This is a genomic window from Massilia agrisoli, from assembly GCF_020831365.1.
In the GTDB taxonomy this organism is placed as follows: Bacteria; Pseudomonadota; Gammaproteobacteria; order Burkholderiales; family Burkholderiaceae_D; genus Telluria_A; species Telluria_A agrisoli.
In genome coordinates, this window is record NZ_JAJHPV010000004.1 from 395,877 (window position 1) to 452,421 (window position 56,545).

Genomic DNA, 56,545 nt, shown 5'->3' on the forward strand with positions numbered 1-56,545 from the left:
CTTGCAGCAGCATCTGGTTCGAGGTCATGGTCGAGCTTTCGGTCGCGAAGTCGACGTCCATGATGCGGCCAGCAGCAGCTTCGGTGTTGCTCGAAACGTTAGACAGGTTGGTGGCGACGTGTTCCAGGCGGTTTGCAGCAGCACCCAGTGCCGAGCGGACGCCGCCGATCGAGTCGATCGCTGCCGACAGCTTGTCGATGGTAGCCGAAGCCGAGCCAGCTGCGGTCAGTTCGGTACCCTTCAGGCCCATCGCTGCGCCGAACGAGTTGTAGTTGACGCTGGTGGCGCGCAGTTCGCTGTGCAGGGTGGTCAGGTTAGCCGACAGGTCCAGGCCCATCTTTTCCGAGGTCGATGCGCCGATCTGGAAGTCCATCGAAGCAGCGAACTTGCCGCTGGTGGTCGATGCCTGGGCAGCGGTGTTGTAAGCAGCCGATGCGGTCGCTTTAGCAGCAGCGGCGTCAGCGGCAGCCTGGTCGGTTTCCATCGTGATGCGGGCAGCTTCCATCGCGTCAGCGTTGGCCTGGCTAGGCGTCGAGGTGAAGGTGGCGGCAGCGGTGTTGTAGTCAGCGGTCGACGACACGGCGGTAGCGGCAGCGCTGGTCGATGCAGCAGCGTCAGCGGTGCTGGCGGTAGCGGCGACCGACTTGGCGGTTGCGTCGGCAGCCTTGGTCAGCAGCTTGGCGCCACCGAAGGAGGTGTTGCCGATGATGTTGCTCAGCTCGGAAGCCAGTGCGTCGTATTCCGACTGCATTGCGGTCTTGTCGGAGTCGGTCGACGATGCGTCAGCGGACTGGGTTGCCAGGTCCTTCATGCGGATCAGGATGTTGCTGGTCTCGCCGAGCGCGCCTTCGGCGGTCTGCATCATCGAGATAGCGTTCTGGGTGTTGCGCATGGCCATGGCCATACCACTGGTCTGTGCTTTCAGGCGGGTTGCGATCTGCAGGCCGGCAGCGTCGTCCATTGCCGAGTTGATGCGGAAACCGGTACTCAGGCGGGTCATCGAGGTCGACAGGCTGCTCTGGGTGCGGCTGATCGAGCTTTGGGCTGACAGGGCGGCGCTATTAGTATGAAGGCTCAGCATGTTGTTACTCCAGGTTAGGTGTTTGCAGTTCGGAGCATCGGATTTTCCTGCTCTCCCAAGCACAAAGCGACCATCTCGCCAGGTTCATTAAATGCCGTGTGGAAATTTTTTGAAAATAAGTGAAAAAAGATGAGAACGGCCTGGGAATGTTTGCAGGCCGCTATCAAAACAGCTCAGGCGGGGGCGTTGATGGCGGTGCGGATGATCTGGGCGACCGTGGCGATCATGTCCGCATCCATGGTCTGGCCGGTCGGCAGCACGATCACGCTGCGCGCCACCGCGTCGGTAGCCGGCAGCACCAGCCCGGCGTGCGGGAACAGGCTGCGGTAGGGCTCCAGGTTGTGGCAGCCGGGCCAGAAGTAGCGCCGCGCCATGACGTTCTCGGCACGCAGCGCGGCCACCAGGGCGTCGCGCCCGACGGCGCAGGCGTCGTCCACTTCCAGCACCACGTATTGATAGTTGTTGCGTTCGGTCTCGTCGTAGGCGAGCAGGCGCACCCCTTTGACGTCGCTCAGCGCCTCGCGGTAGGCCAGGTAGTTGCGCCGGTTGGCGGCGATCACCGCGTCCAGCGAGCGCAGGTTGACCAGGCCCATGGCTGCGGCAATCTCGATCATCTTGCCGTTGGTGCCGGGATGGATCACCTTGTCGAGGTCGACGAAGCCGAAGTTGCGCATCAGGCGCATCGCCTCGGCCAGAGTGTCGTCGTTGGTGACCACGGCGCCACCCTCGAAGGTATTGAAAAACTTGGTGGCGTGGAAGCTCAGCACTTCGCAGGCGCCAAAGCTGCCGATCATGCGGCCCTGGTAGGTGCACGAGAACGCATGGGCGGCGTCGAACATCAGTTTCAGGCCATGCTCGTCGGCGATGTCCTGCAGTTCGGCCACCGGGGCGCCACGGCCCCACAGGTGCACGCCGATGATGCCGCTGGTGCGCGGCGTGATCATGCGCCGCACCGCGGCCGGCGACAGGGCGTGTGTGGCCGGGTCGACGTCGGCGAACACCGGCGTGATCGACTGCCACTGCAGGGCATGGGCGGTGGCGACAAAGGTATACGAGGGAACGATGACTTCGCCCTCGAGCCCGAGCGCGCGGATCGCGATCTCCAGCGCAATGGTGCCGTTGCACATCGCGACGCAGTGCTTGACGCCCAGGTGCTGCGCCACTTCGGCTTCGAACTCCTGCACCAGCGGGCCGTTGTTGCTGAGCCAGCGGCGGTCGAAGATGTCGGCCGCGTATTGCATGAACGCTTCGCGGTCGCCCATGTTGGGACGGCCTACGTGCAGCATTTGCTCGAAGGCAGGGGTGGCGCCGTTGACCGCCAGGTCGGCGGCGGTGCGGATGTTTTTCATGCTTCAGGCTCCGGTTCGGACGTCATCAGGTCGGACAGCCGGACCCGGAAGGCTTCCGGCGGCAGGCCGGCGCACCAGCGCTCCCACATCAGGCGCAGGGCGCGTTCCAGGCCGGTCGCGGCGACGATCGGGTGGCCCACCACCGAGTTGGTGAAGCGCTCGCGCATGCTGGCGCGCAGGCTGGCCAGCTCGTCGAGGTTCTGGGACAGGAACACGCCCAGCCTGACGAAATGCTCGTCGTCGTCGGCGACGAAGGAGCTCAGGCCGAGGTGGGCCATGGAGCAGACGGCGGCGTGGCTCGGATTGGTCGGACCCGTGTTGGTCAAGGTTGGCACGCCCATCCACAGCGCGTGGCAGACCGTGGTGGTGCCTGAATATGGGAAGGCGGACAGGCAGATGTCGATGCGGTCGTGTGCGGCGAGGTATTCGCCGACGGTGCCGCGCGGTTGCACGATCAGGCGCGCGGGATCGATGCCCTCGTTGACGAACCAGCCGATCACCGCCTTGTCGGCGCCCGCATGCAGGCCGCCCAACACCAGTTTGGCGTCCGGTATGGCGTGCAGCAGTTTCGCCCATAAGGCAATCACCTCTGGGCTGAGTTTGTTGGCGCGGTTGAAGGTGCCGAAGGTCAGGTAGCCGTTACCGAGCGCAGGCAGCGGGCTGATGTCGGGGGCATTCGGCTCCGGCATGAAGGGCGCGCCGAGCGGGATGCGGGCGATTTTTTCAGTGAACTGGTCGTCGTAACGGCCTTCCGGAAGGTGGAAGCCATCGCTGATGTAATAGTCCATCGCTTCGAGGCCGGTGGTGCCCGCATAGCCCATCCAGCAGGCCTGGACCGGCGCTGGCTTGCGCGCGAACAGCGGCAGCCGGTTGCCGCCCGAGTGGCCGGACACGTCGATCAGTATGTCGATGCCGTCGGCCCGGATCAGGCGCTCGACGGCGTTGTCGTCGAGCGAATTGATGCGGCGCCAGTGGGGGAAGTACCCGCGCAGCCGTTGCGAGACGTGGTCGTCGATGGCGCCATTGCTGTAGGCATGCAGGGTCAGTTCCGTGCTGTGCGTGAGCAGTTCCACAATCGGTTCGAGGAAGGTGACCACCGCGTGGTTGTGCAGGTCGGCCGACACGAAGCCAACGTTCAGGCGCCGTCCGGGGTCCGGCACGTTCGGATGCGGGGTGCGCCGCGGCCGCTGCGGCACTTCGAACAGTTCGGCGAAACGCAGGTGTTCGGAGAACAGTTCGTCCGGATCGTTGGTGCAGTGGCTCAGTGCGAACAGCATGTTGCTGTATGCGGCAGGACAGGGGTCCAGTTGCAGCGCGCGGCGGTAGCTTTCCAGGGAAAGGTCGCGTTCGCCAGCTTCCATGTGGAGGAAGGCCATGCAGGTGTGGACCGAGGCATCGTCCGGACGCAGTGCGAGCGCGCGTTTCACGCTGTCCATGGCAGGGCCGAGCTGGCCCAGGGCGTGCTGCGACTGGCCCACGTCGAAGTGGAACAGGCCATTGTCGGGAGCGGTGTCGAGCACCGCCTGGCGCATCGCCAGCGCCTCATCGACCTTGCCCATGCGGGACAGGGTGGCCGAAATACTGCGCTGGGCATTCACGTCGCCCGGCCGGACGCGCAGTGCCTGCTGGTAGCTTGCCACGGCGGCGTCGTATTGCCCCATTCCATCGTAGGTGAGGCCGAGGTTGAAATGGGCATCGTAATGGTCGGGACGCAATTGCAGCACAGCGTTGTAAGCGGCGGCCGCGGCGTCGAAGTGGCCGAGGCGAAGCGCGGTACTGCCGAGATTGAGGCGAACGTCGATCTGGTCCGGGGCAAGCTCCATCGCGCGGCGGAAGCTGTCGCCCGCGCTGTCGAACTCGCCAAGCCCATGCAGGGCCGCGCCCAGGCCATTATGCGAATCGGCATCCTCCGGGCGCAGCGCCAGCGCGCGGCGGTAGCTGTCGGCGGCGTTCTGGTACTGGCCGAGCGCGCGCAAGGCCTCGCCCAGTCCATAGTGCAGTGTCGCATTGTCGGGTTGCAGCGCAATGGCCTTGCGGTAGCTGTCCGCTGCGCCCTCGTGCTGGCCCAGCGCCTTCAGCGCGGGCGCCAGGATCGCATGCAGCCAGACCAGGCCGGGATCGAGCTCGAGCGCGCGGCGCTGGCTGGCAACGGCCAGTTCCAGCTGGCCGGTACTCTGCAACGCCACGCCCAGGTCGGCGTGCGCTTTGGCACTGCCCGGATTTTTGCGCACCGCGAGGCGGCGCTGTTCCAGGACGGCGCCAGGCGCCGCAGGGCGCTTCGCCTGGCCGTTCACAACGCGCCCCCGGTCGATTGGCCCGGTTGCGACACTGCGGAAAATGGTATGGCGCTCATGGATTTCTGCTGGGGAATTTGCGTAAGGAATTGTACCGCGTCCCTATAGCGGACGCGGGATAAATTTCTTTGTAGAAATGCCAAGCTGTGTCATTCGTGAGCGTCGCCGCGCGTGGCAGTTACCTTGACGCAGCTCTTTCGACTGGATAGCATGACCAGCCGAGGAGGCGCCCCCGTGCCGCAATGCCACTACCTGAAGAAAGCACAGCGACGATGAAACTGGCCATCATGCAGCCGTATTTCGTCCCCTATATCGGCTACTTCCAATTGATGGCCGCGGTCGACCGCTTCGTGCTGTTCGACGATGTCAGTTTCATCAACCGTGGCTGGATCAACCGCAACCGCATCCTCGTCGGTGGGCGCGAACACCTGGTGACCATCCCCTTGCGGGGCGCGAGCCAGAACCAGCAGATCAACCAGATCGCCTTGAGCGACGATGCCGCGTGGCCCAGCAAGCTGCTCAAAACCATCGAGCAGTCCTACCGCAAAGCGCCGTTTTACGCGGAGACCATGCCGCTGGTGCAGGACATACTCAGCTGTCCGGAAACCATGCTGGCGCCCTACCTGCGCTTTTCCCTGACCGCCCTGAAAGACTGGCTGGAACTTCCCTGCCAGATCATCGGGAGCTCGGCGCAATATGAGAACAAGGAGTACAAGGGAGCCCGGCGCATCCTGGACATTTGCCGCCAGGAGCAGGCCAGCGTCTATGTCAATGCGCCCGGCGGCAAGGACTTGTACGCGCCCGCCGATTTCGCCGCGCTCGGCATGCAGCTGCGCTTCCTGAAGCCCCGGCTGGAGGAGTATGCCCAGGGCGGGGCGCCATTCATGCCGGGACTGTCGATCATCGATGCCTTGATGTACCAGGGCAGGGCCGCCGCGCGGCAAGCACTGTTTGCCGCCGAGCTGGAATGAGTCAACGTAGCGCGAGTGCTTTGGATCAACTATAGTATTGAGACAGTGCGCGGCCAAACCCGGCGCTCTCGCCGTGGATGAAAATTTATAGAGGAAAGACATGAAAGCTGGTGAGGAAAAAAATTATCGATGTCCAGAAACCGGTTCTGAGCTGACGCTGGAGATCGACTGCCAGGACCAGGACAATGTGCTCGCGGGCTGGCTCACCTCAGCCTGTGGCCGCAGCTACGCGATCAACAATGGCATTGCCGACCTGACCTTTCCCCCTGTATTGCATCCGACCGAACAGAAAAGCAGGGAGTTCTACAACCAGCGTGCCGAGATCTATGACAAGTTCCTGCACCTGACCTTTGAAACCTTCTGGGAAGATGAGACGGTCACCCGCAACAAGATGATCGACACGCTGGAGATCGAACCGCATCACCGCGTGCTGGAAGTCAGTTGCGGCTCGGGCCGCGATTCGGCCTTGCTGGCGCAGCGCCTGGACGCTACCGGCAAGCTGTACCTGCAGGATATTTCGCTGCCGATGCTGGAGAAATGCGTGGAGAGGATGGACGGCGTGAATGTGCCGATCGACTATTCCTTGTCCAACGGCAGCTACCTGCCTTTCCCCGATGGTTATTTCGATGCGGTCTACCACTTCGGCGGACTGGGCGAATTCGGCGACATCAAGCGTGCGCTGAAGGAGTTCGCGCGGGTGACCAAAATCGGCGGACGCGTGCTGGTCGGCGATGAAAGCATGCCGCCGTGGCTGCGCGGCACCCGCTTCGCACAGATACTGACCGCCACCAATCCGCAGTTCAATGCGCCGCTGCCGCTGCAGGAAATGCCGGTCGAGGCGCGCGAGGTGCGGCTGCGGTGGGTGATCGGCGGCGTGTTCTACCTGATCGATTTTGTCGTCGGCGATGGCGAGCCTACCGGTAACTTCAATTATGAAATTCCCGGCCCGCGTGGCGGCACCCACATGACGCGTGTCGACGGCCAGCTGGAAGGCGTGAAACCCGAAACCAAGACCCTCGCCTTGGAGGCGATGCAAAAGTCCGGCAAGAGCATGCACGCCTGGCTGGACGACGTGGTCAAGGCGGCAGCCCTGCGCGATCTCGGAAAATAGGCGCATGTGGATCAAGAAAGGCAAGATCTTCGAGGCGTCGGGCCAGCATGGCTGGATGCATAGCCACGCGCAGGTCCCCACCGTGTGGCAAAAAGATCCCGATACGCTGAGGATATTTTTCGCTACACGTCCCGAACCGGGCCTGAGCATGACCACCTTCATCGATGTGTCGGCCCACGATCCGCGCGAGGTATTGTACGTGCACGACCGGCCGATATTGGAACTTGGCAAAGCCGGCACCTTCGACGAACACGGCATCATGCCGAGCTGCGTTGTCGAAGTCGATAATCGCCTGTTCCTGTACTACAGCGGCTGGAGCCGCGGCACGACTGACGCGCCATACCGCAACTTCACCGGCCTGGCAGTCAGCGACGATGGCATGACATTTACGCGCGCCAGCGAGGAACCGATCCTCAAGGCGACCGCGGCCGAACCGTACTCCGCCACATCGCCCTTCATGCTGCGCGAGCAGGGCCAATGGCGCTCCTGGTATTGCTCCGGCACGTCGTGGCGGGAATTCCATGGAAAAATGGAGCATCAGTACGACTTGAAGACGGCGTCATCGAAGGACGGCATGACGTGGCATCAACCTGGAATCGCCGCCTTACGGTGCCGCGACGACAGCGAAGCCTTGACCCGGCCGACCGTCATCCGCGTCGATAACACCTATCACATGTGGTTTTGTTATCGGGGGAGCAGCGACTTCCGCAATGGCCAGGATAGCTATCGCATTGGTTACGCCCATTCCGATCACCTTGAGCATTGGACGCGCGCCGATGCGCAGGCGGGAATCGATGTATCCGACAGCGGATGGGATTCCCTGATGATCGCCTATCCGTATGTGATCCGCCAGGAGAAGAAGTTGCTCATGTTCTACAACGGCAACGGTTTTGGCGCCGAGGGCATGGGATATGCCGAATACCCACTTGAAACGAGGTAACAGCATTGTTCCCAGAAAATCTGACTATCGAAACGGAGCGCTTGCTGCTCACCCCGATCAGCATGAAGGACCTGGACGATATCTGGCCGCATGTGACCGATCCGCGCATCAGCCGGCTGATGTCATGGCAGCCGCACCAGGACAAATCGGTCACCAGGGCGCTGATCGACAACCTGGAGCAAAGCCGCCGCGACGAGCGGGGCATCACCTGGTCCATTTTCAGGGACGGCCGCTTCTGCGGGATCATCTCGCTCATCAGCATCATGCGCCATCACCGCGCGCTCACTTATCACAGCGCGGAGCTGGCGTATTGGCTCGGCGTGGAGTTCCAGGGACAGCGCATCATGTCGGAAGCCGGCCGGCACGTGATCGCTTTCGCGTTCAAGGAGCTTGGCATCCACCGGCTGGTGGTGGAGCACTTCACATCGAACCCGCAATCGGAACGCGTGATCAAGCAATGGGGATTCCGCTTGATCGGCGAGAAACGCCATGCCTTCATGAAGGAGGGCGTCTGGCACAACGCCAAGTGCTACGACCTGCTGGAAACCGACCTGTAGCCCCGCGTTTGGGTCTTAGCCCTGCATTGGTTTCACGATATAGCCGGTAGGCTGCTGCGTGAATGGGAAGGTACGGATAGGCAGGCCAGGCAGCAATTCGCGCACAGCCTGGGTCTCTCCGGGCGCTGTTTCATGGTTGATATTGTCAAGCAGCAGAATGCCGCCAGGCGTCAGCCGCGGCCAGAAATGCTCGATGCAATGATGCACTACCTTGTAGAGTCCGCAATCGAGGAATACCAGCTTGAATTGCAGGTGCGCATAGTCGTCGAAGAAGGCGGGAAGGTCCTTGGATAAGTCCAGTTCATGCAGCAAGGCGATGTTATCGAGCTGCTGCGCCTTGATCAGCGCCTCAAGGCGTTCCTTGCTCTCAAAGTAGGAATTGTCGTCGACAAGATGCTTCTCGTTGTCGTCCGGATGGTTTCCCTTGAACCAGTCGAATCCATGGACCTGTGTCAGCGACTCCGGCTCGGAAACGGCCTAGGCTCACATGACCGGTAAATGCCGGGAAGTGATGGGTTCACTCCCTGCCAGAAGGGTTCGCGACGCTGCTCGAGCATGCGTGTTTCGAAGCCGATCCGGCGGTAGCCGCGCTCCGGCGCGTGCGATACCTGCCCGCCACTCGCATCGGGTTTCTTGGCTTGGGTCATATTCGACTCCCTCTATAGATTTGAAAATCGCGACATCCGGAGGAACTGCCGGCTGTCCAGGCGAAGCTGCGGAGTATTGCCTTCGACGAACACTGCGCCGCGTTCCGCGGATTTCGTCACCAGGGCATTGGCTCCCACAAAGCATTCCTCGCCCATCGTCACACCATGCCCGACCGTGCTGTTGACTGCGAAAAAGCAGTTCGCTCCCACCGTCACCGCGCCGGAAATATTCGTACAAGAGGTAAGCCAGCAGTTGTCGCCGATCGCGCTGTGGTGGCCAACCATCGCACCGCTCCAGACAAATACGTTGTTGCCCAGAGCTACGCGCGGGTGGACCAGCGCCTGGTTCATCACAAAGCAGTTGTCGCCATGGACAAGATCGCTCGGCGTGCCTGGATCAATATAGGAAGCCAAGGTATAGCCCAAGGCGCGCGCTTCGGCACATTTCTTTTTGCGCAGGTCATTCATGTCTTGGTAACCGACCGCGATGAACATGTCGTACTGTTCCGGCGGATACTGCGCGGCGATCGCGTCGAACGGGACCACGGGCAGGCCTTGCCATTCTTTGCCTGGCGCATACGGGGCGTCGACCGTGCATGCCACCACCTTGCGCTCGCTTTGGTGCTGGAAAAAATATAACAGCACGTCGGCGATTTTTCCGGCGCCGAACAAGATCAAAGGTTTCATTGCGACGCTCTTTCCTGGATAGCTGATTGAAGGGAAACACGATCGATCTTGCCGTTCGCGTTTTTTGGCAGCTGCGCCATCACATTGACTTTGCGCGGCACCATATAAGCCGGCAACAGCGCGGCAAGTTGCGACAGCAGGGATTCGGCCGTGACGCCAGCATCGTCGGCCGCGGCAAAGGCGACGATCTCGCCGAGGCCTTCGGCCAGCTTGCGATAAACAACCGCGCATTCCTTCACGTTTGGCAATGTGTTCAGGGCCGCCTCGATTTCTTCGAGTTCGATGCGATAGCCCATGTGCTTGATCTGGAAATCCTGACGTCCTTTAAAGTGCAGCTTGCCGTTCTCGTCACGCTCAACCAGGTCGCCAGTCCGGTAGCCCACTTCCGGATAGCGCGCATTGGCGGGATTCTGGATAAAAGACCTGGAAGTACGCTCGGGGTCGTTGTAATAGCCCAGGCCGACGTGCGGCCCTGCCAGGAACAATTCGCCAAACTGGGGAGCGGCCGCATCCAGCGGCAGGATATGTGCGGAAAAATTCTGTGCAATGGAACCGAGCGTAGCCAGCCTGGTCATGTCGTCGAAGTCGACCGCCTCGACACGATGCGCGCTGCAAATACAAGTGCATTCCGTCGGACCGTAGACATTCTCCAGCGCCGTGCGCGCGCCGAACAGATCGAAAAGCTGCTTGAGCCGGGTCTTGGGGAAACCCTCGCCGCCGAAGACGATGGCGCGCATTGCAGGAAAATCTTTAGCCGCCAGGGCACGCGTGGTCAGCAGGTAGACCAGCAGGGAAGGCACGGAAAACCAGATGCTGCAACGCGCCTGGTTCACGAGCTTGACGAGGGTGCGCGGTTCCCTGACCTGTTCCGCCGTGAGCGGCACCAGTGTGGCGCCGGCAAACAGGGCGGTATAAAAATCGAACACCGAATTATCGAAGTACATCGGGTTGGCGTTCGTCATCACATCGTCCTGCGTGACAGCAAAACGGTCATGCGCCCAGCCGATAAACCACAGCAGGTTGGCGTGCGAAATCGCAGCGCCTTTGGGCATGCCGGTCGAACCCGAAGTGAACATGATGTACGCGGGGTGCTGGCCCCCGACGCTGGCTGCGTCGGGCAATGCTTCGGAGTCCGCGAGCGGACGGCGCGACCATGCCTGCAAGTCGAGGACGGGCAGCGTGCCGGCCTGTTCCAGCGCATCTTGGTAAGGCAGCGTGGAAAAGCTATTGACGATCAGGCGCGGCTGGCAGGTATGCAGGATTTTTTCCAGTCTTGCCCATGGACTGTCCGGGTCGAGATTGGTATAGATCACGCCCAGGCGCAGGCACGCCAGCATCGCCGCATATGCTGGGGGCGATTTGTCGTGGAACATCGCAACGACATCGCCTGGCTGCACGCCCTGGCGAACCAGCTCGCCGGCAATCGCAGTCGCAAGGGCGGCAAGTTTGCCGTAGGAGACTGTTTCCTCGGTCGCGGGATACAGCAGGGCGGTGCGGTCATGGTGGCGGCGAACCACCTCCTCGAATGCCAGCCCAATATTGGAAACGAAAGCCATGACCAGCGTCCCTCGTCAGAGTGTTAATCCGCCGTCCAGCTCAAGCACGGTACCGGTGAGATAGTCGTTCTCGACGATCTGGCGGGCAGCGAGGTAGATCGCATCCGGATTGCCGAGTTTGCGCAAGGGGATCTGCTGCTGCAGGCGCGCAATGATGGTTTCGCTTAAAGCGGCCCGCGTGGATGGCGTATCGAAGAAGCCGGGGGCAATTGCAACGAAACGCAAGCCCAGCGCGCCCAGTTCCTTGGCCCAGGTACAGGTCAGGGCATTCACCCCGGCCTTGGCGGCCGAGTAGGCGGACTGGCCTGGATTGCCGGCGGCGGCAATCGAACTGATCGAAATAACGACGCCCTTGCAGCGCCGGGCGATCATGCCATCGACGACACGGCTGGTGACAAAAAACACGGAATCGAGGTCTGCAGCCATCACATCGCGCCAGGCGCGGCGCGAGTGGACCCGGTCTCCCCGTGCGGTGAAATTGACCAGTGGTTCGCTGTGGATCACGCCAGCGTTATTGACCAGCACGTCCGGCTCGAATCCGTCTTGTTTGGCGCTGGCAACCGCAGCATCGACCGCATCCGGGTCGGCGACGTCGCAGGGCCAGGCCAGCACACGTCCATCGAAAGCGGTGCGCAGCTCGGCGCACAAATTTTCGTCTCTTTCAAATACGCCCACCAGGGCCCCATCGGACAAGAAACCTTCGACCAGCCTGCGGCCTATGCCCCGGCCGCCGCCGGTGACCAGCACCCTGGCGCCGGCCAGGTTCACAGCTTGCCGCCACTGGCCAGCACGGCCTTGCGCACATCGCCCAGCGTACGCATATCGGCAATCTGGTCGCCATCAAACTGCACCTGAAAATCATCTTCCACACGCGTAATCAGCAACATATGCTGGAGCGAGTCCCAGGTAGGTATCTCCTTGAACTGGGTCTGGTCCTGCAAGGTCGATTCAGGGACTTGAAAAATTTCAGAAAAAATAGCAGTGAGCTTCATGAGAATAAGTACTGAATCAGCAGTTGGCAAGAGTGAAAGGTGGACCCGCAGGACGAGGATTGCTTTCGAGAATTGTAGCCGCTGGCGGCGCGGAAGAGGGTTTTTTCGCTTATTTTTTCGGGTCCGCTCCAGGGACTGGATCGCACGCAAGCCGTGGCGCTGCGCTATCATGGCGGGTTACGGATCAACACTGCACACACCACGATGCATCAGAATTGCTACACGCCCGACGGGAAAAGCGGTACTTCAGGCGCCTACAAATCCAGGAAACTCTCGGTCGCCCCGATGATGGACTGGACTGACCGCCACTGCCGCAAGTTCCACCGCGAAATCACCCGTCATACATGGTTGTACACAGAAATGGTGACGACCGGCGCACTGGTGTATGGCGACGTCGAGCGCCACCTGCGCTTTAATGAGGAAGAGCACCCGGTGGCGCTGCAGCTGGGCGGCAGCGACCCCGTTGATCTTGCCAAAAGTGCAAAGCTTGGGCAGGCGTGGGGTTACGATGAAGTCAACCTCAACTGCGGTTGCCCGTCCGAACGGGTGCAGAAGGGCGCATTTGGCGCCTGCCTGATGGCTGAACCGCAGCTGGTGGCCGATTGCGTCAAGGCGATGCGCGACGCCGTGTCGATCGATGTGACCGTCAAGCACCGCATTGGCATCGACCGCAATGAAGAGTATGGTTTCGTGCGCGATTTCGTCGGCACGATTGCCGACGCCGGCTGCCAGACTTTCATCGTGCATGCCCGCAATGCCGTGCTGAAGGGCTTGTCGCCCAAGGAAAACCGCGAGATTCCGCCGCTGCGCTATGAAGTTGCCTACCAACTCAAGCGCGAGTTCCCTGGCCTGGAGATCATTATCAACGGCGGCATCAAGACCTCGGACGAAGTGGCCGCTCACCTCGAACACGTCGACGGCGTCATGCTGGGCCGCGAGGCTTACCATAATCCTTACATCATGGCCGAGTACGACTCGCGCTTCTATGGCGACGACACGCCGGTGAAGACACGCCAGCAAGTGCTTGAGGCGATGATTCCCTATATAGAAGCGCAAATCGCCCAGCACGGCGCGCGCGGCCTCAAGCTGAACACCATTACCCGCCACATGCTGGGCATCATGGCCGGGCTGCCGGGGGCGCGCAGTTTCCGCCAGGTGATGTCCGATCCGGCGCGCCTGGCCGCCGGCGACCCGCGCCTGCTGCTCGACGCCTGCGCCCGCCTGCAGGCAGGCTGACGCGCAAACGCAACACCGGGGCCACCCGCCCCGGCGCGCGCGCCACCTCCGCTGGCGCCGTTTTTTCCTCTTTTTCCCTCTGGGCGATAGTTCTTTGCGCAAGCGTGTTGCGATTTTAGCAATACTCGTAACTCTTGTACCCTCAGCTTTATTGCTTGCCTCACAGCAAGATAAAAACCTATAATCACTCCGTTGTTTCCTTCGGGCAACCGGAATCACCAGGCCCGACAAGTGTTGTTCTCACGAAACAAACAATGCCTGCGCCGTTATTTTTGCATTCGCAGTCATTTTTTTGATTTATCCTGACGGAAACACGCGGAGGTTCCTTGTGTTGCCACAAAGCATCAAAAATGCGTCCGGCAAGGCACTGATCCGAGCGATTTCGATCACTACGTTTCATAGAAAAGACACGAAATGAATTTATCCAGCATGAAGGTCGGCACCCGCCTGGCGCTCGGTTTCGCCCTCGTATTGTTCTTCCTGGTTGCAGTGACGATCGTGGGCATTTTCCGCATGTCGGAAATCCAGGACCGCCTTGACCGCGTCGTCAGCGTCAACAACGTGGTCAGCCGTCTCGTGATCGACATGCGTAACAACGTGGGCGACCGCATCTCGTCGCTGAAAGTGCTGACCCTGATGACCGATCCGGCCGACATGGAACCGGAGATGAACCAGATCAAGGCGCGTGCTGACAAGTATGCTGAAGCGCAGAAGAAACTGAGCGACGTGTTCGCCCGCGAAGGTTCGGCGGAAGAAAAAGCCCTGCTGGTACAGATCAAGGAAAACGAGGCGCTGGCCCAGGCTGCCATCGCCAAGGCATCGGCGCTGTGGCTGGGCAACGACGCCGAGTCGGCAACCCGCGTCTTGATCAAGGAAATCCGTCCACCGCAGAAAAAGTGGATGGAAGCGCTGGACAAGCTGGCATCGCTGGAAGAAAAGATGAGCGCCCAGGCGCAGGCAGAAGCTGAAAGCGGCTTCAACGCAGCACGCAACATGATGATCATCCTGGGCCTGGTGGCCGGCGCCCTCGGCGTGATGGCGGCATGGGTCATCACCCGCGGCCTGCTCAAGCAGCTGGGCGGCGAGCCGGATTACACCGCCAAGATCGCCAGCAGCATCGCCGCAGGCGACCTGTCGATCCGCATCGACACCGAGCAGGCAGCCCAGGGCAGCCTGCTGATGGAAGTGCGCGAAATGCGCAACAGCCTGAAAGGCATCGTCGGCCAGGTCCGCGGCGGCACCGAGACCATCGGCACCGCATCGCGTGAAATCGCCGCGGGCAACATCGACCTGTCGTCGCGTACTGAAATGCAAGCCAGCGCGCTGGAAAAGACCGCGTCGGCGATGGAAGAACTGACCTCGACCGTGAAGCAGAACGCCGACAATGCCCGTGAAGCGAATGCACTGGCGGCAACGGCATCGGACGTGGCCCGCAAAGGCGGCGACGTGGTGGCCCAGGTGGTCGACACCATGGGTTCGATCAACACCTCGGCCAACAAGATTGTCGACATCATCGGCGTTATCGATGGCATCGCTTTCCAGACCAACATCCTGGCGCTGAACGCGGCAGTGGAAGCAGCACGTGCCGGTGAACAGGGCCGCGGCTTCGCGGTGGTGGCGTCGGAAGTGCGTAACCTAGCCCAGCGTTCGGCAGCGGCAGCGAAGGAAATCAAGACCCTGATCGGCGACTCGGTAGAGAAGGTCGAGCGCGGCAGCAAGCTGGTCGGCCAGGCCGGCGTGACGATGGATGAAGTCGTTGCCAGCGTCAAGCGTGTGACCGACATCATGAGCGAGATCGCCAATGCAAGCCAGGAACAGTCGGCCGGCATCGAGCAGGTCAACCTGTCGATCATCGAGATGGACAGCATGACCCAGCAGAACGCGGCGCTGGTGGAAGAAGCGGCTGCGGCAGCGCAGAGCCTGCAGGACCAGGCCGGCGAACTGGCCCGCGTGGTCAGCATCTTCAAGCTGGTCGAAGGCGAAGAGATCCACGTGGCGGAAGCTGCGCCACAGGCAGCGGCAGCACCGGTTGCCAAGCCAGTTGTTGCCAAGGCCAAGCCAGCGCTGAAGCGCCCGGCGGCCCGTGCAGCAGCCCCGGCAGCACCGGCAGCACCGGCAGCGGCGCCAAAGAAGATTGCAGCAACCACCGCCGGCAACGACGAGTGGGAAGAGTTTTAAGCGGTCGTAGTCAGACGATATTTTATTTAACGATGTGGGATTAAGAAAAATGAACAAGCGTATGAGCACCATCGCCGCCCTGATGTTCGCGGCAGTTAGCAGCACCAGTTTTGCAGCCGAAGTTCCAGCCAGCTTCGATGCAAAAAACTGCAAGGCAGAGTACCCAAAGACTTCCCTGATGAACGAAGAGCAGGGCGCCGTCACCATGGCATTCCTGGTATCGGCTGACGGCAAGGTTGTCGAGTCGAAGGTTGAAAAGAGCAGTGGCTTCAAGAACCTGGACAAGGCTGCGATCAAGGCGATCTCGGCATGCAAGTTCAAGCCGGGCACCAAGGATGGCGCAGTGGCGCAGACCTGGACCAAGGTTGACTACGTCTGGTCGCTCTGATCTCTAGCTGATTAAATTTTTGGGAGAAATGGTATGTCTACGAATAAGCGCTATCTCCGTTTCATCGCTGCCCTGGCCCTGTCGGGTGCAAGCTGTGCCGTTGTCGCTGCCGAAGTTCCGGCCAGCTTCGATCCCAAAAATTGCAAGGCGGAGTATCCGAAAGCCTCGCTGATGAACGAAGAGCAGGGCACCGTTTCGATGGCGTTCCTGGTCAGCGCGGACGGCAGCGTGGTCGATTCCAAGCTGGAAAAGACCAGCGGCTTCAAGAACCTGGACAAGGCCGCGATGAAGTCGCTGTCGGCCTGCAAGTTCAAGCCGGGTACCAAGGACGGCGCGCCGGCGCAGACCTGGACCAAGGTCGACTACGCCTGGAAGCTCGACTAAGATACTCCCAACCAGCCGGCCCGCGAGGCCGGCTGGCGTTTTACCCTTCGTTTTTGGCACCCTCCCGCGCGCTGCCTGCCGTGCGATCGCTGTTACCCTCCCTGTGTTGTTAAATTTCCCAGCTTTACAGGAAGGACATCATGCGCCCAACAATTTCCATCACCGCCGCAGCGCTGCTGGCAGTGGCCGGCTGCACGGTCATGCCGGGCCCGCACGACCCCGCGCGCACCCATCACACGGTCTCACTGGTCAACAGCCTGTCATGGACCCATGCCGTCAGCGACAAACCCGATGCCCTGCGCACCGCGTGGCCACTTGCCGGCCTCGCCCGGCATACCGAACAGTTTCCGCTGGCTCAGGTCAAGCAATGCGACGCCGCGGGCGTGTGCAGCTGGGGCGTACTGAAAGCACGGCGCACCCTGTCGGCGCCGCGTTACGTGGCTGGGGGCGTGGCGGTGGACGTGGAGCTTGCCGTCGACGTCGACCGCAGCCATGACGCGCTGCAGGGCGGCGAGAACGTGGCGATGGCGATTCCCGCCGATGTGCCGGCCCTGAGCGCCAAACGCACCGTGCGCAAGTCGCTGGTACTGCAGTATGGGAAAGTCGAGCGGATCGGCCTTGACTTCGGTATCGGCTACGACCTGTGCGCGCAACGGCTGGATAAAGCCGGCAATGCTGTCGACGCCTGCGATATTCCATTCCAGTAGGCATCAACCCGACGCGGGACAGGATAAATAAACAATTTTGTTTACTTATTGTCCAGCTCGCGCGCATAATGGCTTGTCTCCAACTCTGGGCAAGCCATGCAACACGCTCTCCTGATCGCCGCCGCTTGCCTGATGGCCTTGTTGTCCACGGTGGGCGCGGCGCTGCCGTACCCGATCCTGCCGCCGCTGTTCGCATCGAGCGCGGCCAACGGCCTGAATACCTTCATGGATATGCCACCCAAGCTGCTGCTGGGCGTGGCGCTTGCCATCAACCCGCTCGGGCTGCTGATCGGCTCGGCCGTGCTGGGACCGTTGTCGGACCGCTTCGGCCGGCGCCGCATGATGCTGCTGGCCTCGTTCGGCGCTGCGGCCGGCCATGCGCTGTCGGCGCTGGCGCTGGTCATCGAATCCTACCCGCTGTTTTTGTTCGCCCGCTTTGCCACCGGCCTGCTGGAAGGACGCAGCGCGGTGGCGCGCGCACTGCTGGCGGACCGGCTGACTGGGCCACTGCGCCTGCGCGCCATGTCGTGGCTGAACGGCGCGTTTTACCTGGGCTGGCTGGCCGGGCCGCTGATGGCCGCCGCCACCATTGGCTTCGGCGTGACGGTGCCGTTCTGGATTGCGGCCGGCGCGCTGCTGCTGTCGGCCGCGCTGGTGGCCGCCGCGTTGCCGCGCGAAACGGCGTCCACCGCCGCGACCTCCTGGTGGCATGTCGCGCGCAACGAGCACTCGCTCAACTTGCTGCGCCACGACGAACTGCGCCGGCTGTTCATCGTCCACCTTGCGCTGACCTGCGGCGTGACCGCGTTCTACGAATTCTATCCCTTGTGGCTGGTCGAAGTTGCCGCCTATGACGCGCAGGGCATCGCGCTGGTCACCGCGGTCATGTGCGCCGTGATGACCTCGGTGTCGCTGTTCGCCGGGCGGCCCAGCACCGTGGCGCCGCTGCGGCTGGCCTCGGTGAACGCGCTGGGCGTGGCCATTGCTGTCGGCACAGTTGCTGCGGGCGATGCCCGGGTTGGCATGGCGGCCATCGTGCTGTTCGGTTTGCCGATGTCGTATTACAACGCGGTCGTGCCCGGCTGGTGCGCCGAGCGCTATGGCGGCTACGGGCAGGGTGCGGTGATGGGCTTGTTGTCCACCACGTTCTGCCTGGCCAATATCCTGATGGCGATTGCGGGCTCCCTGCTGGCGCTGATCGACACCCGCCTGGTGCTCGCGCTGGGCGCCGTGCTGGCGGCGTGGGCGAGCTGGCGGCTGCAAGGCTGGCACGACGAACTTGCCGCGGATGGCATCAAGGAGGGTGGACAATGAATACTGCTGAACAAACGCTGTTCCTGCTGAAGACGCGCGGGCCGCAGACGGCCCAGCAACTGGCGGTCCTGCTTGGACTGACGTCGATGGGCGCGCGGCGCCAGCTGGAAACCGCGGCGGAGAAGGGGCTGGCTGTCCACGAAGACATCGCCGACAAGGCAGGCCGGCCGTCGCGCCGCTGGATGCTGACGGCAAGCGGGCACGCGCGCTTTCCTGACCGTCACGCCGACCTGACCCTGAACCTGATCGAGCAGGCCCGCGCCGTGTTCGGCGAGGAGGGCCTGGAACGGCTGATCGGTGCGCGCGAGCAAGCCATCGAAGCGCATTACCGCATGCTGGTCGACGATGCGCCCGACCTGGCCGGCCGGGTGGCGGCCCTGGCCGGTGCGCGCGATGCCGAAGGCTACATGGCCGACAGCGAAGTGCGCGCCGACGGCAGCGTGCTGCTGGTCGAAAACCATTGCCCGATCTGCGCGGCCGCGAGCGCATGCCAGAACTTCTGCCGCTCGGAGCTGGAAATATTCCAGCGTGTGCTGGGCGAGGACTGCCAGGTCGAGCGCGCCGAGCACTTGCTGTCCGGTGCGCGGCGCTGCGTCTACGTCATCAAGCCCGTGTAAGGCTGTTATATTGTCGGCCAGACGTTTTTTGCTACCACCGACAAAAGGACTGACTTACCGTGGCGACTTTTTCCCAACCTTCACAAGCGACAAGCGCCACCAATGGCGCCAGTGGCAATACCGGCGCGCTGGTCATCATCACCATCCTGTTCTTCATGTGGGGCTTGCTGACCGCATTGAATGACGTGCTGATTCCCCACCTGAAGTCGGTCTACACGCTGACCTACGTGCAGGCAATGCTGGTGCAGTTCTGTTTCTTTGGCGCTTACTTTGTGGTGTCCCTGCCGGCCGGCGCGCTGATCAGGCGGATTGGCTACCAGGCCGGCGCGGTAGCCGGGCTGGTGATCGCGGCGCTTGGCTGCGCGCTGTTCTATCCGGCGTCCACCTCCGGCTACGCGGTTTTCCTGATGGCGTTCTTCATTCTCGCGTCGGGCATCACGATCTTGCAGGTGGCGGCCAATCCCTTCGTTACCGCGCTGGGCGATCCTGCGACCGCGTCGAGCCGGCTGACGCTGACGCAGGCGTTTAACTCGCTTGGCACAACGGTCGCGCCTGCGCTGGGCGGCATGCTGATCCTGTCGGGCGCGGTGCTGACCGCATCCGAATTCGCCCTGCTGCCGGCCGCCGAGCAGCTGGCCTACCGCGCCAGGGAAGCTGCGGCAGTGCAGGGCCCGTACCTGGTGCTGGCCGCGTCGCTGCTGTGCCTGGCCTTGTTCTTCGCATTTGCCAAGCTGCCACGCATCGGTGCCGAGGGTACGGCTGCCGTCGAGACCGGCGGCATGCGCGAACTGCTGCGCCACCGCCATCTCGTGCTCGGCGCCATCGGCATCTTTGTGTACGTGGGTGGCGAAGTCAGCATCGGCAGCTTCCTGATCAACTACCTTGAACAGGGCAGCGTCGCGGGCATGAGCGCGGCGGAAGCGGCGCCGTACGTCAGTTATTACTGGGGCGGCGCGATGGTTGGCCGGTTCATCGGCTTTGCCGTGATGCGCTACGTTAGCCCGGGCAAGGCGCTGGCGTTCAATGCCGCCTGTTCGATTGCGCTGATCCTGGTGGCTGTGTTTGGCGAAGGCCAGCTGGCGATGTGGGCGATCCTGGCGGTCGGGCTGTGCAACTCGATCATGTTCCCGACGATTTTCAGCATGGCGCTGCACAAGCTGGGACCGGCGACCGGGCAAGGCTCGGGCCTGTTGTGCATGGCGATCGTGGGCGGCGCGATCCTGCCGTTTGTACAGGGAATGGTTGCCGACCTGGCGGGCCTGCACCTGTCCTTCCTGGTGCCGGCCGCATGCTATGTGTACATCCTGTTTTTCGGGATGAAGTACGCGGGTTTGTACCGCGAAGGCTCGGCGCCAGCCTGATGTGAAGATGAGGTTTCGGCTACAGCCAGCCGAAACCTTTTGCCATCAATGCGGCATTTCCGAGCGCAACAGTGATGATTGCACCGAAGATGAGCCGGAAGTCGGTTGTCCTGAGGCTATTGATGACGGAGCGGATGTCGCGCACATCTTCCTTGAGCTCCCTGATGTCGCTTTGAATCTGCTCCACAGCCACTTCCAGTCGAGTGATGCGCGCTTCCATGGCTAAATCATAGGCATCGCGCCCGTCACTTTCAATGTTCATTTGTCTTGTCCTTCACTTGGCATTGGCTCAGGTGTCGGACAAGATCCGATCGATACAGTTCAGTTGGCAGCCATCGCGGAGGTGCGGCGAATCTGCTTGCGCCGATCGTAGTTGTCCAGCAACGCCTGTTGCGCAACTTCCCCCTCGACCCCGCGCATTTTGAGGAAACGCTGGGCGGCGTCATTGCCAAAGGCCCGCTGGCAGGCCAGCGCTTCGCTGACGACGGCGGCGGTATCGTGGTCCTGGCGCCGGTCATCGGCGCGGCGATCCATTTGATCCATATCATCCTCCCTTTGGTTTCTTGCATTTATAGCACGATAAAACGCAGCACGGTTGGTTTGACGCGGAACAAAAACGACAGGCCAAAAAATTTCCGTAGGGCACTTAAGATTTCTGCCATGATACCGTAAGTACCTGGGCGTAACGGTACGCGATAAAACTAACCAAGGGATAGAAAATGAAGAAACTGCTTCAAGCACTGGTATGCTCGACCGCTTTGATCATGTCCGCTGGCGCCTACGCTGCCGAGCAGGGCACCGCTGAGGAAGCGACCGCGATGGTCAAGAAAGCGGTTGCTTTCCTGAAGGCCAACGGCAAGGACAAGGCCTTGGCCGAAATGTCGAACAACAAGGGCCAGTTTGTCGACCGCGACCTGTACATTTCGGTCTACGATATGAACGGCAAGGTCATCGCGCACGGCACCAACGCCAAGCTGATCGGCAAGGACGTCTCGGCCCTGAAGGACGCGGATGGCAAGGAATTTATCAAGGACATCCTGTCGCAGGCCAAAGCCAACGGCAAGGGCAAGTCGAACTACAAGTGGCAGAACCCGGTGACCAAGGAAATCCAGGCCAAGTCGGTCTATTTCGAGAAATCGGAAGACATGGTGTTCTCGGGCGGTTATTACACCAAGTAACAAAGCATGGCGAAAGCGCGCACTGCATGGTGCGCGTTGTTGTGCGAATGCGCCGGACACAAAAAAGCCACCTCAAGGGTGGCTCATTTTCGTTGCTGCGCATGTAAAACAATGGGGTGGCTGATGGGGCTCGAACCCACGACAACAGGAATCACAATCCTGGACTCTACCAACTGAGCTACAGCCACCACTGAGTTACATTTGTTCCGATGCTTCCGGGACAGCTAGAGATTATACAAACATATCTTTGGAATGGCAAATCTAAATGTCGAGATTCGCTTGGACCAATGATTTTCCCGCGAGTTCCACCTCGGACACCGGCGCGTCGATCCCCAGCAGGCTGGAAAACGCCACCGACAGGGCGGCGGCGCTGGCGCTGGTGAAGCCTTCAATCCTCGCCGGCTCCTGACCTGCCGGATTGGTGCGCCCGGACGCTGCCAGCAGCCGCGCGAGCTGGCGCGCCACCGCGTCGCCGGTGTCGATCAGGACTACTTCACGCGCCGTCTCGCCGCGGACAATCGAATTGATGGTCGCCGTCACGAAGGGGTAGTGGGTGCAGCCGAGCACCAGCGTATCTGCGCCCTGGTCCAGCAGCGGCGCGATGTAGCGCTTCAGCATGGCCGTCGTGGCGGCCGAGTCCAGCTCGCCAAGTTCGATCTGGTCGGCCAGGCCGGTGCAGCCTTGCAGCAGGAATTCGACTTCGCTGGCCAGTCCGACTTGTTCGCGCAGTTGCAGGAACTTGGCGCCGCCAAGCGTGCATTCGGTGGCCAGTACGCCGACCTTGCCGTTGCGTGAAGCGGCGGCAGCTGGCTTCAGGCCGGGCTCGACGCCGACGATGGGCATGTCGGGGTAGTGCTCGCGGATCAGGCGGATCGCGGCGACGGTGGCGGTGTTGCAGGCGACCACCAGGGCCTTGGCGCCGCGGGCGACCAGGAAGGCGGCGATGGCGAGCGAGCGTTCTGCGACCACGTGCTCGGGCTTGTCGCCGTAGGGGGCGAAGCCGGAGTCGGCGAAGTAGAGCAGGTGTTCGTTGGGGAGCTGGGCGTGGATGTGGCGCAGGACCGAGAGGCCGCCGACGCCGGAGTCGAAGACGCCGATGGGGGCGGCGAGAGACGGAAGGGAATTGTTTTCCATAGTGGGATGCTAATGCAAGCGCCTTCCGCCGTTCAAGTTAAAACGGCGGAGGCGCTTCGCTTGTCCGCCCTACGTGATTCGCTATCGATTTATTTCGTGACGACAGGGATGTTCAGCGTTTCGATCTTGGCTGCCCATTCTTTCGGGCCGGTGTTGTGGACCGATGTGCCGTTGGAGTCGACCGCTACCGTCACCGGCATGTCGACCACGTCGAACTCGTAGATCGCTTCCATGCCCATGTCTTCGAAACCGAGCACGCGGGCATTCTTGATCGCTTTCGACACCAGGTAAGCGGCGCCGCCAACTGCCATCAGGTAGGCCGATTTGTGCTTCTGGATCGATTCGATCGCCGCAGGACCACGCTCGGCCTTGCCGATCATCGCGATCAGGCCGGTTTTGTCGAGCATCATCTCGGTGAACTTGTCCATCCGGGTCGCGGTCGTCGGGCCAGCCGGGCCGACTGCTTCGTCGCGGACCGGATCGACCGGGCCGACGTAGTAAATCACGCGGTTGGTGAAGTCGACCGGCAACTGCTCGCCTTTGGCCAGCATGTCCTGGATGCGCTTGTGGGCAGCGTCGCGGCCGGTCAGCATTTTGCCGTTCAGCAGCAGGGTCTGGCCCGGCGTCCACGATGCAACTTCTTCGCGGGTCAGGGTGTCGAGGTTGACGCGGCGCGACTTTTCGGTGTCCGGCGTCCAGTGCACTTCAGGCCAGGTCGACAGCGCAGGCGGTTCGATGTAGCTCGGACCGGAGCCGTCGAGCACGAAGTGCGCATGGCGGGTTGCCGCGCAGTTCGGGATCATCGCAACCGGCTTGGATGCGGCGTGGGTCGGGTACATCTTGATCTTCACGTCGAGCACGGTGGTCAGGCCGCCCAGGCCTTGCGCGCCAATGCCCAGCGAGTTGATCTTGTCGCACAGTTCGATACGCAGTTCTTCGGTCTTGTTCTGCGGGCCGCGCTGCTTGAGTTCGTACATGTCGATGTCGTCCATCAGCACTTCCTTGGCCATCAGCATCGCCTTCTCGGCGGTGCCGCCGATGCCGATACCCAGCATGCCTGGCGGGCACCAGCCTGCGCCCATGGTCGGCACGGTCTTCATGACCCAGTCGATCAGCGAATCGGACGGGTTCAGCATGACGAACTTGGTCTTGTTTTCAGAGCCGCCGCCTTTGGCTGCCACCTTCACGTCGACGGTGTTGCCCTCGACCAGTTCCATGTGAACCACAGCCGGCGTGTTGTCCTTGGTGTTCTTGCGGTCGAACTGCGGGTCGGCCACGATCGATGCGCGCAGCTTGTTGTCGTCGAAGTTGTACGCGCGGCGCACGCCTTCGTTGACGGCGTCGGTGACGGTGCCCGAGAAACCTTCGAAGCGCACGCCCATGCCGATTTTCAGGAACACGTTAACGATGCCGGTGTCCTGGCAGATCGGGCGCTTGCCTTCCGCGCACATGCGCGAGTTGGTCAGGATCTGGGCGATCGCGTCCTTCGCGGCCGGGCTCTGCTCGGCTTCGTACGCGCGCGCCAGGTGCTGGATGTAATCGGCAGGGTGGTAATAGCTGATGTACTGAAGCGCGGCGGCGACGGATTCGATCAGGTCTTCCTGTTTGATGACGGTCATGGGAGTTCTCGGTTGGACGTTAGTGAGTCGTTTTGGACGCGTTCTGCGTCGTTGTCATGATGCGGTCGGTGTACGCGATTGCCAGTGCCGACAGCAAGAATACGGAGTGGATGACCGTTTGCGCGACCAGGACTTTTTCGGTGTAGGCAGCGGCATTGATAAAGGTCTTGAGCAAGTGAATCGACGAAATGCCGACAATCGCCATCGCCAGCTTGGTCTTCAGCACCGACGCGTTGACATGCGACAGCCATTCGGGCTGGTCGGGATGGCCCTGCAGATGCATGCGCGAGACAAAGGTCTCGTAGCCGCCGACGATCACCATGATCAGCAAGTTAGAAATCATGACCACGTCGATCAGGCCGAGTACGACCAGCATGATGGTGGCTTCATTCAGTATAGTGGGACGCACGGCGCCCGGCACCGTTACCGCATCGAGCAGGTGCTTCAGCGAGTCGGCATTGCCCATGGCGGCGCCGATCAGGTCTTTCAGTTCAACCCAAAAATGGAACACGTAAACGCACTGCGCCAGGATCAGTCCGAGGTACAACGGTAGCTGCAGCCAGCGGCTGGAGAAGATCAGTGCATTGAGGGGAGTCAGTTTTTTTGGCGGGGTATTCGGGAAACGCGGTTCAGACATTCGGGTGATGCTCCAGGAAAGGCAGAAATTTGCGATGCGTCATTTTACACCTGCTGAGCAGCGACGTTTTGCAAGGGCGTTGCATAAAGGAAGTTTGATTTCGCCCAAACGATCAGGCGAAACCGCCTCGCCTTGGGCCGGTAGGGCAAAGGCCTCGGTATTGATGATTGAAAGATTGGTAAAATCATATAGAACAGCGCCCCCAGCGCACCATAACAAACACACATCGTGAGCTTTTTTGCACTGTAAGGGGGCAGTAAGCGACGGCGTCTAATGTTGTTGCAAAACTAAAGCACCTTAGGGAGACGAGCATGGTTAATCAAGACAATCAGGGCTTGCAGGAAAATCGCGTATTCGCACCGCCAGCGGAGTTTGTGGCAAACGCGGCGATTTCCGGCATGGACGCATACAACAAGCTGTGCGCCGAAGCGGCCGGCGACTACGAAGGCTTCTGGGCACGCCTGGCGCGCGAAAATCTCGACTGGCACAAGCCCTTCACCAGCACGCTGGATGAATCGGAAGCCCCTTTCTACAAGTGGTTTGCCGACGGTGAGCTGAATGTCTCGTACAACTGCCTCGACCGCAACCTCAAGAACGGCAATGCCGGCAAAACCGCGATCATCTTCGAAGCGGACGACGGCAAGGTTACCCGCGCCACATATCAGGAACTGTACGAAAAAGTCTGCAAGTTCGCCAACGGCCTGAAGTCGCGCGGCATCAAGAAGGGCGACCGCGTTGTCATCTACATGCCGATGTCGATCGAAGGCGTCGCCGCAATGCAAGCCTGCGCCCGCATCGGCGCCACCCACTCGGTGGTGTTCGGCGGCTTCTCGGCCAAATCGCTGCAAGAGCGCATCATCGACGCCGGTGCTGTCGCCGTCATCACGGCTGACGAACAAATGCGAGGCGGCAAACATCTGCCCCTCAAGACCATCGTCGACGAAGCGCTGGCGCTGGGCGGCTGCACGACGATGAAGGACGTGATCGTCTACAAGCGCACGGGCGGCAATATTCCTTTCGTCGAAGGCCGCGACACCTGGCTGCACGACCTGGTCGATGCCCAGCCGGCCGAATGCGAGCCGGAATGGGTTGGCGCGGAGCACCCGCTGTTCATTCTCTACACCTCCGGTTCGACCGGCACGCCGAAGGGCGTGCAGCACTCGAGCGGCGGCTACCTGCTGTGGGCCGCGCTGACAATGAAGTGGACCTTCGACCTCAAGCCGAACGACGTGTTCTGGTGCACCGCCGACATCGGCTGGGTGACCGGCCACACGTATATTGCCTATGGCCCGCTGGCCGTTGGCGGCACCGAGATCGTGTTCGAAGGCGTGCCGACCTACCCGAACGCCGGCCGCTTCTGGGAAACCATCGACAAGCACAAGGTCAGCATCTTCTACACGGCGCCGACGGCGATCCGCTCGCTGATCAAGGCGGCGGACGTCGACCCGAAAGTGCATCCGAAGAACTACGACCTGTCCAGCCTGCGCCTGCTTGGCTCTGTTGGCGAGCCGATCAATCCGGAAGCCTGGATGTGGTACTACAAGAACGTCGGCCGCGAAAAGTGCCCGATTGTCGACACCTTCTGGCAGACCGAAACGGGCGGCCACATGATTACGCCGCTGCCGGGCGCGACGCCAATGGTGCCCGGTTCGTGCACCTTGCCGCTGCCGGGCATCATGACGGCGATTGTCGACGAGGCAGGGCAAGACGTGCCGAACGGGCAGGGCGGTATCCTGGTGGTCAAGCGTCCGTGGCCATCGATGATCCGCACCATCTGGGGCAACCCGGACCGCTTCAAGACCAGCTACTTCCCTGAAGAACTGGGCGGCCGCATGTACCTGGCTGGCGACGGCGCGATCCGCAACAAGGAGACGGGCTACTTTACGATTACCGGCCGCATCGACGACGTGCTGAACGTGTCGGGCCACCGGATGGGCACGATGGAAATCGAATCGGCGCTGGTGGCGAACCCGATCGTCGCGGAAGCGGCGGTGGTGGGCAAGCCGGACGACACGACGGGCGAATCGATCTGCGCGTTTGTGGTGCTGAAGCAGGCGCGGCCGACGGGCGAAGAAGCCAAGAAGCTGGCGCTGGAGCTGCGCAACTGGGTAGCCAAGGAGATCGGGCCGATTGCCAAGCCGAAGGAGATCCGTTTCGGCGACAACCTGCCGAAGACGCGTTCGGGCAAGATCATGCGGCGCCTGCTGCGTGTGCTGGCCAAGGGCGAGACCATTACGCAGGATGTGTCGACGTTGGAGAACCCGGCGATTCTGGAGCAACTGAAAGAAGCGTCCTGATAGCATGTCGTTCCCGCGCAAGCCTCGGCGGCCCCGCGGGAACCCATGCCAAGCTGGCTAAACGGCTGCCCCTAAATTTCTCCATACTCAACAGAATCTTTGCTATAATCTGCGGCTTCGTGAAAGCGAAGAAGCAGGAGAGATGGATGAGTGGTTGAAGTCGCACGCCTGGAAAGCGTGTATAGGTTCATAGCCTATCGGGGGTTCGAATCCCCCTCTCTCCGCCAGGAATACAATGTAAAAAAGGCTACCCTCGGGTAGCCTTTTTGCATTGTTTCATGGCGGAGAGAAGCAGAGCCCCTGCGGGCTCTGCGGGGGGGATTCGAAAGCGGTCGCCCTGCAGGGCGCCGCGGGGTCGCGGGACGTGACCGAATCCCCCTCTCTCCGCCAGGAACAAGTAGTTTGACATCCAAAGATGCTCAGAAGCCCGCGATTCTCCCAATGAGATCGCGGGCTTTTCGTTTTAGGAGCACTTTTTGTGCTCATTAAAATCCAGCAAATTTGTCGCTATGGTTGACGGTATCCAGAGATACCGCTAAAACGGATACCGCCACCTGCCGAAACTCGCAGTCCCCTTACCGACATCCAGCCCCGCACAGCGAAGCCCAAAGACAAGCCTTACAAGCTGTCGGACGGCGGCGGTCTTTTACCTCTTGATCAATACCGACGGTGCGAAGTGTTGGCGCATTGACTACCGGTATGGCGTTGCCGTCGAACACTGGCCTTCGGCAAGTATCCTGAGGTCACGCTCGCGGAAGCCCGCGACAAGCGCCTGGCCGCTCGCAAGTTGCTCGACCAGGGGACTGACCCAGCCAAGAGAAGAAGGAGCGCCAGCGCGAGCTGAGTGAGGCCAACGGCAATACCTTTGAAAAGCTGGCCCGCGAGTGGCACAGCAAGAAGCTGCCGACGTGGAGCGCAGATACCGCACGGACACGATACGGCGGCTGGGAGTCGACATCTTTCCGCAGATCGGTTCCATGCCCATCTGCTCGGGCAAGGACCAGCACTGCTCGCAGCGCTGCGTAAGATCGAAAGCCGGGGTGCGCACGAAATCGCGCACCGTATCAAGGCGACGTGTGCCCGCATGTTCAGCTACGCCCATCAGCAGGGTTGCCAGGGCGGGAGGCTTGTTAGCCCCCGCGGCGAGATCTATTTATGCCCTGATTTTGTGAGCCCAACCGGAAGCTGAAGATTTGATAGATCATGTTCCAAGGCAGTCATGAGGTTTGCTTGGATCAAGACAAATCGGCCAGGGTCCAAAGACTCGGGCGACGTTTCCCCGCCAAGTTTTTGGAACGTCGCGCCGATCTTCTTCTTTTTGGCTTTTACGTTCGTTGCCTTGCCATGATCGACATCGTGCTGCAAATCTGTTCGTAGCGCGTTCACATCGATAAATGATTGCGGCATTGAGTCGTTCAAACGGTCACCCGGTCCTTCCCAAAATAGAAAATATAGGTTGTCAACGAATGTCTGATACTGCATTAAATTCGTAATTTGCTCCCGCATATTAGCTTGGGCGGTAGCCGTCTTGTTTGTAGCTTTAAATAAATCCTTACCATGTATGGCACTGTAGGCCGTGTTTAGCCTGGACACGTGTGCAGTAATTAATTTCCCGAGTTCGGAAATTCGCCCACTGATTCCACTCTCTTTGAGAGCCGCAGTGTCAAACGCCCCCGCTAACGCGCCGCTGTGAACCAACGCCTTTCTAAGCAAGATCTCATGACGGGTTTTAGCACCGGCTTTTACGTTAGCATTGATCGATTTCTGAAATCGAACGAAATCCGCGTCGGTTGCAGCTTGACCTAATTCAACTTGCGTCGCTAGGTCTTGCATGAATTTCCGCACGAAAGTCGCGAAATCGCCTTCCAGACCGGATTCTTTACCCGTGGCGACCAAGCGGCATGCCAGCGTAGCGACCGACTGAACGATTGTCCTGTTTTTAAGCACAGGCTCCGGGGCGGGGAAAGCCTTTGCCAGGAATGCGAATGCCTTAGATATGCGCTTCGCCGCTGCCGACGACGGCGAAAAATTCACTTGCGAAGCGAAAACCGCTTTTATGTCGTCATAGCGTAAGCCAGCATCGACAGACTCTACCTCTATCATCGCGACCTTGGACGCAATATCGAAGTGGGCGAAGCGAGTGTCCGGCACTGCAATAGATACCTTGAAGAACGGCAGTTGAGGTAATTTTTTGCAGAAATTCCTCAGGTTCCCGTGCTCGGCGTTCAGCTTTTCGCTGGCAGTAAGAGGCAGTCCTTGCTGGAGGCGCTGGAAAAACGCTTTGAGTTCAACCTCGTTTGTTTCTGAGATCTCATCGTAATCGATTTCGTAATCATCGAAGGCATCACTTAGCGTAGGGCTAAGATCCTTGTAGAAATGCCCGCCAAATTCCTGAGCTGATTCTTCTGACAGGGAGAGTTCGTTCGAAAAGAAATTGAAGATCGCATTGAGACGTTGCTGGCCATCTACAACTTCGAATTGGTCAGAGCCGACTTTGACTAAATAGAACTTCGGAAGGCGCCAGCCTCGTAGGATGCTGTCGATAAGAAGTTGCTTCTTTTTTTGATCCCAGACCTTCGTCCGCTGCCAATCCGGGATCTCATAGCGATCACGGCGTTTATACAACTTATCTAGCGCTCTGCGTTCTAATTTGATCTTCATATCTTCTTCAGTTAATTACAAATGCAATCAAAGCCCCATGAAGAGATCATCCTCATTCACCCGGAGGGGCGACGGCGTGCCATGCTGGCACTGCCCAGTAACGTATACTAATTCATCATTCTTCAATCGTGACATCTTTCGAAGGAAAGGAGGGCAGCTTGTTAAAATGGTACGAGCAAGAGAACTTTCCCTGCCCTAGATCATACAATTCCAACGTATTTGAACAAGATTACGTCACTGGAAGGATCGCTTTTTTGTCCCTGCAGGGGCTATGCTCTCGCTCTGCAATGCGAAAATTATGACGGTATCAGTGACGGTATTTGATCGGCCAGCGTGTCTACAGCCTAGTATTTATGCGGTTTCGGGGCTTGATTGGACTCCCCCTCGCGAATATAAATGTCAAAAGGCTACCCTCGGGTAGCCTTTTGCATTGTTTCATGGCGGAGAGAAGCCGCGCCCCTGGGGGCGGCGGGCCGGCAAGAGTATGGCTATTTCACCTTAACCCTCAGGAAAATGATTTCAGTGTACCGTTGAGAATGCCCTCCAGAAACATCGTCGTTGTCCTCGGCCAACAAATTCAGTGAGGATGAGCGCCGCCGTTGGTTGGTGGGCGAGATGGAAGATCGCGTCTTGCAAGAAGAATTAGATTTCGTGCTTTAAACTTTTCCAAGTGACAGCTATGATTGGGCGCTTTTAACACCAATCTATTGAACTGGAGTGCGGATGACCACGTTGGCGCAAGCGGGACCTAGAGAAATTACTGTCCGGGGCATCCTGCTCGGCATTGTCATTACACTGATCTTTACAGCGGCCCAGGTCTACCTTGGCCTGAAGGTCGGCCTCACCTTCGCCACCTCGATTCCGGCGGCGGTTATTTCGATGGCGCTGCTGTCCGCCTTCCACAATGCCACGATCCAGGAAAACAACATCGTCCAGACCATCGCCTCGGCGGCGGGCACGCTGGCGTCTGTCATCTTCGTTCTGCCTGGCCTGTTGATGATCGGCTGGTGGGCAAACGTGCCGTTCTGGCCCACTTTCGGCGCCTGCGCCATCGGCGGCGTGCTCGGTGTGATGTACACCGTGCCGCTGCGGCGCGCGCTGGTGTCGCAGTCCGACCTGCCCTATCCTGAAGGCGTGGCCGCTGCCGAAGTGCTGAAGGTTGGCACGTCCTCGCGCAGCGGCGCGGCCGAAGGCAAGGTCGGCCTGATGGCAGTGGTCTGGGGCAGCATCGCCTCCGCGCTGTTTGCCGCCGCCGCCGGCGCCAAGCTGCTGGCCGCCGAAGTCGCCGTCCACTTCAAGGTCGGCCAGGGCGCAACCGGCATCGGCGCGGCAAGTTCGCTCGCGCTGCTCGGCGCCGGCCACCTGATGGGCATCACCGTGGGCCTGGCCATGCTGGCCGGCCTGGTCATCGCCTGGGGTGTGCTGGTCCCGCTGCTCACCGCGATGGAGCCGTCAGCCACGCTTTCGGCAGCCGAACACGCTGGCAGCGTCTGGAGTTCCAAGGTGCGCATCATCGGCGCCGGCGCCATTGGCGCGGCAGCGATCGTTACCTTGGCCGGCCTGGCCAAGCCAGTCATCGGCGGCCTGCGCTCTGCGCTGGAAGCGTCGCGCGCGGCCAAGGTCGACGGCGCAGTCATCCCGCGCTCGGAACAGGACCTGCCGATCTTTATCGTCGGCCTGGTCACCCTGATCATGATGGTGCCGGCCGGCTGGCTGCTGGCTACCTTCCTGCAGGACGGCGTGCTGGCTAGCCTGGCGTTTCCGCTGGTCGCCGTCGGCGTCGGCTACATTCTCGTCGCCGGCATTTTCGCCGCCGCAGTCTGCGGCTACATGGCCGGCCTGATCGGCTCGTCGAATTCGCCGGTGTCGGGCATCGCCATCCTCACCATCCTCGGCGCCTCGCTCAGCGTGGGCATGGTGGGCAAGCACATGATGGGGCCGGAAGTGGCCCATGCGCTGGTGGCGTTCGCGCTGTTCGTCACCACCGTGGTGCTGGCAGTGGCCGTGATCGGCAATGACAACCTGCAGGACCTGAAGACCGGCCAGCTGGTCGGCGCAACGCCATGGAAGCAGCAGGTCGCGCTGCTGATCGGCGTGGGCGCAGGTTCCGCCGTGGTGCCGCCGGTGCTCGAGCTGCTCAACCGCGCCAACGGCTTCGCCGGCGCGCCCAACCTGCAAGCCATCTCCGACAATCCGCTCGCCGCGCCGCAGGCGACGCTGATCTCGACCCTGGCCAAAGGCGTGATCGGCAACGACCTGCCATGGGACCTTGTGATGTACGGCGCCTTGCTCGGCCTCGGCCTGGTGATCGTCAACTTCCTCATCAAGGCCGCCAGCAAGGACCGCTACAGCCTGCCGCCTTTGGGCGTGGGCCTCGCCATCTACCTGCCTAGCGCCGTTACGGCTCCCGTGGTGGTCGGCGCGGTGGCCGGCTGGCTGTTCGAACGCGCAGTCAGCAGCGCCACGTGGGGCGAGGCGGCCAAGCGCATGGCAGTGCTGGTCATGTCCGGCTTCATCGTCGGCGAAAGCTTGTTCAACGTGGCACTGGCCGGCCTGATCGTGGCCTCGGGCGTCGGCGAACCGCTTGCAATCACCACTGGCATGGGCGAACATACGCAGATGCTGATCGCCCTGTTCGTCGGTGGCGCCCTTGTCAGCAGCCTGTATCGCTGGGCCGCCAAGAGTGCGCGCCGCATCGAGGCCTGATACGCGCATGCTGTCGTCCCGTCATGAAAGGTTCGGTTGATGTCCTCAGCCAAGCCCCCGGTCCGTGTGTTGCCGCCGCTGGCAGCGTCGCGGGCCACATCGCCCGAAGAAGCGCTGGCAAAACAGCACATGCGCGAGGCGAGGGATGCGCTGGTGCGCGGCGTGACGTCGATCCAGGAAATGCGTGACGCGATCAAGCACGCGGCGCGCAGCCTGCCGGCGATTTCCGAGGTCCCGCGCGTACGCGCGCCCGATGCCGCGGCGTTTCGCGCGCGCGCCGCCGCCGGCCTGCCATTTCTGGTTACCGGGATCGTCAGCCGCTGGCCGCTGTCGGTGCTGCCCCCGCACACGCTGCGCGAACGCTTCAGCCACCTGCCGGTGAGGGCGAGGGTAGGCGACTACATCAACACGGCATTCGCGCCGGACCGCGCGATGCAGGATATGTCGATGCTTGAGTATCTCGAGCTGGTCGAGAGCGGCGCGCCCGGCTTGCCGCCGTACCTGGGCAATCTTGAACTGCGCGAGCTGAACGGCTTGTGCCATTGGCCCGCCTACTTCGACAAGATGGGGCCCCCGCGCTTCTGGATCGGTCCTGCGGGAACGGTAACGCCGCTGCATTGCGACTACGACGACAATATCTTCGCGCAGGTGTGGGGCAGCAAACGCATCTTCCTGTCGCCGCCGCACCATGATGAATTCCTGTATCCGCGCGAGGCGAACGCCATCCTGTTCGGCTCGCCGTTTGACCCCGAGTCGCCCGACTACACGCAGTTTCCGCTGGCGCGCAACGCGTCGATGATCGAATGCGTCGTCCATCCCGGCGACATGCTGTATGTGCCGGCGGGCTGGTATCACCAGGTCCGCGCGCTGACGTTTTCGCTTTCCGCCAACCGGTGGGCGAGGGCGGTGCCGTTTGCCCTGAGTGGAGACCTGCTGATCCAGCGGCCGGCATAAAAAAGGGCCATCCGCAGATGGCCCAGATAGTGGAACCTGGCAGTCCTTACGGCGCGCCGACTGCGCCCGCGCCGGCGCTGAGCAGCCAGGCCATCATCAGCAGGAACAGCACGACCGTCACGAACAAGGTCGATACCCGGCGCGCGTCCGCGGCGTTTTCAAACACCGGCGGCTTGCCGTAGGCAACACCAATGAAATACGCGGTGAACACCGTTGCCAGGTAATGCACTGCGCCGAACATCTCGCCCAGCTCGCCCTTGCGCGGGTGCTCGATCAGCAGGTGCGACAGGATGACCAGGACCAGGTAAGCGACCGCGGCCGACAGCGGCGGCAAGTACAGCCCCATCGACTCGACCCAGCGCTGCACGCCTGGCCGCGAACGGGCGATCAGGGGCAGGATCAGGTTGTGGGTGATGCCGGCAATGAAGATCAGCTTCAGCAGCACCGTCTTGTGCAGGCTGGCACTTCCCAGCGCGAGGTTGTGCAGGTTGGTCTCCGCCTGGCGGTTGTTCTCAAGGAAGAATTCCGGCGATTGCACGTTCAGGATGCGCTGGAACCAGCTGATTTCTTCCAGTGCGGCCAACGCCGTCAATGCGCTCAAGCCAACCAGTGCCAGCAGTTCCAGGCTGACGCGCGGGGCGCGCTTCCAGCGCTCGCTTGCGACAAAGCCAAGCAGCACCGAGATGACCGCGAAGCAGAGGAACTGCATCCATTCGACGATGCCGTCTTCGCCGAGCAAGCGCCACAGCTGCGCCGGGTCGGGGCCGGACCAGGCCACTGCGAGCGCCAGCACGGCTGCATTGACCGCGATACCTGCCGCGATCACAGGATGCGAATACCATTTACGAGTTACCACCAAGCTTACTCCTTGTTATTAAAAACGTTCGATGCCAGCCGCGCGCGCGGTGGCGATGTGAGGTTCTGGCTCGGCCGCGTAGCGTGCGCCGCGCGCCTTGAGCGCCAGCCAGCGTGCCGCCTTGACGCCAAGGACGACCAGCGCCCAGCCCCACAGCAGCGGGTCGAGCAGCGCGTCCCACAGGTTGCCCGTAGGGAGACGCAGGATCGAGTACAGCGCAAGCGCGCCCAGTGCAAGCAGGGCGTGCTGCCGGGCCCGGCCAAGGACGGCGGCCAGCGCGCAGCCTGCGGCGGCCAGCAGCGCCGCGACCGGCGCAGCGTAGGGACTGAAGCCCCAGTAGTACAGGCCCAGCGACAGCAGGCCGAAGGCGTCGAGGTAGAGCACAAGGCCTGCGGCGGCGATGATGGCCGCAAGCGGGGCCGGCAGGGCGGTGGCCGGGGCCGCACCCGGCCGTGAGCTGATGAGCTTGAGCACGCAGCAACCGAGCAGTACCCCGCTTGGCCACTGGAAAGCCAGCACCAGCCAGTACGCGGGCGATGCCTCGCCGGGCAGCGCCATCAGTGCGGCAGAGGCCAGCAGCACGGCGCCGGCCAGGCGGCTTGAACGGCGCCAGGCCGCAGGCAGCAGGGCGGTTACCAGCGTCGCGAGGACGATGGCCCATGCCAGCCGGCCATAGAAGAACTGCCAATCGAGTGCGGGAAGTTCCATTACAAAATCTCCCTGAATTCGAGGTCAAGAATGTGGTGCGCGATCGCCTCGCGCCGCGAGGTGAAGGTGATGTGCAGCTCGTTGCCGATCTGCTGCAAGGCGGGATAGGAAAATTCTTCGCCGTGCTTGCCGTGGGCCACGTCCATCACGTGTTTCCAGTTGCGCGCGTCCTTGGCGATGGACAGGCGCAGCATGTTGCGCGACGACCCGCCCGGCACGACGTGGTTGTGCAGCAGCAGGATGCTGCCATTGCTTAAGCGGATGGCGCTGAGCGAGGTGCTGTGGTTCGGCAAGTCGAGCGAGGGCATGTCCGACCAGCTGAGGCCGCCGTCGCGGCTGTGGGCGTGCTGCACCCGCTGTTCGTCGCTGGCGTCGCGCATCCAGGCGTGGACTTCCGAATCCGAGAACGGAACGATGGTGGGTTGCAGGGCAGTGGTGCGGTTGCCGATGCGCGTGACCCAGTCCGGGTCGCCGTTGCGGTCGAACGCCAGCATCATCGGGTACTTGATGCCAATCTCGAAATACAGCGGCAATCCCCAGCCGCCGTTGGCGAGGCTGACGGGGTTTGTGCGGACCAGCACGCTGGTATTGAACAGCGGCGACATCGGCAATACCCGCTTGACGGCAAAGCTGTCGCCGTCGTCCGACGATGCAAGCTGTACAACACGGGCCGCCGCCCATCCGCCCAGGCCCGTTGCGACCACGAACAGGTTGACCTGGCCGTCGGCCGAGGTCCAGGCGACCGGGTTGCCGATACGGCGCACGCCGAAGCCCAGCGCCGCTCCCAGCGAATCGCGGCTGGCGACCTCCCATGGCTGGCCCCATTTTCCGCCGGCCCAGCGCGATGCGTAGACCTTGACGTCCGGCCCGCTTTCGCGGCTGCCGGCCCACCAGAAGACAATCATTTTTCCGCCGCCCAGGGGCGCCATCGCGCTGGCGTGCGCCGATGGCACGTTGGGCGGCATGGGAATCAGCGAGGAGGAGCGCGCCGTCAGCCTGACACTTGGCGGCTCGACAAGTTCCAGCAAGGCGGGGGATGTGCCGTGCTCGACGTCGCGCGACCAGCGCATCCATTCCGACGCGACCACCGCCAGCACGATCGCGGCACAGGCGAGCGCCAGCCAGCGCGTACTGCGGGCTCTGCCTTGATGGGGGTTGTGTGGGTGTGCCGAGGGTGACAAGGATGTCATTCCGCTTCCTTTACGCGCGCGAATTACCGAACGAGCGCGGTAAGGGAAGTCGGCTCTTACGGATTCTTACGTCAGAATTTACCTAACCGTAAGGGCCGTATCCTACAATAAAGAGAGCCTCGGGGAAACGATTATCGATGCGTGGTGGATATTTCGGGACAACAAAGGGCGCAATGCGCCGCCCGGCAAGGCACGCAAGGCGCGCCGCCGGGGGGCAGGAAATGCGCAGGTGTTTATAAATAGGCAGGCATTTTTGGCAACAGCTTGTCGAGCGTAATCGGGTACTCGCGCACGCGCACGCCGGTGGCGTTGTAAATGGCATTGGCAATCGCCGCGCCCACGCCGCAGATGCCCAGTTCGCCGACGCCTTTGGCCTTCATCGGTGAGGACATCGGGTCGGTTTCGTCGAGGAAGATGACATCCTGGTGCGGTATGTCGGCATGGACGGGCACCTCGTAGCCGGCCAGGTCATGGTTGACGAAGAAGCCGGAGCGCTTGTCCACCACCAGTTCTTCCATCAGCGCGGCGCCCGCGCCCATGGTCATCGCGCCAATCACCTGGCTGCGTGCCGACTTGGGGTTGAGGATACGGCCGGCAGCGCAGACGGCAAGCATCCGGCGGATGCGCGTTTCACCGGTGGCCATGTCGACGCCCACTTCGACAAAGTGCGCGCCAAACGTCGATTGCTGGAACTTCTTGTCGAGGTCGCCATATTCCATCGTGTCTTCAGCCACCAGTTCGCCTGCCTCGGCGGCCTGCCGCAAGGGCACCGTGCGGCCACCGGCGCGAACTGACCCGTCGGCAAATTGCGCCTCCGCGGCGCTGACGCCCAGTTTCTGGGCTACCGCCTCGCGCAGCTTGACGCAGGCGGCGTAGACGCCCGCGGTGGAGCTGTTGGCGCCCCATTGGCCGCCCGAGCCTGCCGACACCGGGAAGGCGGAGTCGCCCAGGCGCACCACGACTTGTTCAATCGGCACGCCCATCATTTCAGCGGCGGTCTGGGCGATGATGGTGTAGCTGCCGGTACCGATGTCGGTCATATCGGTCTCGACAGTGACGACGCCCTGGCGGTCCAGGCGCACCCGGGCTGCCGATTTCATCACCAGGTTGTTGCGGAACGCGGACGCCACCCCCATGCCGACCAGCCACTGGCCGTCGCGGGCCGTTCCCGGCTGCGCCTTGCGCGCATTCCAGCCGAAGCGCTCGGCGCCGATGCGCATGCAGTCGATCAGACGGCGTTGCGAAAAGCGGCGGTCCGGGTGTTCGGGATCGACCTTGGTATCGTTCAGGATGCGGAAGGTAACCGGGTCGATCTTGAGCTTTTCGGCCATCTCGTCCATGGCGATTTCCAGTGCCATCATGCCGGGCGCTTCACCGGGCGCGCGCATCGCATTGCCTTCCGGGAGGTCGAGCACCGCCAGCCGGGTGGCCGTCATGCGGCCGGCGCCGGCGTACAGAAGCCGGGTTTGCTGGACGGCGTTTTCCGGTCCGCCGCCAGGCAGGTCGCCCGACCATGATTCATGGCCCATCGCGGTAATCTTGCCATCGCGCGTGGCGCCGATGCGGATGCGCTGGATGGTCGCCGGACGGTGGGTGGTGTTGTTGAAGATCAGCGGACGTGGCAGCGCAACCTTCACCGGGCGCTTTGCCGCGCGCGCGCCGAGCGACGCCAGCAAGGCTTCCGAGCGCAGGAACAGCTTTCCGCCAAAGCCGCCGCCGATGAAGGGCGACACCAGGCGCACGTTTTCCTTCGGCATGCCGAGCGTCTTCGCCAGGTCGCCCTTGCTCCAGTCGATCATCTGGTTCGACGTCCACACGGTCAGCTTGTCGCCGTCCCATGACGCGATCGAGGCGTGCGGCTCCATCATTGCGTGCGACTGGTCGGGCGTGGTGTAGCTGGCGTCCAGCTTCACGGGCGCCGCGGCAAAGGCGCCGGCGAAGTCGCCTGCCTTGCTGTCGGCATCCTTGGCCTTCGGCTTGGTGGCCGACGACTTCGCCTTGGCGAGGTCGAACGCGCCTTTCTCTTTGGTGTATTTCACGCGGATCAGGTTCGATGCCGCGCGCGCCTGTTCGAAGGTGTCGGCCACCACCAGTGCAATCGCCTGGTGGTAATGCTGGATTTCTGGTCCGCCCAACAACTTTGCGGTGTTGAAATTGCCCTTGCCCAGCTTGCCCGCGGTCGAGGCGGTAACGATGGTGATGACGCCCGGCGCGCGTTTGGCTTCGTCGACATTCATCGATGCGATGCGGCCCTTTGCGATGCCCGCGCCGAGCACATAACCATAGGCGGCGTTGGGCGCGGCCTGGTGCTGCTCATGCGCGTAAGGCGCAGTGCCGCTGGCCTTGAGCGGGCCGTCAACGCGGTCGACGGGGCGGCCGACCACTTTCAGCTGGTCGATGGGATTGGTGGTCGCAGGAGTAGTAAATTTCATGACGTCAGCCTTTCTTCGCCTGGGCCATCGCCGCGGCGAGGGTGCGCTGGACCAGGGGTACCTTGTACGCGTTATCGTGGGTCGGCCTGGCGCCGGCGAGCAACTGGTCGGCCACCGCCGTGGCGCCCTTGGGCATGTTCTGCTCGGCTGCTTCAACCCGCCATGGCCGGTGCGCGACGCCGCCAAGGGCGACCCGTCCGGTGCCGTCTGGCTGGATGACTGCCGCAACCGAGACCAGTGCAAACGCATACGAGGAACGGTCGCGCACCTTGCGGTAGACGTGTGCGCCGCCAAGCGGCTTGGGCAGCTTGACGCCGGTGATCAGTTCGCCAGGCTCCAGCGCGGTTTCGATGTGCGGCGTATTGCCGGGCAGGCGGTGAAAGGCGGCAATCGGTATCACGCGCGCCGATCCGTTGGGGCGGATCGTCTCGACCTCGGCATCGAGCAGGCGCATGGCAATGGCCATGTCGCTCGGATGCGTGGCGATGCAGGCATCGCTGGCGCCGACGATCGCGTGGTTGCGGCTGAAGCCGCCGATGGCGGAGCAGCCGCTGCCCGGCTGGCGCTTGTTGCAGGGCTGGTTGGTGTCGTAGAAGTAGGGGCAGCGCGTGCGCTGCAGCAGGTTGCCGGCGGTGGTGGCCACATTGCGCAACTGGGGCGACGCGCCTGCTAGCAATGCGCGCGACAGCACCGCGTAATCGCGGCGGATGCGGGCGTCGGCGGCAAGGTCGGTATTGCGCACCAGTGCGCCGACGCGCAGGCCGCCTTCCGGCGTCGCTTCAATCTTGTCGAAGCCGAGGCCGTTGACGTCGATCAGGTGGCCCGGCGTTTCGATCTCGAGCTTCATCAGGTCGAGCAGGTTGGTGCCGCCGGCGATGAATTTGGCGCCCGGCGTGCGCGCCGCGGCGGCGGCCGCTTCGGCGGGCGAGGCGGCGCGCTGGTAGGTGAAGGCCCTCATGCTGTCCTCCCGGCTACTTCGGTGATCGCATCGACGATGTTCGAGTACGCGCCGCAGCGGCAGATGTTGCCGCTCATGCGCTCGCGGATTTCTTCGGCCGACAGCAGCGGACGCGCGTTGAGGTCGGCGCTGACATGGCTTGGAATGCCTTGCTTGATTTCGTCCAGCACCGAGACGGCCGAGCAGATCTGGCCGGGCGTGCAGTAGCCGCACTGGAAGCCGTCGTGCTTGATGAAGGCGGCCTGCATCGGATGCAAGTTGTCCTTGCCGCCAAGTCCTTCGATGGTGGTGACCTTCGAACCGTTGTGCATCACGGCGAGGGTGAGGCAGGAATTGATGCGGCGGCCGTCGACGATGACGGTGCAGGCGCCGCACTGGCCGTGATCGCAGCCTTTTTTGGTGCCGGTCATCTGCAGGTTCTCGCGCAAGGCGTCGAGCAGCGAGGTGCGCGTGTCGAGCTCCAGCTCGTGGACTTTGCCATTGACGGTCATCGACACTTTCGATGCTGCCGGCGGCGCGCTGGCGCCCGGCGGCCCCTCGGCGGCGCCCGCGACCGCAGGCACCGCCGCGCCCGATACCGAGAGTGCGCCGACGATGAGCAGGTCGCGCCGCGTTATTTTGATGTCGCTAAGGTCGTCCATGTTGGTTCGCATCCTCTTGGAAATGGTGTGGCTGCCCTGCGGCTGCGCCGGGCATGCGCGCTCACCTGCAGGGCTTTGAAGCGCGGCAATAGCCGGCATGACTGAATGTCATTCTATGCCACTTGCTGCAAATGACTTGTCCTGTACGGCGCATAGTCCCATGAATGGGATTCATGAATCAGGCACATGATTGGACAAAAAAACCGCATCTTGCGTGCACGCATTTACCGTGATGGCCACATCCGTTCCAGGGGCGGCGAGGTACGCAGGCGTTCGCGCCACCATTTCAGCGCCGCGCCTTCTTCCCCGGTGCGCCAGGCGAGGTACAAGGTTTCCTCGGCCCTGGATTCCTCCACCTGTTTCTCGACCAGCAAACCGTCCCGGATATCCTGCCGCACAAACGGTTCCGGCAAAAAGCCGAAGCCAAGCCCGGCCAGCTGATACTGGTGCTTGGTTTGCATGTCCGGTACCGACAGCGTGTCCTGGCCAAACAGCAAGCCCACCGTGCGCGCCTGCAGTTGCCGCGCCGAGTCGGAGACCGCGACGGCCCGGTGCGCGGCGAGGTCCGCCTTGGTCAAGGGATGCCCGACCGCGGCCAGCGGATGGGTAGGCGCGACGGCAAACACGAAGCGCACCTTGCCCATCGGCTCTGCGCTGTAACCGCCTCCCGACGGGCCAGCGCCGGCGGCGCCGATCAGCAGGTCCGCCCGGCGGTCGAGCAGGGCTTCCCATGTCCCCGACAGCTCTTCCTTGAGGAGACGAAGCCGCGTCTGGTCGGCAACTCCATAGAACGCCGTGATGTCATCGATGAGTCCAGATGGCGACAGCACCGAATCGATGGCAATGGAAAACTCCGTTTCCCAGCCAGAAGCGACGCGCCGGACGCGGCACTCCAGGTCGCCAGCAGCCTTCAGCAGGTGCCGGCCTTCCCTGAGCAGCTCTTCCCCGGCCGGGGTCAGCGTTACCTTCGGGCCAAAGCGCTCGAACAGGGGAACGCCAAGGTCTTCCTCAAGCTTGGACACCGTGTAGGAGATCGTGGAGGGAACCCGGTACAGCTCCTTGGCGGCGCCGGCAAACGAGCCGCGGCGGGCGATGGCATCGACGGTAATAAGTGCATCAAGGCTTATTTTTAACATGCGATTACCTCGGGGATGGAAAACATGAAAGCATCAATAAAATCGATCATTGGACGGTAAATTACTCGTTTTTTGATTCGGAAAAGAGCAGACATAATAGCCCCATCGACTGAAACAACGGGCCGGATATGCATGAATACTCCCTCGCCCCAATGTTCGAACAGTTCGAATCTAACTTGGGAGGATAGCGATGTTGAAAGTACGTAAGAGCAACGAACGCGGCGGCGCCAATTTTGGCTGGCTCAATTCGCAGCACACGTTTTCGTTTGGCCACTACCAGGACCCGGCGCACATGGGCGTCGGTCCACTGCGCGTGATTAATGAAGACCGCGTGCAGGCCGGCCGCGGCTTCGAGTCGCACGGGCACAAGAACATGGAAATCATTTCCTACGTGCTCGACGGCGCACTGGAGCACAAGGACAGCATGGGTAATGGTTCGGTGCTGCGCTATGGCGACGTGCAGCGGATGAGCGCGGGTTCCGGCGTCGTCCACAGCGAGTTCAATCGCTCCAGGACCGACCCGGTGCATTTTCTGCAGATCTGGATCATGCCGGACACCGCCAACGAAGCGCCTGGCTACGAAGAGAAGCATTTCGACACCGCATCCAAGCAGGGCAGGCTGCGCCTGATTGCCTCGCCGGACGGCCGTGAAGGTTCGGTGTCCTTGCGCCAGCAAGCGTCGATCTACGCCGCCATCCTGGGCGGCGCCGATGAAGTCGAGCATGCCATCGCGCCAGGACGCCAGCTGTATGTCCACGTGATCCGCGGCAGCATCAAAGTCAATGGCATCGGGCTGTCGGGAGGCGATGCCGCCCACATCGACAAGGAAGCCAGCGTGCGCCTGTCGGAAGCCAACGATTCGGAAGTGCTCGTATTCGACCTGCCGCACTGATTGAAGTAACTCACTCACAGACACACAAAGGAATTAACATGAACAACGCATCGAACAAGTTTTACCCAATTGGCCGCGCCCTGGTCGGCGTCCTGTTTGCCGTCTCGGGCATCAACAAGATCCTCGGCTTTTCCTACGTTGCGGGCTGGATGGCCAGCTCCGGTTTGCCGATGGCAAGCCTGCTGCTGGCGCTGACGATTGTGCTCGAAGTCGGTGGCGGCCTGCTTTTAATTTCTGGAATCCAGGCGGGCCTGGCCGCTGCGGCGCTGGCATTATTCCTTGTACCGGTCACCGCCATCTTCCACGCCTTCTGGAGCGCGGACGCCGCCGGTTTCCAGGGCCAGCTGACGCATTTCCTGAAAAACGTCGCGGTCTTCGGCGGCCTGCTGATGGTCTGGGGCGCCGAACGCCTGCGCAGTGCCGACACTGGCAAGCGCGCCGGCTCGCTGGGCCGCAGCGCCGTGTGATCGAAAGCAGCGGTATCATCCAACAATCCTTACTGAGGCAGCCTGACCATGAGCCACGATCCTGACACCGCAGTCGAAGTCACCGTTGTACCGCGCACCCATGACCTTGGCGACGGCTTCCAGGTCCGCCGCGCCTTGCCAAGCCGCGAGCGGCGCATGGTCGGGCCATTCGTCTTCTTCGATGAAATGGGCCCGCATACCTTTAGCGCCGGCCAGGGGCTGGACGTGCGCCCGCATCCGCACATCGGACTGTCCACCGTGACTTACCTGTTGCAAGGCGAAATCCAGCACCGCGACAGCCTCGGCACCAGCCAGTCGATTCGTCCAGGCGAAGTCAACTGGATGACGGCGGGGAAGGGAATCGTGCACTCCGAACGCACCGCCGCCGGCCAGCGCGCCCACCCCTCGCCGCTGTTTGGCCTGCAGTGCTGGGTGGCGCTGCCGAAAAGCCATGAGGAAAACGATCCTTCCTTCCTGCACATCGGCGCGCCGCAGCTGCCGGTCATCGAAGGCGACGGCGCCACCGCCCGGATTATCTCCGGCAGTTTCCTGGGACAGGCATCGCCGGTACCGGTGGCGTCACCGATGTTCTATGTCGACCTGCACCTGCAGCCGGGCGCGCGGCTGGCGATGCCGGCGGACTATTCGGAACGTGCCGTGTATGTGCTGGAAGGTAGCCTCGACCTGGGCCGCGATGGCCGCTTCGAGCGGGGCCAGCTGGTGGTGCTCAAGCCTGGTGCGGCGGTGACCCTTGGCGCAGGCGGCGCCAGCGCGGCGCGCCTGATGCTGCTCGGCGGCGAGCCGATGGACGGCCCGCGCTTCCTGAGCTGGAATTTCGTGTCGAGCTCGGCCGAGCGCATCGAGCAGGCCAAGCAGGACTGGAAAGCGCAGGCATTCCCGAAAGTGCCGGGTGAAACGGAATTCATTCCGCTGCCCGACATTCCGGGCCGGCCGGTCAGCTACCCCTGAACATCGCTGCCCGGTCACGCGCCGGGCAGCACGCTGTCGTCTTCTTTTTTGTCCGAGCGTACCGAGGCCAGCCGGTCGACATGGATCAGGCCTTCGGCGGCTGCGTGCGAAGCGGCAAACACGCTGTCGGGGGCCAGGATCAGCTGGGTGCCGGTAGCGCTGACTTCCTCGATCAGCTTGTCGAGCGCATCGATGCGCGCCGGATCGGGATTGACGTTGCGGATGTAGATCACCTTGACCTGCCTGGGATGGCGCCGCACCACCTCGGTGTAGATTTCCGGGTCCTGCTCGCCGCTGTCGCCGATCAGCACGAACTGCATGTCGGGGTAGTAGCCCAGGATCAGTTCGATTTTCTCCAGCTTGTGGTTGCCATGGCTGGTCAGCTTGAACACCTCGCGCACGCCCAGCTCGCGCAGCAGCAGCGGGCCGACGGGAATGCCCTGCACGCGCAGGAATTCCACCAGCGGCCCGAACAGGTGCCACGGACTGCTCGACACATAAAACACCGGGTTGTCCTCGTTGCCGCCGGCGCCTTGCTTGAGCGCGCGGTAGAACGCGGCCACGCCCTTGAACGGCTTGCGCGTATGCGCATTCGAGCGCGCCAGCATCAGGGCCATGTTCAGCTTGTTGGTGACATTGGTCCACAGCACCGTGTCGTCGATATCGCTGATGATGCCGAAGCGCGCGGTCGGCGGCGGCACGATCACTTCGGCATGGCTGCGGACCGGCTGGCCGTCCTGCCCGCGGCTGTCGGGCAGTTCCAGCTCGACGGCATGCGCACCGCCGGGCACCGCTTGCGGCGGCACGATCTCGAACGAAAAATATCCGCCGCGGTCAGTGACCGTTTCAAAGGTCTGCCCCTGGAAGTGCGCCAGCACGCGCGCGCCCGCCACTTCGTCCGACTCCAGTCGCTGGTAAAGCGCCACAAGGTTGCTCCAGCGGCTGTCTTCGCCCGTCTGTTCGCGGAAAATCGATTCATCGAGCACGCGTCCCTTGACCCACAGCTTGCCACTATTGCCGAAGCCGATGTACGGGACAGCCATCGGCTGCCTTCCTCCCGGACTGCCGAGGCTGCGCAATGCGGCCCGCGCGACGGCGCCGGCGGTCTTGACCAGGCGGTGGTGGAGTGCTTCGTGCTGGTCGTCTTCGGCCTGGCTGGTGGGTTCGCGCGCCGCGGCAGGGGCGGCAGGCGGGGCGGCGGTGCCGCGCTCCAGCCATACCGGTTCGCCTTCGCGCGCCGCGGCCTGCAAGGCGGCTTCGACGCCGGCGCTGTCGTAGGGATCGACCGTCGACGGCAGGACCTGCACGGCCGCGCCTGCTGCACGCAGCTGTGCGATCTCGTCGTCCGAGGCGACGCCTGGATTGACCAGGAAGGCGGCGCCCGGCGTATCAACGTTAGCGACGACGTCGTCAAATCCGCTGCGGGTCAATATCAAGAACGGCATGGCGCTTCCTCATCGTGTCACTAACGTGGTCTTATTGATCGGAAAGCACATTATGAACCAGCTCGGCGCTGGCATACCGCGCGCTACAACTGCTCTGTTATCCGACCCTGGCACGAGGCGATTTCCTACGCGTGCGCGCCAGGCCGGATGCGACAATGTCCTTAGTCGAGTAACCCTGATGCCCCAATCGAAAAAGAACATGAACGAACTAAACACAGTCGAAAAACAATACAACCCAAACAAGCTGATCGATGCGGTCACGGCAAAACTGGCACTGAAGAACGACGCGGCCGTTGCGCGCGCACTGAAAGTCGAGACCCCGATCATCGAAAAAGTCCGCAACAACCGCCTGCCGCTGGGCGGCTACCTGCTGATGCGCTTGCGCGAACTTACCGGCATGAGCGTCACCGACCTGCAAGACCTGATGGGCGACCGCCGCCGCAAATTCCGCATGAGTGTCAGGCCAAACCGCGCCAGCATCAACTAGCGCGCGGCGCTTTCCAGGCGCCTTACACCGATCACGACAAGCCCGGCAGCTGATGCAGCCGGGCTTTTCTCATTAGCAACAGAAAATGACGGGTACGGGCGTTCCACTATAATTTTTCGTAGTTGAATGCCTGCCAGCCGGTGGCAGGCGGGATGCGGTTTTCACCAGGAACGGACGCTCAATTGCCTGACAAAATTATCGGTCTCGCCAACGCGGATCCGGACGAACTATCGGACATTACCCGCGCCGTGCTTGCGCTGCGCGCGCAGGTTGTCGATGCATGGAAGATGACCGTGAGAACAGAGCTGGACAAGGCGTATGAGCTGGGTCCGCCGATCCTGGAAAATACGATACCGTCGTTCCACGACAGCCTGGCCTTGCTGCTGACGCCAGAGTTCCATCAGCGCGGCGCAGTCGACATTGCTGTCGTCGCTGCGGAGCATGGCGGCGAACGCGCCCGCCTGACCCATTACGACACCACCACGCTTATCCACGAACTGCAGATTTTCCGTCGCGTCCTGTTCCAGACGCTGTATGGGGAGCACGTCCAGCTGACGCCGGCGCAAAGCAGCGCCATCCACGCCGCCATCGACAGCGCGATTCGCGACAGCGCCAATGCGTTTGCCAGCGTGCAGGCTGCGCTGCGCGAGCAGTTTGCCGCTGCACTGGTGCACGACCTGCGCACGCCGCTGTCCAACGCCCATCTTGCTGCCGAGCTGATCGAACGCGCGTCCAGCCTGCCGCAGGCGCAAGGGCTGGCCAGGCGGATCTTGCAGAACACGGCGCGCATTGAAGCGATGGCGCGTGAGCTGCTCGACAACCTGCTGTTCGTCAACGGCGAGGGGCTGCCTTTACGCATCGAGCAATTCGACATGGCGCAGCTGGCGGAACAAATCGTGCAGCACGCGGCTACTTTTCATGGCGTGGACATCCGCCTCAACGCGGTGTCCGCCGCCGGCTACTGGTGCCATGGCTCGCTGCAGCGCGCGCTGGAAAATCTGGTGAGCAACGCCATCAAGTACGGCGACCATGCCGCTCCGATTCAGTTGTGGGTCGAGCGCACGGAGCAGCGGGTGAAGGTATCGCTGCATAACGAGGGAAAGCCGATCCCGGTCGAGGAGATCGAGAGCCTGTTTCAGATGTATCACCGGGCGGAGGAGACGCGCACCCAAAGCGTTGGCTGGGGCGTCGGACTGCCGTTCGTGCGGCGCGTGGCCGAATCCCATGGTGGCAGCGTCTTGGTGTCGAGCACCGCGGAGGAGGGCACCACGTTCACGATCGACATGCCGCTCGACGCGCGGCCCTATCAGGGCGAGCCCCGGGCCCGCTGAACCCCCGTCGTTCCCGCGCAAGCGGGAACCCATGGAACTGTGGCTTAGCCAGGCCGTCACAAGCACTGCGCCAGCGTGGCAGGGGTTCCCGCCTGCGCGGGAACGACGGGCGGTGTTACGCCGCGCTTGCCATCAGTTCTTGCTTGCGGGCCGCCATCTGCTCGCCCAGCGCCACGAGGTCGACCTTGGCCTTGCGGACTTTCGGGAACATCTCGCCTTCTTCTTCCTCGACGTGGTGTTCGATCTGTTCCGACAGCACTTTGACTTTGGCGTCGTACAGGTCGTCGCCCGGATCCATCTCGCTGATCTGCGCGATCAGCTCCTTTGCGCTGGCGTGCTCAACGACTGCTTCATCCATCAGGTCGTCATCCTTGATCGGCTCGCGCACGGCCGGGTAGAAGATCTCTTCTTCCACCTGGGCGTGGACGGTCAGCTCCAGGCAGATCTGGTCGGCGATCTTCTTCTTGTTGACTTTCGAGCGGTCGCTCAGCTTCTCGAATTTCTCGAACAGGTCCTTGACCTTCTTGTGGTCTTCGGTCAGCAAAGCGATTGCATCGTTCTTGTCGGTTTTCATGTTGGTTCCCTTGGTTGGTGTGGTGTGGTGTTGCCATCTTGTCAGTGACACAGCCGCCGGTATGTGCGTGCACGTACGCATCTGCAGGGGATATGCCCTTTCGAAAAAAAATCGCGCTACAGGCAACAAGCCGGTAGCGCGATTCTGTCCAGTGCGAGCGGTGCTTACGACTTCATCAGGGTCCGGGCGTCGTCGGCGGCGCGGATTTTTTCGGCAGCCTTCTTACCCGCCAGGAAAGCGTGGTCGGAGTTGTAGTACTCCCACTCGCTGTAACGGCCAGCCAGCGTGATGTCGTACTGCTCCAGCCACTTCTTGACGGTCGCGACATTCTGCGCGCGCTGGTGGTCGTACACCACATAGGCATAGGGCATGTCGGTCAGGTTGGCCGCCAGGATGGTGTCTTCCGGCTTGATCATGCCGACCTTGATGCAGTCCGCGATCGCGCGCTTGATCAGCTCGTCGCCGTCGACTGGCAAAGGCTTCCACGGCGAATACGAGATCTCGCAGGTGAAGCCGAAGCCGCCAGGGGCATTGCATTCCGGGCTGGCGTTACCTTGCACGAAGATGCGGTGGAAGATCGTGTCTTCCGGGTAGTACACCCAGTGCTTGTCGGTCGCGTTCGGACGGTCGATGCCGATGTTCACGTTGCGGATCGAGATGTGCTTCAGGCCGGCTGCGGCCTTGCGCACGTCTTCCGGCGCTTCGTCGCCAATCATCTTGATCAGTTCAGGCAGCGGCATGGTGCTGATCAGGTCGTCGTAGCGGAAGCGGCGGCCGTCGGCGAGCGCGATCAGGTGCTCCTTCGGCAAGATCTCGACCACGCTGGCGTTCAGTTCGATCTTGCCGCGGATGTGCGGCACGAAGCCGTTCATCAGCGCCTGGAAGCCGCCCTTGAGCGGATAGCCGAAGCGCGCGTTCGGCCCCATCGGCTTGCCGACCGGCTCGAGCGCGCCTTCGATGATTTCTTCCAGGTCCGGCAGCGGCACGCGGCCGCCCAGCCACGAGGTTTCCATCTCGGTCAGCGGCACCGTCCAGATCTTTTTGTTGTACGGGATCGCGAAGTGCTTGGCGATGCCCTTGCCCCACACCTTGTAGATGAATTCTTCGAAGTTCTTTACTTCGCCTGGCTTGCTGGCGCTGCTGTTGGCGATGTCGACCGTGCCGTCGGCGCAGCAGTCTTCCACGCCCTGGGTGTCGCACTTGTCGTCAATCGCCGGGCCGGGCGCCATGCCTGGCTCGGCCTTCAGGTCGCCGAAGCGGGCTTCCATGGCGCCGACGATGCATTCCTTGATGACCTTCGGCGGCAAGCCGTACAGGGCGCCCTGGAACGGATAGCGGGTGAACACGTTCTTGCTGTAGACCCAGGCTTCGCGGTTCTGCCAGTGCACGTTCGAACCCAGCAGCACATCGTACAGCTTCAGCACGTACGGGTCGTTGGAGAACATGATGTGGCCGGCATAGTCGAAGGTGAAGCCGTTGTCCTTGATCGAACGGCACCAGCCGCCCACGGTCGAATTACGTTCGAGCAGCAGGGTATCCGAACCCAGGTGGTAGGCCGCCGACAGGCCGGTCGGGCCGGCGCCGACAATCACGCACTTGACGGGCTCCAGTGCGCGCTGGTTGTTCAGAGAGTCAATAACTGCGCCTCGGGCGCTTTGCTGTGGGCTTGAGGGGGGTAACACCTGTGAACGTGGGCTCTTGGTACCGCGCGGGGCCGAGTCGATCAGGCCACGCATCCGCTCGACCGTCACGTCCCACGACGTGCCGGCAACCACGGTGCGCATCGCGTCGACCATGGCGGCTCTCTGTTCCGGGGTCATCGCGACAGCGGCGTCGCAGGCCTGGATGAATTCTTCGTGGGTGTGGGCGATGGCGACCACATGGCCGTACGGCACCTTGACGTCGGTGATCGGGGTCGACACGCAGGGCAGTTCGGCAGCCATGTACTCAAGCACCTTGGTCGGGCTGATGAACTTGGTCGAATCGTTCAGGGCGAACGGCAGCAGGCAGACGTCCCACGCGGCCAGGAACTGCGGCAGCGCGTCGTACGACTGCTGGCCCATGTAGTGGATGTTGTGGCGTTGCGGCAGCGAGGCAGGGTCGATCTTGACGACCGGGCCGACCAGCACGATATGGTAGTCAGGACGCGCGTCCGCCAGCGCGGTCAGCAGGTCGATGTCGAAACGCTCGTCGATGACGCCGTAGAAGCCGAGGCGCGGATGCGGGATGCCTTCGTGCGACTCGTGCGCAATGTCGCGGTCGAGCGACTTGCGGAAGTGGGCGGCGTCGACGCTGCTCGAGAAGCAGTGGGCGTTGCCATGGCGCTCGCGCTTGGCTTCGTACAGGCTTGGTCCGCCGGTGAACACGATGTCGGCAATGCCGAGCAGGGCGGTCTCGCGCTGCAGCAGCTGTTTTGGCGAGTTCTTGAAAGCGGCCAGCTCATCCATGCAGTCGTAGACCACCAGCGATGGGTGCAGGTCTTGCAGCAGCGGCAGCGCCATCGGGGTGTAGAACCAGACGATCGGGTCTTCGCCATCCGGGACCAGGTTGGCCAGCAGCGGCTTGAGCGAAGGGATCTGGTCGTCGTGGAAGCCCCACACCGGAATATTGGTGTGTGGCTGGCATACGGTGACGTTGGGGGCGACTTCGGTCTTCTTGAGGAAGTTGACGCCGTCATGGTGGATTGGTTCTTCGACCATGATGATTTTGTAATGCTTCGCCAGGCGCGTCAGCAGGTGCTGCGGGCGCTGGAAGACGAAGTCCCAGCGCAGGTGGCAGAAAACGATAATAGTAGGCATGCAACTTCCTTTCGGGCCCTGTGCGGGCATATTAGTTAAATACGGGTGACATCGATCCGGGTACCTCGCGTTGCCGCACTGATCTGTTCGATCGGTATTTTTGGCGTGCGGTCCGCATACAGGAGTCCGTTGGCTTCCTGGAACGTGTCTGCGAACTGGGTATAGCAAAAGCCGCTGAACATGAAGGTTTCGTTTACCACCTTCAACAAGCTGCTGTACAACTGGGAAAACTCTTCTTCGGTGTGGGCACGGGAATAACCCCAGGTGCCGGCTTCCTTGGCCTTCGACTTGTCGAAGGCAATGCCGCCGAATTCGGTCAGCACGATCGGCTGGCCACGGTGCGGGAAGCCGTCCAGCGTCAGGATGCGGCCACCCGGGCGGCGCTGGTCGAACAGGGTGCGCACCGGATCGGCCACTTCGTACTTGGCGCGCAACTTCTCAGGATCGCATTCGTAGTCGTGGATGCCGAGGATGTCGGTGGCCGACGCTTCCCAGCCGTCGTTGCCGATGACCGGGCGGGTTGCATCGAGGGTGCGGGTCAGGTGGTACAGCGCCTCGACCGCGTTGCGGTGTGCCTGGGTCGAGGTCAGGTTGGGCACGCCCCACGATTCGTTGAACGGCACCCAGACGATCACGCATGGGTGGCTGTAGTCGCGCTCGATCGCCTCGGTCCATTCGCGCACGATGCGGGTGATGGCGCGCGAACTGAAGCGGTAGGCCGACGGCATTTCTTCCCACACCAGCAGGCCGAGCTTGTCGGCCCAGTACAGGTAGCGCGGGTCTTCGATTTTCTGGTGCTTGCGCACGCCGTTAAAGCCCATGGCCTTGGCCAGCTCGACGTCGCGCCTGAGCGCCTCGTCGCTGGGCGCGGTCAGCAGGGTGTCGGGCCAGTAGCCCTGGTCGAGCACCAGGCGCAGCGGGTAGGGGCGGCCGTTGAGCATGAAGCGGTCGCGGTTGATGTTGACCGAACGCAGCGCGGTGTAGGACTTGACGGTGTCGAGCAGGCGGTCGCGGTAGCGCAGCGTGACCTCGGCGTCGAGCAGGGTCGGGCGCTCTGGGCTCCACAGCATTTCGTTGCGCGAATCGTCGATGCCGGGGTCGGACAGGGCGATCTTGCGGTTCGCTTCCTGGCCCACCAGCTTGTAGATGTCGTCGGCCAGCAGCACGTCGCCATGCCAGATCTTGACCTCGACCATCAGGTCTTCTTCCAGGTCGCCGGCGGCGAGGATCTCGCAGCCGATCTCGAACCCGTCGAAGTAGGGCGTCCAGCGCAGCGAACGGATGTAGGTGTCGGACACGCGCTCGAGCCAGACGGTCTGCCAGATGCCGGTGGTGCGCGGGTACCAGATCGAGTGCGGCTCCAGCAGCCAGTCCTGCTTGCCGCGCGGCTTGGCCAGGTCGGCCGGATCGTCGGTCACCTGCACCGTCAGCACCTGCGCGCCGCCGTCGCCGCGCAGGGCGGTGGAGATGTCGGCGGTAAACGGGGTGTGGCCGCCTTCATGCTCGGCCACCAGCACATCGTTGACCCAGACGCGCGCGCTGTAGTCGACCGCGCCGAAGTGCAGCATGACGCGGCCTTCGCCGACGCCGGCATCGAACTCGCGGCGGTACCAGCACACCTTGTGGAAACCGGTGTCGCCGATGCCGCTGGCCTTCGCTTCAGGCGCGAACGGCACGGTAATCTGGTGGGTCCACTCGATCTCGTCGGTCGGCAGGTGGTAGCGGTGATCGTCGTCGAACGCGAAACTCCAGGTGCCGTTCAGGGAGGTCCAGTTGTCGCGGACCAGCTGCGGTCGCGGATACATAAAATCGGTCATGGGGTCCTCGTGTCTGTTGTAGTTGGCAGCAACAGCGCAGCTTTGCGCCCGCTGGCATTGAAGCGCTCGACGACCCTGGCGCCGGCCGCGGCGGCAGCGCCGCTGCGGCACAGGGCCACGACTGCCCCGCCGAACCCGGCGCCGGTCAGGCGCGCGCCATGCACGCCATCGGCCGCGCGCAGCAGTTCGCACAGTTCGTCGAGCTCGGGGATCGATACTTCGTAGTCGTCGCGCAGGCTGTAATGCGAGTCGTTCATCAGTTCGCCGAACCGTTCGGCCGGCACGCCCTGTGCCGCTTCCAGCACGCGCTGGTTTTCGCTGACGACATGGCGCGCGCGCTGGCGCAGCGGCGGCGCCAGCCGCTCGACGTCGGCCAGGTTGGCGACGTCGCGCAGCGCCTGCACGCCCAGTTCCTTGGCGGCCGCTTCGCACTCGGCGCGCCGCACGTTGTAGGCGCTGGCGGCCAGGGTGCGCGGCATGCCCGAATCGATGACGATCAGTTCGCTGCCGGCAGGGATGGCCAGCAGCCGGGTTTCCAGCGTGCGCGCATCCAGGAACAGCATGTGTTCACTGTCGGCCAGGCTCGACGCCATCTGGTCCATGATGCCGCAGTTCACGTGGGCATACTGGATCTCGGATTGCTGCGCGATCAGCGCCAGCGAGCGGTCGTCCAGCTCGAAGCCGAGCAGGGCGCGCAGGGCGCGCAGGGTGGCCACTTCGAGCGCGGCGCTGCTGGACAGGCCGGTGCCGAGCGGCAGGTTGGACGTCACGTGCATGCGCAGCGGCGCAATCTCGACGCCGCGCTGCTGCAGCAGGCGGATGCAGCCCTCGATGTATTGCGCGAATCCCTCCGGCGCCTTGCCATCCTGGCCGAACGTCACCGCGCTGCCCAGGGTCGATGAATAGATCTCGAACTCGGGATTGTTGTTGAGCGCGACGCTGACCGTGGTGCACTGGGGTGTCGCCACCGGCAGCATGAAGCCGTCGTTGTAGTCGGTGTGCTCGCCCAGCAGGTTGACCCGGCCCGGCGCGCTGGCCGCTATGAACTGCTGGGCGCCAAAGAAGGTCGCCGCGTCCACGCCGGTTTCGCGGTTGGCCTGGTCGTTGCCGGAATGAGGGTTTGCCATCGTCAGTCCTTTACCGTGACCTCGACCGCCTGCAGGTCGGCGGCCTTTTCTTCAGGCAGCGCATCCATGGCGAACATGCCGGCGCCCAGCTCGGTGCCGGCCAGGTACTTGAGGCGGTCGCGGGTGCGGTAAGGCGGCGAGAACTGCGCGTGCAGCTGGGTGTACGGGTGCGGCTCGCCGTCGGTGGGCGCCTGGTACCAGGCCATCAGGTAAGGGAAAGGCCGCTGCCAGAGGTTTTCGTATTTGGCCAGCACGGTCTTGAGCGCCAGCGCCAGGTCGGCGCGCTGTTCATCGTCGAGCGAGGCGAAATCGGGCACGTGCGCGATCGGCGTCACCCATACCTCATAGGGATAACGGGCGCAAGCGGGCACGAAGGCGCAGGCATGGGGGCCGCGGTAGATCACGCGCACGCCCGCATCGAGCTCGCTTTGGACCATGTCGGGCAGCAGCGCGCGGCCGTGCTTCATGAAGTAATCGCGTTCCTGCGACAGCATGCGCGCAGGCACCGGCGGGATGAACGGGTAGGCGTAGATCTGGCCATGCGGGTGGTGCAGGGTGACGCCTACCTCGACGCCGCGGTTTTCAAACGGCAGCACGTACTTGATCTTGCCGGTGCTGGCCAGGCGCTCGGTGCGGTCGCCCCAGACCTGGAACAGCAGGGCGATGCGGCCGAGGCTGAGCGCGCCGAGGGCCGAGGTGGGGTCCTGGGTAAACACCACCACTTCGCATTTGCCGGTGGCCGGCGCCGTTTCGACCGTCAGCTCGGGCGGGTTGTGCGCATCGAGCGCGAGCGAGGGGAAGCGGTTGTCGAAAACGGCGATTTCGTAATTTCCCGCGGGTAGCTCGGTGGGCGCGGCCGGGTCGGTGGTGACTGCCAGCGGGTTGTACTGCGGCGGCGGCTGGAAGGTGCGGTTCTGGCGGAAGGCGGCGTAGGTGATCCATTCGCCGCGCAGCGGGTGCCAGCGCAGGTGCGGATTGGCGTTCGCCGGCTCGGCAAACGGGCTGGGCGCGCTGGCCACATGATCGATCGCGGTGCGGCTGTACAGCGTCAGCCGGCGGCCGTCCGGTTTATCCAGTTCAAGCGTATAAAAGGTATCGATCATGGCTCACACTACCGTTACAGAATACAGATGTAACAATCGTAACATGTGAGCGATTTCTCAAAGTTTTCATTTATGCACTGAAACATTTGTTGCGAGAAAAACCGCTTTCCTGCATGCATGTCCGGGCATTGTCCAGTAACTTTGCCGAACTGTCGCGTTAATGCAAGCGGGACAGCGGTTCGAGGCGGCTGGCGATGACGAGGCGGGCGTTGGCAATGCGGCTGCGCACGGTACCGATCGGGCATAGCATGGCGTCGGCGATTTCCTGGTAGCTCAGGCCGTCCACTTCATGCATCGTGATGGCGGCGCAATGCTCAGGCGCGAGGCTGGCCACGGCGCGGCCGACGATCTCGGCCATCTGCTTGCCCAGCAAAATATCTTCCGGCGTGATGCTGTCGGTCTCCAGCTCGGCGATGGCGGCGCTGCTGGGGTCGGCGCTGTCGGTGCAGGCCTCGATCCGGTGGCGGCGCCCGGTGACGAAGGCGGTGGCGGTGTTGACGGCGATGCGGAACAGCCAGGTGTAGAAGGCCGAGTCGCCGCGGAAGGAATGGATGGCGCGGTAGGCGCGCACCAGCGTGTCCTGGAGCACGTCCTCGGCATCGGCGCTGTCGTGGACGATCCGCAGGATCAGGCGCAGCAGCCGGGAGCGGTAGCGCGCCGCCAGCTGGTCGAAGGCGCAGCGGTCTCCGTCCTGTACCCTGCTTACCAGTAGGTGGTCCGGTTCTCGAAGGCTGTTCATGCGTGTTCCCGACATCTGCGCCAGTCGGTTCAGGCTGGCAGCGGGAATCCTAGCATGGACCTTTTAATACGCCGCGTCCATTTCCTTTCGAAAATTTCGGCGGCGGGGCCTTGCCGCAGGCCGCTCAGGCGTTGGCCAGGTCCAGCCGGGTACTGCCGCCGCCGCTGCTGTAGCGCCCCACGCCCAGGTCCTCGAAGGGAATCGCCGGGCGCTTGGCCGACATCAGGTCAGCCAGCAACTGCGCCGACCCACATGACATGGTCCAGCCGAGGGTGCCATGGCCGGTATTGATGAACAGGTTCTTCATTGCGGTACGCCCGACCACCGGGGTGCCATCGGGCGTCATCGGCCGCAGCCCGGTCCAGAAGGACGCCTCGGCCGTGTTGCCGGCGCCCGGGAACAGGTCGTTGACGACCATTTCCAGCGTCTCGCGGCGGCGCGGGTTCAGGCGCAGGTCGAAGCCGGCGATTTCCGCCATGCCGCCGACGCGGATGCGGTCGTCAAAGCGGGTGACCGCGATCTTGTAGGTCTCGTCGAGGATGGTCGATACCGGCGCCAGCGCCGCATCGACGATCGGCACGGTAATCGAGTAGCCCTTCAGCGGATACACCGGGATGTCGACGATCGGCTTGAGCAGTTCGGTCGAGTAGGCGCCCAGTGCGACGACATAGCTGTCGGCCTGCACCAGTTCATCGCCGCAGTGCACGCCCGTGATGGCGTTGCCCGCCATGGCCAGGCGGTCGATCGGGGTGTTGTAACGGAACTTGACGCCCAGCGCTTCGGCCATCGCGGCCAGCCGGGTGGTGAACAGCTGGCAGTCGCCGGTTTCATCGTTCGGCAGGCGCAGCGCGCCGACCAGCTTGTCGCCGGCGTTGGCCAGCGCAGGTTCGCCCTGGCCGAGTTGCTCGCGGGTCAGCAGCTGGAACGGCACCCCGGATTCCTTCAGCACTTCGATGTCCTTGGCGGCGCTGTCGAATTGCTGCTGGGTCCGGAACAGCTGCATCGTGCCCTGCTGGCGGCTTTCGTAGCGGATGCCGGCTTCTTCGCGCAGTTCGCGGAAGCAGTCGCGGCTGTACTCGGCGAGGCGCACCATGCGTTCCTTGTTGACGCTGTAGCGGTCAGCGGTGCAGTTGCGCAGCATTTCCCACATCCACTTCAGCTGGAAGGTGGTGCCGTCCGGCGTGATCGACAGCGGCGCGTGGCGCTGCAGCATCCATTTCATCGCCTTGAGCGGAATCCCGGGCGCGGCCCACGGCGAGGCATAGCCGGGCGAGATCTGGCCGGCATTGGCAAAGCTGGTTTCAAGCGCAGGGCCGGGC

General features: G+C 62.4%; 51 protein-coding genes, 2 tRNA genes and 1 pseudogene (2 of these 54 only partly in view). 24 read left to right on the forward strand and 30 right to left on the reverse strand.

Going from position 1 to position 56,545, the window contains the following annotated elements; genetic code table 11:
* From LMJ30_RS21915 to LMJ30_RS03155, 3 genes are all read right to left on the reverse strand, one after another.
* Positions 1-1,081: the 5' portion of a flagellin N-terminal helical domain-containing protein gene (locus tag LMJ30_RS21915; RefSeq protein ID WP_229430882.1), read on the reverse strand. Its footprint begins 65 nt before the window's first position; only the first 1,081 of its 1,146 coding nucleotides appear in the window; the start codon lies at positions 1,079-1,081; its stop codon lies off the left edge, out of view.
* Between the two features lie 173 nt (positions 1,082-1,254).
* Entirely contained in the window at positions 1,255-2,430 is a 1,176-nt protein-coding gene (locus LMJ30_RS03150) for a DegT/DnrJ/EryC1/StrS family aminotransferase (protein ID WP_229430883.1), read from the reverse strand.
* Positions 2,427-4,724 carry a tetratricopeptide repeat protein gene (locus LMJ30_RS03155; RefSeq protein ID WP_229430884.1) on the reverse strand — a complete coding sequence of 766 codons (2,298 nt, stop codon included), beginning with the start codon at positions 4,722-4,724 and terminating at the stop codon, positions 2,427-2,429. Before LMJ30_RS03155 ends, LMJ30_RS03150 begins: the two co-directional genes overlap by 4 nt.
* Positions 4,725-4,996: 272 nt before the next feature.
* Between LMJ30_RS03155 and LMJ30_RS03160 the strand changes: the two genes are divergently transcribed.
* From LMJ30_RS03160 to LMJ30_RS03175, 4 genes are all read left to right on the forward strand, one after another.
* Positions 4,997-5,695 carry a WbqC family protein gene (locus tag LMJ30_RS03160; RefSeq protein ID WP_229430885.1) on the forward strand — a complete coding sequence of 233 codons (699 nt, stop codon included), beginning with the start codon at positions 4,997-4,999 and terminating at the stop codon, positions 5,693-5,695.
* 100 nt (positions 5,696-5,795) lie between these two features.
* Positions 5,796-6,806 (forward strand): class I SAM-dependent methyltransferase, encoded by a 1,011-nt coding sequence (locus LMJ30_RS03165; RefSeq protein WP_229430886.1) that lies wholly within the window; start codon positions 5,796-5,798, stop codon positions 6,804-6,806.
* A gap of 4 nt (positions 6,807-6,810) precedes the next feature.
* A complete protein-coding gene (locus LMJ30_RS03170; protein WP_229430887.1) occupies positions 6,811-7,746 on the forward strand; it encodes a glycoside hydrolase family protein in 936 nt (311 codons plus the stop codon).
* A gap of 5 nt (positions 7,747-7,751) precedes the next feature.
* Entirely contained in the window at positions 7,752-8,303 is a 552-nt protein-coding gene (locus LMJ30_RS03175; RefSeq protein WP_229430888.1) for a GNAT family N-acetyltransferase, read from the forward strand.
* Between the two features lie 15 nt (positions 8,304-8,318).
* Here LMJ30_RS03175 and LMJ30_RS03180 read toward each other — a convergent pair whose 3' ends face one another.
* From LMJ30_RS03180 to LMJ30_RS03200, 5 genes are all read right to left on the reverse strand, one after another.
* Entirely contained in the window at positions 8,319-8,759 is a 441-nt protein-coding gene (locus tag LMJ30_RS03180; RefSeq protein ID WP_267869536.1) for a class I SAM-dependent methyltransferase, read from the reverse strand.
* 203 nt (positions 8,760-8,962) lie between these two features.
* A complete protein-coding gene (locus LMJ30_RS03185; protein WP_229430889.1) occupies positions 8,963-9,637 on the reverse strand; it encodes a DapH/DapD/GlmU-related protein in 675 nt (224 codons plus the stop codon).
* The gene (locus LMJ30_RS03190; protein WP_229430890.1) at positions 9,634-11,193 is read right to left on the reverse strand and encodes an amino acid adenylation domain-containing protein; all 1,560 of its coding nucleotides are present in this window, start codon (positions 11,191-11,193) and stop codon (positions 9,634-9,636) included. Before LMJ30_RS03190 ends, LMJ30_RS03185 begins: the two co-directional genes overlap by 4 nt.
* Positions 11,194-11,208: 15 nt before the next feature.
* The gene (locus tag LMJ30_RS03195) at positions 11,209-11,961 is read right to left on the reverse strand and encodes an SDR family NAD(P)-dependent oxidoreductase (protein WP_229430891.1); all 753 of its coding nucleotides are present in this window, start codon (positions 11,959-11,961) and stop codon (positions 11,209-11,211) included.
* Positions 11,958-12,356, reverse strand: a complete 399-nt coding sequence (locus tag LMJ30_RS03200; protein WP_229430892.1) for an acyl carrier protein — start codon at positions 12,354-12,356, stop codon at positions 11,958-11,960. The genes LMJ30_RS03195 and LMJ30_RS03200 overlap by 4 nt, the downstream gene beginning before the upstream one ends.
* 33 nt (positions 12,357-12,389) lie before the next feature.
* Between LMJ30_RS03200 and dusA the strand changes: the two genes are divergently transcribed.
* From dusA to LMJ30_RS03240, 8 genes are all read left to right on the forward strand, one after another.
* A complete protein-coding gene (gene dusA / locus LMJ30_RS03205; RefSeq protein WP_267869518.1) occupies positions 12,390-13,421 on the forward strand; it encodes a tRNA dihydrouridine(20/20a) synthase DusA in 1,032 nt (343 codons plus the stop codon).
* 414 nt (positions 13,422-13,835) lie between these two features.
* The gene (locus LMJ30_RS03210) at positions 13,836-15,599 is read left to right on the forward strand and encodes a methyl-accepting chemotaxis protein (RefSeq protein ID WP_229430894.1); all 1,764 of its coding nucleotides are present in this window, start codon (positions 13,836-13,838) and stop codon (positions 15,597-15,599) included.
* A 49-nt stretch (positions 15,600-15,648) separates the two neighbouring features.
* Complete coding sequence (locus tag LMJ30_RS03215) at positions 15,649-15,987, forward strand: energy transducer TonB (RefSeq protein WP_229430895.1); 339 nt, start codon at positions 15,649-15,651, stop codon at positions 15,985-15,987.
* A 33-nt stretch (positions 15,988-16,020) separates the two neighbouring features.
* The gene (locus tag LMJ30_RS03220) at positions 16,021-16,371 is read left to right on the forward strand and encodes an energy transducer TonB (RefSeq protein ID WP_229430896.1); all 351 of its coding nucleotides are present in this window, start codon (positions 16,021-16,023) and stop codon (positions 16,369-16,371) included.
* 140 nt (positions 16,372-16,511) lie between these two features.
* Positions 16,512-17,078, forward strand: coding sequence for a hypothetical protein (locus LMJ30_RS03225; RefSeq protein ID WP_229430897.1), 567 nt, complete (start codon positions 16,512-16,514; stop codon positions 17,076-17,078).
* A 96-nt stretch (positions 17,079-17,174) separates the two neighbouring features.
* Entirely contained in the window at positions 17,175-18,392 is a 1,218-nt protein-coding gene (locus LMJ30_RS03230; RefSeq protein ID WP_229430898.1) for an MFS transporter, read from the forward strand.
* Positions 18,389-19,009 (forward strand): helix-turn-helix transcriptional regulator, encoded by a 621-nt coding sequence (locus tag LMJ30_RS03235; RefSeq protein WP_229430899.1) that lies wholly within the window; start codon positions 18,389-18,391, stop codon positions 19,007-19,009. Before LMJ30_RS03230 ends, LMJ30_RS03235 begins: the two co-directional genes overlap by 4 nt.
* 59 nt (positions 19,010-19,068) lie before the next feature.
* Positions 19,069-20,370, forward strand: a complete 1,302-nt coding sequence (locus tag LMJ30_RS03240) for a sugar MFS transporter (RefSeq protein WP_229430900.1) — start codon at positions 19,069-19,071, stop codon at positions 20,368-20,370.
* Positions 20,371-20,389: 19 nt separating this feature from the next.
* Here the strand turns inward: LMJ30_RS03240 and LMJ30_RS03245 are convergent, their stop codons facing one another.
* Both LMJ30_RS03245 and LMJ30_RS03250 read right to left on the reverse strand, forming a co-directional pair.
* Entirely contained in the window at positions 20,390-20,632 is a 243-nt protein-coding gene (locus tag LMJ30_RS03245; RefSeq protein WP_229430901.1) for a hypothetical protein, read from the reverse strand.
* Between the two features lie 59 nt (positions 20,633-20,691).
* Positions 20,692-20,913, reverse strand: a complete 222-nt coding sequence (locus tag LMJ30_RS03250; RefSeq protein WP_229430902.1) for a hypothetical protein — start codon at positions 20,911-20,913, stop codon at positions 20,692-20,694.
* A 176-nt stretch (positions 20,914-21,089) separates the two neighbouring features.
* Between LMJ30_RS03250 and LMJ30_RS03255 the strand changes: the two genes are divergently transcribed.
* Entirely contained in the window at positions 21,090-21,548 is a 459-nt protein-coding gene (locus LMJ30_RS03255; RefSeq protein ID WP_229430903.1) for a cache domain-containing protein, read from the forward strand.
* Positions 21,549-21,660: 112 nt separating this feature from the next.
* On the opposite strand, the gene LMJ30_RS03260 is transcribed toward LMJ30_RS03255, so the two are convergent.
* The 4 genes from LMJ30_RS03260 to LMJ30_RS03275 all read right to left on the reverse strand — a co-directional run bounded on the left by LMJ30_RS03260 (position 21,661) and on the right by LMJ30_RS03275 (position 24,938).
* Positions 21,661-21,736 (reverse strand) — tRNA-His (locus tag LMJ30_RS03260).
* A 73-nt stretch (positions 21,737-21,809) separates the two neighbouring features.
* Complete coding sequence (gene murI, locus LMJ30_RS03265) at positions 21,810-22,682, reverse strand: glutamate racemase (RefSeq protein WP_229430904.1); 873 nt, start codon at positions 22,680-22,682, stop codon at positions 21,810-21,812.
* A gap of 89 nt (positions 22,683-22,771) precedes the next feature.
* On the reverse strand, positions 22,772-24,301 hold the full coding sequence (locus LMJ30_RS03270; RefSeq protein ID WP_229430905.1) for a fumarate hydratase: 1,530 nt from the start codon (positions 24,299-24,301) through the stop codon (positions 22,772-22,774).
* Between the two features lie 19 nt (positions 24,302-24,320).
* On the reverse strand, positions 24,321-24,938 hold the full coding sequence (locus LMJ30_RS03275; RefSeq protein WP_229430906.1) for a YqhA family protein: 618 nt from the start codon (positions 24,936-24,938) through the stop codon (positions 24,321-24,323).
* A 311-nt stretch (positions 24,939-25,249) separates the two neighbouring features.
* Between LMJ30_RS03275 and acs the strand changes: the two genes are divergently transcribed.
* From acs to LMJ30_RS21830, 4 genes and pseudogenes are all read left to right on the forward strand, one after another.
* A complete protein-coding gene (gene acs, locus LMJ30_RS03280; protein WP_229430907.1) occupies positions 25,250-27,235 on the forward strand; it encodes an acetate--CoA ligase in 1,986 nt (661 codons plus the stop codon).
* Between the two features lie 136 nt (positions 27,236-27,371).
* Positions 27,372-27,462: transfer RNA gene (locus LMJ30_RS03285), tRNA-Ser, on the forward strand.
* A 485-nt stretch (positions 27,463-27,947) separates the two neighbouring features.
* Positions 27,948-28,079, forward strand: a pseudogene (locus LMJ30_RS21825) (Arm DNA-binding domain-containing protein); the annotation flags it as partial.
* Positions 28,080-28,424, forward strand: coding sequence for a phage integrase central domain-containing protein (locus tag LMJ30_RS21830; protein ID WP_371872967.1), 345 nt, complete (start codon positions 28,080-28,082; stop codon positions 28,422-28,424). It begins immediately after the preceding pseudogene.
* On the opposite strand, the gene LMJ30_RS03290 is transcribed toward LMJ30_RS21830, so the two are convergent.
* The gene (locus LMJ30_RS03290) at positions 28,385-29,896 is read right to left on the reverse strand and encodes a DUF262 domain-containing protein (RefSeq protein WP_229430908.1); all 1,512 of its coding nucleotides are present in this window, start codon (positions 29,894-29,896) and stop codon (positions 28,385-28,387) included. The genes LMJ30_RS21830 and LMJ30_RS03290 overlap by 40 nt on opposite strands.
* A 723-nt stretch (positions 29,897-30,619) precedes the next feature.
* Between LMJ30_RS03290 and LMJ30_RS03295 the strand changes: the two genes are divergently transcribed.
* Together LMJ30_RS03295 and LMJ30_RS03300 are read left to right on the forward strand one after the other, a co-directional pair.
* On the forward strand, positions 30,620-32,602 hold the full coding sequence (locus LMJ30_RS03295; RefSeq protein ID WP_229430909.1) for an OPT family oligopeptide transporter: 1,983 nt from the start codon (positions 30,620-30,622) through the stop codon (positions 32,600-32,602).
* Positions 32,603-32,641: 39 nt separating this feature from the next.
* The gene (locus LMJ30_RS03300) at positions 32,642-33,556 is read left to right on the forward strand and encodes a cupin-like domain-containing protein (protein WP_229430910.1); all 915 of its coding nucleotides are present in this window, start codon (positions 32,642-32,644) and stop codon (positions 33,554-33,556) included.
* A gap of 46 nt (positions 33,557-33,602) precedes the next feature.
* Here LMJ30_RS03300 and LMJ30_RS03305 read toward each other — a convergent pair whose 3' ends face one another.
* The 7 genes from LMJ30_RS03305 to LMJ30_RS03335 all read right to left on the reverse strand — a co-directional run bounded on the left by LMJ30_RS03305 (position 33,603) and on the right by LMJ30_RS03335 (position 41,477).
* Entirely contained in the window at positions 33,603-34,412 is an 810-nt protein-coding gene (locus tag LMJ30_RS03305) for a hypothetical protein (protein ID WP_229430911.1), read from the reverse strand.
* A gap of 18 nt (positions 34,413-34,430) precedes the next feature.
* Complete coding sequence (locus LMJ30_RS03310; RefSeq protein WP_229430912.1) at positions 34,431-35,120, reverse strand: hypothetical protein; 690 nt, start codon at positions 35,118-35,120, stop codon at positions 34,431-34,433.
* On the reverse strand, positions 35,120-36,310 hold the full coding sequence (locus tag LMJ30_RS03315; protein ID WP_229430913.1) for an exo-alpha-sialidase: 1,191 nt from the start codon (positions 36,308-36,310) through the stop codon (positions 35,120-35,122). Before LMJ30_RS03315 ends, LMJ30_RS03310 begins: the two co-directional genes overlap by 1 nt.
* 233 nt (positions 36,311-36,543) lie before the next feature.
* Entirely contained in the window at positions 36,544-38,742 is a 2,199-nt protein-coding gene (gene paoC, locus LMJ30_RS03320) for an aldehyde oxidoreductase molybdenum-binding subunit PaoC (RefSeq protein ID WP_229430914.1), read from the reverse strand.
* Positions 38,743-38,746: 4 nt separating this feature from the next.
* Positions 38,747-39,700 (reverse strand): FAD binding domain-containing protein, encoded by a 954-nt coding sequence (locus tag LMJ30_RS03325; protein ID WP_229430915.1) that lies wholly within the window; start codon positions 39,698-39,700, stop codon positions 38,747-38,749.
* Positions 39,697-40,341 (reverse strand): aldehyde dehydrogenase iron-sulfur subunit PaoA, encoded by a 645-nt coding sequence (gene paoA, locus LMJ30_RS03330; RefSeq protein ID WP_229430916.1) that lies wholly within the window; start codon positions 40,339-40,341, stop codon positions 39,697-39,699. Before paoA ends, LMJ30_RS03325 begins: the two co-directional genes overlap by 4 nt.
* 224 nt (positions 40,342-40,565) lie before the next feature.
* Positions 40,566-41,477 (reverse strand): LysR substrate-binding domain-containing protein, encoded by a 912-nt coding sequence (locus LMJ30_RS03335; protein WP_229430917.1) that lies wholly within the window; start codon positions 41,475-41,477, stop codon positions 40,566-40,568.
* Positions 41,478-41,667: 190 nt separating this feature from the next.
* Between LMJ30_RS03335 and LMJ30_RS03340 the strand changes: the two genes are divergently transcribed.
* Genes LMJ30_RS03340 through LMJ30_RS03350 form a run of 3 tightly spaced genes read left to right on the forward strand, consistent with a single transcriptional unit; the run spans position 41,668 to position 43,805 of the window.
* Positions 41,668-42,369 carry a pirin family protein gene (locus LMJ30_RS03340; protein ID WP_229430918.1) on the forward strand — a complete coding sequence of 234 codons (702 nt, stop codon included), beginning with the start codon at positions 41,668-41,670 and terminating at the stop codon, positions 42,367-42,369.
* A 38-nt stretch (positions 42,370-42,407) separates the two neighbouring features.
* A complete protein-coding gene (locus LMJ30_RS03345; RefSeq protein ID WP_229430919.1) occupies positions 42,408-42,836 on the forward strand; it encodes a DoxX family protein in 429 nt (142 codons plus the stop codon).
* Between the two features lie 48 nt (positions 42,837-42,884).
* Complete coding sequence (locus LMJ30_RS03350) at positions 42,885-43,805, forward strand: pirin family protein (RefSeq protein WP_229430920.1); 921 nt, start codon at positions 42,885-42,887, stop codon at positions 43,803-43,805.
* Positions 43,806-43,819: 14 nt separating this feature from the next.
* Here the strand turns inward: LMJ30_RS03350 and LMJ30_RS03355 are convergent, their stop codons facing one another.
* Positions 43,820-45,250: an App1 family protein phosphatidate phosphatase gene (locus LMJ30_RS03355; RefSeq protein ID WP_229430921.1), complete on the reverse strand. Its 1,431-nt coding sequence runs from the start codon at positions 45,248-45,250 to the stop codon at positions 43,820-43,822.
* 199 nt (positions 45,251-45,449) lie between these two features.
* On the opposite strand from LMJ30_RS03355, the gene LMJ30_RS03360 reads away from it, so the two are divergent.
* Both LMJ30_RS03360 and LMJ30_RS03365 read left to right on the forward strand, forming a co-directional pair.
* Entirely contained in the window at positions 45,450-45,737 is a 288-nt protein-coding gene (locus LMJ30_RS03360) for a hypothetical protein (protein ID WP_229430922.1), read from the forward strand.
* 182 nt (positions 45,738-45,919) lie between these two features.
* Complete coding sequence (locus LMJ30_RS03365; RefSeq protein WP_229430923.1) at positions 45,920-47,068, forward strand: sensor histidine kinase; 1,149 nt, start codon at positions 45,920-45,922, stop codon at positions 47,066-47,068.
* 115 nt (positions 47,069-47,183) lie between these two features.
* Here LMJ30_RS03365 and LMJ30_RS03370 read toward each other — a convergent pair whose 3' ends face one another.
* The 7 genes from LMJ30_RS03370 to LMJ30_RS03400 form a co-directional block, all read right to left on the reverse strand.
* Complete coding sequence (locus LMJ30_RS03370; RefSeq protein ID WP_229430924.1) at positions 47,184-47,642, reverse strand: hemerythrin domain-containing protein; 459 nt, start codon at positions 47,640-47,642, stop codon at positions 47,184-47,186.
* A gap of 164 nt (positions 47,643-47,806) precedes the next feature.
* Positions 47,807-50,440 carry an NAD(P)-binding protein gene (locus LMJ30_RS03375; protein WP_229430925.1) on the reverse strand — a complete coding sequence of 878 codons (2,634 nt, stop codon included), beginning with the start codon at positions 50,438-50,440 and terminating at the stop codon, positions 47,807-47,809.
* A gap of 35 nt (positions 50,441-50,475) precedes the next feature.
* Complete coding sequence (locus LMJ30_RS03380) at positions 50,476-52,257, reverse strand: glycoside hydrolase family 2 protein (protein WP_229430926.1); 1,782 nt, start codon at positions 52,255-52,257, stop codon at positions 50,476-50,478.
* Complete coding sequence (gene galK / locus LMJ30_RS03385; RefSeq protein WP_229430927.1) at positions 52,254-53,384, reverse strand: galactokinase; 1,131 nt, start codon at positions 53,382-53,384, stop codon at positions 52,254-52,256. Before galK ends, LMJ30_RS03380 begins: the two co-directional genes overlap by 4 nt.
* Before the next feature lie 2 nt (positions 53,385-53,386).
* On the reverse strand, positions 53,387-54,487 hold the full coding sequence (galT, locus tag LMJ30_RS03390; protein ID WP_229430928.1) for a galactose-1-phosphate uridylyltransferase: 1,101 nt from the start codon (positions 54,485-54,487) through the stop codon (positions 53,387-53,389).
* A gap of 157 nt (positions 54,488-54,644) precedes the next feature.
* On the reverse strand, positions 54,645-55,226 hold the full coding sequence (locus LMJ30_RS03395) for a sigma-70 family RNA polymerase sigma factor (protein WP_229430929.1): 582 nt from the start codon (positions 55,224-55,226) through the stop codon (positions 54,645-54,647).
* Between the two features lie 124 nt (positions 55,227-55,350).
* Positions 55,351-56,545 carry the 3' portion of a D-amino acid dehydrogenase gene (locus LMJ30_RS03400; RefSeq protein ID WP_229430930.1) on the reverse strand. It continues 95 nt past the right edge of the window, so only the last 1,195 of its 1,290 coding nucleotides appear in the window; its start codon lies off the right edge, out of view; it ends in the stop codon at positions 55,351-55,353.

Coding starts and splice junctions, on each gene's coding strand:
- LMJ30_RS03150 (WP_229430883.1), bottom strand. CDS start 2,430: ATGAAAAACATCCGCACCGCCGCCGACCTGGCGGTCAACGGCGCCACC.
- LMJ30_RS03160 (WP_229430885.1), top strand. CDS start 4,997: ATGAAACTGGCCATCATGCAGCCGTATTTCGTCCCCTATATCGGCTAC.
- LMJ30_RS03165 (WP_229430886.1), top strand. CDS start 5,796: ATGAAAGCTGGTGAGGAAAAAAATTATCGATGTCCAGAAACCGGTTCT.
- LMJ30_RS03170 (WP_229430887.1), top strand. CDS start 6,811: ATGTGGATCAAGAAAGGCAAGATCTTCGAGGCGTCGGGCCAGCATGGC.
- LMJ30_RS03185 (WP_229430889.1), bottom strand. CDS start 9,637: ATGAAACCTTTGATCTTGTTCGGCGCCGGAAAAATCGCCGACGTGCTG.
- LMJ30_RS03190 (WP_229430890.1), bottom strand. CDS start 11,193: ATGGCTTTCGTTTCCAATATTGGGCTGGCATTCGAGGAGGTGGTTCGC.
- LMJ30_RS03200 (WP_229430892.1), bottom strand. CDS start 12,356: ATGATAGCGCAGCGCCACGGCTTGCGTGCGATCCAGTCCCTGGAGCGG.
- dusA (WP_267869518.1), top strand. CDS start 12,390: ATGCATCAGAATTGCTACACGCCCGACGGGAAAAGCGGTACTTCAGGC.
- LMJ30_RS03210 (WP_229430894.1), top strand. CDS start 13,836: ATGAATTTATCCAGCATGAAGGTCGGCACCCGCCTGGCGCTCGGTTTC.
- LMJ30_RS03215 (WP_229430895.1), top strand. CDS start 15,649: ATGAACAAGCGTATGAGCACCATCGCCGCCCTGATGTTCGCGGCAGTT.
- LMJ30_RS03220 (WP_229430896.1), top strand. CDS start 16,021: ATGTCTACGAATAAGCGCTATCTCCGTTTCATCGCTGCCCTGGCCCTG.
- LMJ30_RS03225 (WP_229430897.1), top strand. CDS start 16,512: ATGCGCCCAACAATTTCCATCACCGCCGCAGCGCTGCTGGCAGTGGCC.
- LMJ30_RS03230 (WP_229430898.1), top strand. CDS start 17,175: ATGCAACACGCTCTCCTGATCGCCGCCGCTTGCCTGATGGCCTTGTTG.
- LMJ30_RS03235 (WP_229430899.1), top strand. CDS start 18,389: ATGAATACTGCTGAACAAACGCTGTTCCTGCTGAAGACGCGCGGGCCG.
- LMJ30_RS03245 (WP_229430901.1), bottom strand. CDS start 20,632: ATGAACATTGAAAGTGACGGGCGCGATGCCTATGATTTAGCCATGGAA.
- LMJ30_RS03250 (WP_229430902.1), bottom strand. CDS start 20,913: ATGGATCAAATGGATCGCCGCGCCGATGACCGGCGCCAGGACCACGAT.
- LMJ30_RS03255 (WP_229430903.1), top strand. CDS start 21,090: ATGAAGAAACTGCTTCAAGCACTGGTATGCTCGACCGCTTTGATCATG.
- murI (WP_229430904.1), bottom strand. CDS start 22,682: ATGGAAAACAATTCCCTTCCGTCTCTCGCCGCCCCCATCGGCGTCTTC.
- LMJ30_RS03270 (WP_229430905.1), bottom strand. CDS start 24,301: ATGACCGTCATCAAACAGGAAGACCTGATCGAATCCGTCGCCGCCGCG.
- LMJ30_RS03275 (WP_229430906.1), bottom strand. CDS start 24,938: ATGTCTGAACCGCGTTTCCCGAATACCCCGCCAAAAAAACTGACTCCC.
- acs (WP_229430907.1), top strand. CDS start 25,250: ATGGTTAATCAAGACAATCAGGGCTTGCAGGAAAATCGCGTATTCGCA.
- LMJ30_RS03290 (WP_229430908.1), bottom strand. CDS start 29,896: ATGAAGATCAAATTAGAACGCAGAGCGCTAGATAAGTTGTATAAACGC.
- LMJ30_RS03295 (WP_229430909.1), top strand. CDS start 30,620: ATGACCACGTTGGCGCAAGCGGGACCTAGAGAAATTACTGTCCGGGGC.
- LMJ30_RS03300 (WP_229430910.1), top strand. CDS start 32,642: ATGTCCTCAGCCAAGCCCCCGGTCCGTGTGTTGCCGCCGCTGGCAGCG.
- LMJ30_RS03310 (WP_229430912.1), bottom strand. CDS start 35,120: ATGGAACTTCCCGCACTCGATTGGCAGTTCTTCTATGGCCGGCTGGCA.
- LMJ30_RS03315 (WP_229430913.1), bottom strand. CDS start 36,310: ATGACATCCTTGTCACCCTCGGCACACCCACACAACCCCCATCAAGGC.
- paoC (WP_229430914.1), bottom strand. CDS start 38,742: ATGAAATTTACTACTCCTGCGACCACCAATCCCATCGACCAGCTGAAA.
- LMJ30_RS03325 (WP_229430915.1), bottom strand. CDS start 39,700: ATGAGGGCCTTCACCTACCAGCGCGCCGCCTCGCCCGCCGAAGCGGCC.
- paoA (WP_229430916.1), bottom strand. CDS start 40,341: ATGGACGACCTTAGCGACATCAAAATAACGCGGCGCGACCTGCTCATC.
- LMJ30_RS03335 (WP_229430917.1), bottom strand. CDS start 41,477: ATGTTAAAAATAAGCCTTGATGCACTTATTACCGTCGATGCCATCGCC.
- LMJ30_RS03340 (WP_229430918.1), top strand. CDS start 41,668: ATGTTGAAAGTACGTAAGAGCAACGAACGCGGCGGCGCCAATTTTGGC.
- LMJ30_RS03345 (WP_229430919.1), top strand. CDS start 42,408: ATGAACAACGCATCGAACAAGTTTTACCCAATTGGCCGCGCCCTGGTC.
- LMJ30_RS03350 (WP_229430920.1), top strand. CDS start 42,885: ATGAGCCACGATCCTGACACCGCAGTCGAAGTCACCGTTGTACCGCGC.
- LMJ30_RS03355 (WP_229430921.1), bottom strand. CDS start 45,250: ATGCCGTTCTTGATATTGACCCGCAGCGGATTTGACGACGTCGTCGCT.
- LMJ30_RS03360 (WP_229430922.1), top strand. CDS start 45,450: ATGAACGAACTAAACACAGTCGAAAAACAATACAACCCAAACAAGCTG.
- LMJ30_RS03370 (WP_229430924.1), bottom strand. CDS start 47,642: ATGAAAACCGACAAGAACGATGCAATCGCTTTGCTGACCGAAGACCAC.
- LMJ30_RS03375 (WP_229430925.1), bottom strand. CDS start 50,440: ATGCCTACTATTATCGTTTTCTGCCACCTGCGCTGGGACTTCGTCTTC.
- LMJ30_RS03380 (WP_229430926.1), bottom strand. CDS start 52,257: ATGACCGATTTTATGTATCCGCGACCGCAGCTGGTCCGCGACAACTGG.
- galK (WP_229430927.1), bottom strand. CDS start 53,384: ATGGCAAACCCTCATTCCGGCAACGACCAGGCCAACCGCGAAACCGGC.
- galT (WP_229430928.1), bottom strand. CDS start 54,487: ATGATCGATACCTTTTATACGCTTGAACTGGATAAACCGGACGGCCGC.
- LMJ30_RS03395 (WP_229430929.1), bottom strand. CDS start 55,226: ATGAACAGCCTTCGAGAACCGGACCACCTACTGGTAAGCAGGGTACAG.